The 57,397-nt window shown below is 68.2% G+C and carries 52 protein-coding genes and 4 pseudogenes (2 of these 56 running past the window's edge); 25 read left to right on the forward strand and 31 right to left on the reverse strand.

Going from position 1 to position 57,397, the window contains the following annotated elements; translation table 11 throughout:
• Positions 1–1,910, forward strand: the 3' portion of a protein-coding gene (locus tag C8E87_RS03655; RefSeq protein ID WP_203720936.1) for a helix-turn-helix transcriptional regulator. It extends 796 nt beyond the left edge of the window; only the last 1,910 of its 2,706 coding nucleotides appear in the window; the start codon falls outside the window, past its left edge; its stop codon occupies positions 1,908–1,910.
• Positions 1,911–2,003: 93 nt separating this feature from the next.
• Positions 2,004–2,927, forward strand: a complete 924-nt coding sequence (locus C8E87_RS03660; protein ID WP_133871774.1) for a 2-hydroxyacid dehydrogenase — start codon at positions 2,004–2,006, stop codon at positions 2,925–2,927.
• Positions 2,928–2,988: 61 nt separating this feature from the next.
• Here the strand turns inward: C8E87_RS03660 and C8E87_RS03665 are convergent, their stop codons facing one another.
• The gene (locus tag C8E87_RS03665) at positions 2,989–3,687 is read right to left on the reverse strand and encodes an alpha/beta fold hydrolase (protein ID WP_133871775.1); all 699 of its coding nucleotides are present in this window, start codon (positions 3,685–3,687) and stop codon (positions 2,989–2,991) included.
• Between the two features lie 320 nt (positions 3,688–4,007).
• Here C8E87_RS03665 and C8E87_RS03670 point away from each other — a divergent pair, with 320 nt between their 5' ends.
• Positions 4,008–5,027: a GDSL-type esterase/lipase family protein gene (locus C8E87_RS03670; RefSeq protein ID WP_133871776.1), complete on the forward strand. Its 1,020-nt coding sequence runs from the start codon at positions 4,008–4,010 to the stop codon at positions 5,025–5,027.
• Between the two features lie 59 nt (positions 5,028–5,086).
• Here C8E87_RS03670 and C8E87_RS03675 read toward each other — a convergent pair whose 3' ends face one another.
• From C8E87_RS03675 to C8E87_RS03710, 8 genes are all read right to left on the reverse strand, one after another.
• Positions 5,087–5,440 carry a beta/gamma crystallin-related protein gene (locus C8E87_RS03675; protein ID WP_166661060.1) on the reverse strand — a complete coding sequence of 118 codons (354 nt, stop codon included), beginning with the start codon at positions 5,438–5,440 and terminating at the stop codon, positions 5,087–5,089.
• Between the two features lie 535 nt (positions 5,441–5,975).
• Complete coding sequence (locus C8E87_RS03680; RefSeq protein ID WP_133871778.1) at positions 5,976–6,938, reverse strand: SMP-30/gluconolactonase/LRE family protein; 963 nt, start codon at positions 6,936–6,938, stop codon at positions 5,976–5,978.
• Between the two features lie 586 nt (positions 6,939–7,524).
• Entirely contained in the window at positions 7,525–8,694 is a 1,170-nt protein-coding gene (locus C8E87_RS03685) for an ABC transporter substrate-binding protein (protein ID WP_133871779.1), read from the reverse strand.
• 11 nt (positions 8,695–8,705) lie between these two features.
• On the reverse strand, positions 8,706–9,449 hold the full coding sequence (locus C8E87_RS03690) for an ABC transporter ATP-binding protein (RefSeq protein ID WP_133871780.1): 744 nt from the start codon (positions 9,447–9,449) through the stop codon (positions 8,706–8,708).
• Positions 9,436–10,155 (reverse strand): ABC transporter ATP-binding protein, encoded by a 720-nt coding sequence (locus C8E87_RS03695; protein ID WP_133871781.1) that lies wholly within the window; start codon positions 10,153–10,155, stop codon positions 9,436–9,438. Before C8E87_RS03695 ends, C8E87_RS03690 begins: the two co-directional genes overlap by 14 nt.
• Entirely contained in the window at positions 10,152–11,120 is a 969-nt protein-coding gene (locus tag C8E87_RS03700) for a branched-chain amino acid ABC transporter permease (RefSeq protein WP_133871782.1), read from the reverse strand. Before C8E87_RS03700 ends, C8E87_RS03695 begins: the two co-directional genes overlap by 4 nt.
• Positions 11,117–11,689, reverse strand: a complete 573-nt coding sequence (locus C8E87_RS03705) for an ABC transporter permease subunit (protein WP_133871783.1) — start codon at positions 11,687–11,689, stop codon at positions 11,117–11,119. The genes C8E87_RS03700 and C8E87_RS03705 overlap by 4 nt, the downstream gene beginning before the upstream one ends.
• 755 nt (positions 11,690–12,444) lie before the next feature.
• Positions 12,445–12,939, reverse strand: a complete 495-nt coding sequence (locus tag C8E87_RS03710; protein ID WP_133871784.1) for a DUF6924 domain-containing protein — start codon at positions 12,937–12,939, stop codon at positions 12,445–12,447.
• 138 nt (positions 12,940–13,077) lie between these two features.
• On the opposite strand from C8E87_RS03710, the gene C8E87_RS03715 reads away from it, so the two are divergent.
• Positions 13,078–13,989: an acetoacetate decarboxylase family protein gene (locus C8E87_RS03715; RefSeq protein WP_203720935.1), complete on the forward strand. Its 912-nt coding sequence runs from the start codon at positions 13,078–13,080 to the stop codon at positions 13,987–13,989.
• A 465-nt stretch (positions 13,990–14,454) separates the two neighbouring features.
• Here the strand turns inward: C8E87_RS03715 and C8E87_RS03720 are convergent, their stop codons facing one another.
• Entirely contained in the window at positions 14,455–15,240 is a 786-nt protein-coding gene (locus C8E87_RS03720; protein WP_166661061.1) for an SGNH/GDSL hydrolase family protein, read from the reverse strand.
• 664 nt (positions 15,241–15,904) lie between these two features.
• Between C8E87_RS03720 and C8E87_RS46265 the strand changes: the two genes are divergently transcribed.
• Entirely contained in the window at positions 15,905–18,793 is a 2,889-nt protein-coding gene (locus C8E87_RS46265; RefSeq protein WP_166661062.1) for an AfsR/SARP family transcriptional regulator, read from the forward strand.
• 7 nt (positions 18,794–18,800) lie between these two features.
• Here the strand turns inward: C8E87_RS46265 and C8E87_RS03730 are convergent, their stop codons facing one another.
• Positions 18,801–20,081: a DUF695 domain-containing protein gene (locus C8E87_RS03730; RefSeq protein ID WP_133871787.1), complete on the reverse strand. Its 1,281-nt coding sequence runs from the start codon at positions 20,079–20,081 to the stop codon at positions 18,801–18,803.
• Here C8E87_RS03730 and C8E87_RS43470 point away from each other — a divergent pair.
• The 5 genes from C8E87_RS43470 to C8E87_RS03755 all read left to right on the forward strand — a co-directional run bounded on the left by C8E87_RS43470 (position 19,971) and on the right by C8E87_RS03755 (position 23,906).
• Positions 19,971–20,375 carry a tetratricopeptide repeat protein gene (locus tag C8E87_RS43470; protein ID WP_369077057.1) on the forward strand — a complete coding sequence of 135 codons (405 nt, stop codon included), beginning with the start codon at positions 19,971–19,973 and terminating at the stop codon, positions 20,373–20,375. The two genes, C8E87_RS03730 and C8E87_RS43470, sit on opposite strands and share 111 nt — an antisense overlap.
• A 423-nt stretch (positions 20,376–20,798) precedes the next feature.
• Positions 20,799–21,125, forward strand: coding sequence for a hypothetical protein (locus C8E87_RS03740; RefSeq protein ID WP_133871788.1), 327 nt, complete (start codon positions 20,799–20,801; stop codon positions 21,123–21,125).
• Positions 21,122–22,072, forward strand: a complete 951-nt coding sequence (gene ubiA, locus C8E87_RS03745; RefSeq protein ID WP_133871789.1) for a 4-hydroxybenzoate octaprenyltransferase — start codon at positions 21,122–21,124, stop codon at positions 22,070–22,072. Before C8E87_RS03740 ends, ubiA begins: the two co-directional genes overlap by 4 nt.
• A 53-nt stretch (positions 22,073–22,125) precedes the next feature.
• Positions 22,126–22,719 (forward strand): isopentenyl-diphosphate Delta-isomerase, encoded by a 594-nt coding sequence (gene idi / locus C8E87_RS03750; RefSeq protein WP_133871790.1) that lies wholly within the window; start codon positions 22,126–22,128, stop codon positions 22,717–22,719.
• Positions 22,716–23,906 (forward strand): 4-hydroxybenzoate 3-monooxygenase, encoded by a 1,191-nt coding sequence (locus C8E87_RS03755; RefSeq protein WP_133871791.1) that lies wholly within the window; start codon positions 22,716–22,718, stop codon positions 23,904–23,906. The genes idi and C8E87_RS03755 overlap by 4 nt, the downstream gene beginning before the upstream one ends.
• Here C8E87_RS03755 and C8E87_RS03760 read toward each other — a convergent pair.
• On the reverse strand, positions 23,858–24,196 hold the full coding sequence (locus C8E87_RS03760; RefSeq protein WP_133871792.1) for a hypothetical protein: 339 nt from the start codon (positions 24,194–24,196) through the stop codon (positions 23,858–23,860). The genes C8E87_RS03755 and C8E87_RS03760 overlap by 49 nt on opposite strands.
• A gap of 165 nt (positions 24,197–24,361) precedes the next feature.
• On the opposite strand from C8E87_RS03760, the gene C8E87_RS03765 reads away from it, so the two are divergent.
• Complete coding sequence (locus tag C8E87_RS03765) at positions 24,362–24,571, forward strand: hypothetical protein (RefSeq protein ID WP_133871793.1); 210 nt, start codon at positions 24,362–24,364, stop codon at positions 24,569–24,571.
• Positions 24,572–24,657: 86 nt separating this feature from the next.
• The gene (locus tag C8E87_RS43475; protein ID WP_166661064.1) at positions 24,658–24,813 is read left to right on the forward strand and encodes a hypothetical protein; all 156 of its coding nucleotides are present in this window, start codon (positions 24,658–24,660) and stop codon (positions 24,811–24,813) included.
• Between the two features lie 38 nt (positions 24,814–24,851).
• Here the strand turns inward: C8E87_RS43475 and C8E87_RS03770 are convergent, their stop codons facing one another.
• From C8E87_RS03770 to C8E87_RS03780, 3 genes are all read right to left on the reverse strand, one after another.
• On the reverse strand, positions 24,852–25,922 hold the full coding sequence (locus tag C8E87_RS03770) for a caspase family protein (protein WP_133871794.1): 1,071 nt from the start codon (positions 25,920–25,922) through the stop codon (positions 24,852–24,854).
• On the reverse strand, positions 25,922–26,314 hold the full coding sequence (locus tag C8E87_RS03775) for a hypothetical protein (RefSeq protein WP_133871795.1): 393 nt from the start codon (positions 26,312–26,314) through the stop codon (positions 25,922–25,924). Before C8E87_RS03775 ends, C8E87_RS03770 begins: the two co-directional genes overlap by 1 nt.
• 367 nt (positions 26,315–26,681) lie before the next feature.
• Positions 26,682–27,998, reverse strand: a complete 1,317-nt coding sequence (locus tag C8E87_RS03780) for an MFS transporter (RefSeq protein WP_166661065.1) — start codon at positions 27,996–27,998, stop codon at positions 26,682–26,684.
• 221 nt (positions 27,999–28,219) lie between these two features.
• Here C8E87_RS03780 and C8E87_RS03785 point away from each other — a divergent pair, with 221 nt between their 5' ends.
• A complete protein-coding gene (locus C8E87_RS03785) occupies positions 28,220–29,206 on the forward strand; it encodes an ROK family transcriptional regulator (protein ID WP_133871797.1) in 987 nt (328 codons plus the stop codon).
• A gap of 106 nt (positions 29,207–29,312) precedes the next feature.
• Here the strand turns inward: C8E87_RS03785 and C8E87_RS46910 are convergent.
• Positions 29,313–29,666 (reverse strand): annotated as a pseudogene (locus C8E87_RS46910) (DUF6924 domain-containing protein); the annotation flags it as partial.
• A 194-nt stretch (positions 29,667–29,860) separates the two neighbouring features.
• Positions 29,861–30,346: an RICIN domain-containing protein gene (locus tag C8E87_RS03790; RefSeq protein WP_133871798.1), complete on the reverse strand. Its 486-nt coding sequence runs from the start codon at positions 30,344–30,346 to the stop codon at positions 29,861–29,863.
• A 383-nt stretch (positions 30,347–30,729) separates the two neighbouring features.
• Between C8E87_RS03790 and C8E87_RS03795 the strand changes: the two genes are divergently transcribed.
• Positions 30,730–31,800, forward strand: a complete 1,071-nt coding sequence (locus C8E87_RS03795) for an acyl-CoA dehydrogenase family protein (protein WP_133871799.1) — start codon at positions 30,730–30,732, stop codon at positions 31,798–31,800.
• Positions 31,801–31,920: 120 nt separating this feature from the next.
• Here C8E87_RS03795 and murC read toward each other — a convergent pair whose 3' ends face one another.
• The 6 genes and pseudogenes from murC to C8E87_RS46765 form a co-directional block, all read right to left on the reverse strand.
• A complete protein-coding gene (gene murC, locus C8E87_RS03800; RefSeq protein ID WP_133871800.1) occupies positions 31,921–33,348 on the reverse strand; it encodes a UDP-N-acetylmuramate--L-alanine ligase in 1,428 nt (475 codons plus the stop codon).
• Positions 33,345–33,890 carry a hypothetical protein gene (locus C8E87_RS03805; protein WP_133871801.1) on the reverse strand — a complete coding sequence of 182 codons (546 nt, stop codon included), beginning with the start codon at positions 33,888–33,890 and terminating at the stop codon, positions 33,345–33,347. Before C8E87_RS03805 ends, murC begins: the two co-directional genes overlap by 4 nt.
• A gap of 275 nt (positions 33,891–34,165) precedes the next feature.
• Complete coding sequence (locus C8E87_RS03810) at positions 34,166–35,710, reverse strand: alpha/beta hydrolase (RefSeq protein ID WP_307870885.1); 1,545 nt, start codon at positions 35,708–35,710, stop codon at positions 34,166–34,168.
• Between the two features lie 287 nt (positions 35,711–35,997).
• Positions 35,998–36,890, reverse strand: a pseudogene (locus C8E87_RS03815) (immune inhibitor A domain-containing protein); the annotation flags it as partial.
• A gap of 118 nt (positions 36,891–37,008) precedes the next feature.
• Positions 37,009–37,227, reverse strand: a complete 219-nt coding sequence (locus tag C8E87_RS45240; RefSeq protein ID WP_239080752.1) for a Rossmann-fold NAD(P)-binding domain-containing protein — start codon at positions 37,225–37,227, stop codon at positions 37,009–37,011.
• 117 nt (positions 37,228–37,344) lie between these two features.
• Positions 37,345–37,610, reverse strand: a pseudogene (locus tag C8E87_RS46765) (SDR family NAD(P)-dependent oxidoreductase); the annotation flags it as partial.
• Between the two features lie 554 nt (positions 37,611–38,164).
• Here C8E87_RS46765 and C8E87_RS03825 point away from each other — a divergent pair.
• Complete coding sequence (locus C8E87_RS03825; protein WP_166661066.1) at positions 38,165–39,061, forward strand: SAM-dependent methyltransferase; 897 nt, start codon at positions 38,165–38,167, stop codon at positions 39,059–39,061.
• 6 nt (positions 39,062–39,067) lie between these two features.
• Here C8E87_RS03825 and C8E87_RS03830 read toward each other — a convergent pair whose 3' ends face one another.
• From C8E87_RS03830 to C8E87_RS03855, 6 genes and pseudogenes are all read right to left on the reverse strand, one after another.
• A complete protein-coding gene (locus tag C8E87_RS03830) occupies positions 39,068–40,360 on the reverse strand; it encodes an aminotransferase class I/II-fold pyridoxal phosphate-dependent enzyme (protein WP_239080751.1) in 1,293 nt (430 codons plus the stop codon).
• A pseudogene (locus C8E87_RS03835) lies at positions 40,357–41,208 on the reverse strand (SDR family oxidoreductase); the annotation flags it as partial. The gene C8E87_RS03830 and the pseudogene C8E87_RS03835, both read right to left, overlap by 4 nt.
• A gap of 46 nt (positions 41,209–41,254) precedes the next feature.
• The gene (locus C8E87_RS03840; protein ID WP_203721039.1) at positions 41,255–41,590 is read right to left on the reverse strand and encodes an aldo/keto reductase; all 336 of its coding nucleotides are present in this window, start codon (positions 41,588–41,590) and stop codon (positions 41,255–41,257) included.
• Positions 41,591–41,702: 112 nt separating this feature from the next.
• Positions 41,703–43,577, reverse strand: coding sequence for a CASTOR/POLLUX-related putative ion channel (locus tag C8E87_RS03845; RefSeq protein ID WP_133871805.1), 1,875 nt, complete (start codon positions 43,575–43,577; stop codon positions 41,703–41,705).
• A 184-nt stretch (positions 43,578–43,761) separates the two neighbouring features.
• Entirely contained in the window at positions 43,762–43,878 is a 117-nt protein-coding gene (locus tag C8E87_RS46615) for a hypothetical protein (protein ID WP_133876597.1), read from the reverse strand.
• A 379-nt stretch (positions 43,879–44,257) separates the two neighbouring features.
• Complete coding sequence (locus C8E87_RS03855) at positions 44,258–44,731, reverse strand: MarR family winged helix-turn-helix transcriptional regulator (protein ID WP_133871806.1); 474 nt, start codon at positions 44,729–44,731, stop codon at positions 44,258–44,260.
• A 132-nt stretch (positions 44,732–44,863) separates the two neighbouring features.
• On the opposite strand from C8E87_RS03855, the gene C8E87_RS03860 reads away from it, so the two are divergent.
• The 8 genes from C8E87_RS03860 to C8E87_RS43480 all read left to right on the forward strand — a co-directional run bounded on the left by C8E87_RS03860 (position 44,864) and on the right by C8E87_RS43480 (position 52,220).
• The gene (locus C8E87_RS03860) at positions 44,864–45,613 is read left to right on the forward strand and encodes an SDR family NAD(P)-dependent oxidoreductase (protein WP_133871807.1); all 750 of its coding nucleotides are present in this window, start codon (positions 44,864–44,866) and stop codon (positions 45,611–45,613) included.
• A 43-nt stretch (positions 45,614–45,656) separates the two neighbouring features.
• Positions 45,657–46,457, forward strand: a complete 801-nt coding sequence (locus C8E87_RS03865) for an SDR family NAD(P)-dependent oxidoreductase (protein WP_133871808.1) — start codon at positions 45,657–45,659, stop codon at positions 46,455–46,457.
• 292 nt (positions 46,458–46,749) lie between these two features.
• Positions 46,750–47,289: a methyltransferase domain-containing protein gene (locus C8E87_RS03870; RefSeq protein WP_133871809.1), complete on the forward strand. Its 540-nt coding sequence runs from the start codon at positions 46,750–46,752 to the stop codon at positions 47,287–47,289.
• A gap of 242 nt (positions 47,290–47,531) precedes the next feature.
• On the forward strand, positions 47,532–48,065 hold the full coding sequence (gene def / locus C8E87_RS03875; protein WP_208116365.1) for a peptide deformylase: 534 nt from the start codon (positions 47,532–47,534) through the stop codon (positions 48,063–48,065).
• A 281-nt stretch (positions 48,066–48,346) separates the two neighbouring features.
• Complete coding sequence (locus tag C8E87_RS03880) at positions 48,347–49,450, forward strand: esterase-like activity of phytase family protein (protein ID WP_133871810.1); 1,104 nt, start codon at positions 48,347–48,349, stop codon at positions 49,448–49,450.
• Positions 49,451–49,649: 199 nt separating this feature from the next.
• On the forward strand, positions 49,650–50,819 hold the full coding sequence (locus C8E87_RS03885; protein ID WP_166661068.1) for an ISAs1 family transposase: 1,170 nt from the start codon (positions 49,650–49,652) through the stop codon (positions 50,817–50,819).
• A gap of 201 nt (positions 50,820–51,020) precedes the next feature.
• Positions 51,021–51,953, forward strand: a complete 933-nt coding sequence (locus C8E87_RS03890) for an esterase-like activity of phytase family protein (RefSeq protein ID WP_133871812.1) — start codon at positions 51,021–51,023, stop codon at positions 51,951–51,953.
• A 93-nt stretch (positions 51,954–52,046) separates the two neighbouring features.
• Complete coding sequence (locus C8E87_RS43480; protein WP_166661069.1) at positions 52,047–52,220, forward strand: hypothetical protein; 174 nt, start codon at positions 52,047–52,049, stop codon at positions 52,218–52,220.
• A 655-nt stretch (positions 52,221–52,875) separates the two neighbouring features.
• Here C8E87_RS43480 and C8E87_RS03895 read toward each other — a convergent pair.
• Both C8E87_RS03895 and C8E87_RS03905 read right to left on the reverse strand, forming a co-directional pair.
• Positions 52,876–53,262 carry a hypothetical protein gene (locus C8E87_RS03895; RefSeq protein ID WP_133871813.1) on the reverse strand — a complete coding sequence of 129 codons (387 nt, stop codon included), beginning with the start codon at positions 53,260–53,262 and terminating at the stop codon, positions 52,876–52,878.
• Positions 53,263–53,832: 570 nt separating this feature from the next.
• Positions 53,833–56,172: a GH116 family glycosyl hydrolase gene (locus C8E87_RS03905; protein WP_133871815.1), complete on the reverse strand. Its 2,340-nt coding sequence runs from the start codon at positions 56,170–56,172 to the stop codon at positions 53,833–53,835.
• Between the two features lie 76 nt (positions 56,173–56,248).
• Here C8E87_RS03905 and C8E87_RS03910 point away from each other — a divergent pair, with 76 nt between their 5' ends.
• Positions 56,249–57,211, forward strand: coding sequence for a LacI family DNA-binding transcriptional regulator (locus C8E87_RS03910; RefSeq protein WP_133871816.1), 963 nt, complete (start codon positions 56,249–56,251; stop codon positions 57,209–57,211).
• Between the two features lie 150 nt (positions 57,212–57,361).
• Positions 57,362–57,397: the start of an ABC transporter substrate-binding protein gene (locus C8E87_RS03915; protein ID WP_133871817.1), read on the forward strand. Its footprint extends 1,284 nt past the window's final position; 36 of the gene's 1,320 nt are visible here — the first part of the coding sequence; its start codon is at positions 57,362–57,364; its stop codon lies off the right edge, out of view.

Below are 57,397 nucleotides of genomic sequence, written 5' to 3' on the forward strand. Positions count from 1 at the left end.
TCGCCTTCGAGGGAAGCGGCGACGTGCGCACCCTGCGCGGCCTGACCGACCTGGCCCACCTCGCGCCGGCCGACCGGGCCCGACTGGTCCGGGTCGACGACACCAGCGGGCGCATCGTCTTCCGCCACCCGCTCATCCAGTCGGCGATCGTCGCGATGTCCACCTACGCGGAACGCCGGCAGGCCCATCAGGCGATCGCCGCCGCGCTGCCGGGCGACCCGGAACGCCGCGCCTGGCACCTCGCCGCGGCCAGTGCCGGTCCCGACGAGGCGGTGGCCGCGCAGCTCGAGGAGGCCGCGCAGATGGTGTTGCGGCGCGGAGACGCCTTGGCCGCCATCGCCTCGCTCATCCGCGCGGCCGAGCTGAGCGGCACACCGGAGGAAGCCGCCCGGCGGCTGGCTCAGGCCGCCTACACCGGCGCCGAGGCCGGCGTTTCCGGCGACGCGACATCGCTGCTGGCCGACGCACAGGCGATGAGCCAGGGCCCGGCCGGAACGCTGCTGGCCGCCAACGCGACCGCCCTGCTGATGATCAACGGCGACGGCGACGTGCATACCGCCCACCGCCTGCTGGCCGGGGCCATCGAGACCAGCGACCACGGCTGGCGGGCCGACGACCCGTCCCTCGATGAGGCGATGCACACCCTCATGCTGCTGTCCTGGTTCGCCGGCAGCACCGACCTCTGGGCCGTGTTCTACCGGAATCTGGCCCGGCTGGTCCCGGCGCCGTCCGACCTGCTCTCCGTGACGAGCCGCACCTTCGCCGACCCCGTCCGCACCGGTGCTGCGGCCGTGCCCGACGTCGAAGCGCTGATCGCCGCCCTGCCTGACGAGGAGGACCTGACCCGGGTCATGCGAACGGCCACCGCGGCGTCCAATCTCAACCGGACCGGCGAACTCCGGGAGCATTCCTGGCGGCTCGTGCGGCAGGGACGGGAGGGCGGCGCGCCCGTCTGGCAGCTGAGCGGGTTGCTGAACCTGTGTCAGGACGACTACCTGGCCGGTCGCTGGGACGAGGTGGAGCAACTGGCCGACGAGGGCGAGCGCGTCGCCTCCGCCAGCGGCGTTCGCCTCCTGCGGTGGTACTTCCTGCTCAACCAGGCCGTCATCGCGGCCGGCCGGGGCCGGTTTCGTCAGGCGTACGACCTGGCCGACGAAATCACCCATTGGGCGGCACCGCGCGGGCTGGCGAGCTCGCTGGCCAACGCGCACCTGCCCCGCACCCTGGCCGCCGCGGCCGAGGGCGATTTCGAAGCCGCCTACCGGCACGCGACGGAGATCAGCCCAGCCGGAGTGCTGGCACCCTACGTGCCGATCGCCACCTGGGTGATGTTCGACCTGGTCGAGGCCGCTTTGCGCACCGGCCGGACGGCCGAGGCCAAGGCCCACGCCGAGGCCATGCGAGCGGCGGACGTGGCCGCTCTGTCCACCCGCATGCGCCTGATCCAGCACGGCGTCGACGCGCTCGTGCTCGACGACGAGGCGGGCGAACGGCTCGAACAACAACTGGCCCAGCCCGGTACGGACCAGTTGTTGTTCGACAGTTCCCGCATCAGGCTCGCCTTCGCCGGGAAACTGCGCCGACGCAAGGAACTGCTTCGAGCGCGTACGCATCTGCTCGCCGCCCGCACGGGCTTCGCCACCATGGGGGCCGAGCCCTGGCTGGCCCGCACCGAAGCGGAACTGCGGGCCGCCGGCGACCGGTCGACGGCGACCGCACCACCACCAGCGGCCCTGACCCCGCAGGAGCTCGAGATCGCCGGTTTGGCCGCTTCCGGGCTGACCAACAAGCAGATCGCCCAGCGCCTCGACCTGTCCCCCCGCACCGTCGGCGCTCACCTCTACCGCATCTTCCCCAAACTGGGTGTCACTTCCCGGGCCGGGCTGCGCGACGCGCTCAACGAGATCTGACACCGGCTCCGGACGGCCTTTCATCCCGATCGTCGTGGCAGTGACCAGCAGCACCGTGATGAACGGCGAATCCGGGTCTGCGTTCAACTGGTCATGCGTACCAAAATCTGGATCCCGCACAAGGCCGGGTTACCCTACTTCGACGCCGTGGCCGCCGATGTCGCGATCGAAGTGGCGGACGACCCGGCCACGTTGCCGTCGGACCCGGACGGCGTCGAGTTCTGGGTCCCGACCTTCCTCGGCCAGCCCGACCTGCGCGGCCTGCTCCCCGTGCTGCCCGACTTACGCGTGATCCAGCTACCCAGCGCCGGTTCCGACGCCTGGAGCGAGGTCATCCCGCCCGGTGTAGTTCTGACCGACGCGCGCGGACTGCACGATGCGGCCACCTCCGAATGGGTGATGTCGGCCATTCTGGCCAGCCTGCGGTCGTTTCCGGCGTTTCATCGCGCTCAGCAGGCCCATGAATGGGCCCACGACCGCCTGACGCCGACCCGGGAGTTGCGGGGGCGGCGAGTGCTCGTCGTCGGCGCCGGCAACATCGGCACCGCGCTGGCCCACCGGCTCGCCCCCTTCGACGTCGATCTCACGCTCGTCGCCCGTACGGCCCGGCCCGAGCAGGCCATCCACGGCGTCGCCGAACTGCCGGAACTCCTCCCCACCGCCGACATCGTCGTGCTGCTGGTCCCGCTCACCGAGCACACCCGGGGCCTGCTGAACGCCCGCATGCTCGCCGCTCTTCCGGACGGCGCGCTGATCGTCAACGCCGCCCGCGGCCCGGTGATCGACACCGCGGCCCTCTACGCGGAACTGGCCGGCGGGCGTCTGGAGGCCGCCCTCGACGTCACCGATCCGGAGCCGCTGCCGCCCGGGCACCCGCTCTGGGATCTGCCGAATGTCCTGCTGACCCCCCATGTCGGCGCCATCACCGACAGCATGCGGGGGCGAGTGTACGAGCTGGCGGCCGCCCAGGCCCGCCGCTACCTCGCAGGCGAGCCGTTGCTCAACCGCGTGGCTTGACCGCCCTCGTGGGCGGGGGCCGGCTCACGGGCGTGAGCCGGCCCCCGGGGACGGGAAAGGTCTAGCCGGCCTTCTGGGCGGCGGTGGCGATGACGTCGGAGACGACGCCGGCCTGGGTGATGAACAGCGCGTGGCTACCCGGCACGTTGGTGATCTCGGCCCCGATCCTCTTCGCCATGTGCTGCAGCATCGCCTGGTCGAAGGCCTTGTCCTCGGTCGCGATGACCGCCCAGGACGGCTTGTCACGCCAGGCCGCGTTCTTCACCGCCGCCGAGAACACCGACATGTTGATCGGCACCTGCGAGTCGCGCAGGAAAGCGGCGTCGGCGTCGCTCACGTCGGCGGCGAAGCCGGCCTGGAACTTGTCCGGGTTGATGTAGCCGAAACCGTCCTCGCCGACGTCGATCACGAAGTCGGGGGTGGGCGCGAAGCCCTCGTACTGCTGGGCCGTGGTCTCGCCGGCGTCCGGGGCCAGCGCCGACACGTACACCAGCCCGGCCACCTTCGGGTGCACCCCGGCCTCGGTGATCACCGTGCCACCCCACGAATGACCGACCAGGATCGTCGGCCCGTCCTGGCGGTCGAGCACACGGGTGGTCGCCGCCACGTCGTCCTCGAACGAGGTCAGCGGGTTCTGCACGATCGTGACCCGGTAACCCCTGCCCCGCAGCCGGTCGTAGACGCCGCGCCAGCCCGAACCGTCGGCGAACGCGCCGTGCACCAGCACCACATTCTTGATCTCTTGACCGTTGTCGCTCATGAACTGCTCCCTCACTCGGCCCCGCCGTGGCGGATGATGTGACCTTCAGCGATCTGACGAGAACCATGCTGCGACCCGGGGACCGCCGGCCGAATCAGTCATTCGCCTGCCGCTCACCGGGTTCGGACCGACCAACTGATCGGCCGGACCACGCGTCCGCGCCGCCCGGCATCCAGGCCCAAACCCCTTTCACACGCCGGTGCCGGACCTTCTCCGCCGGCCGGTTAGGTCATTCGACAGATGGCCACGGATGAACTTCGGCAGCGGCCGGACGTCGTCACGGCCGGGGTTCCGGATTCGAGCGGGAGACGGTCCGGCAGGTGATCCGCGCGAGTGTCGGCGGCGACGCCGTACGCATCAAGCTCTCCAACGAATACACCCGGGAACCGCTCACCGTCAGCACCGTCCACCTGGCCCGGCACGTGGGTGCGGGCGCGGTCGATCCGAGCACCAACGGCCGGGTGACCTTCGGCGGGAACGACTCCGTGACCGTCGAGGCGGGCGGAACAGTCGTGAGCGACCCGATCGCGTTCCGGCTGCCGGCAGGCGGCGACCTGGCCGTCAGCGCGTACGTCCCGCGGCGCATCGGATCGGTCACCCAGCACGGATCGGCCAACCGGGACAACTACGCGGCACCGGGGAACCAGAGCACAAAGGATTCCCTGTCCGGAGTGCGTAGCTTCTACAACTACTCGTTCCTGGCCGGCGTGGACGTCCGGAACCCGGCGGCCGAGGGCGCGGTCGTCGCCCTCGGGGCCTCGATCACGGACGGCTACGACTCGACCTGGAACGAGAACCGGGGCTGGCCAGACCTGCTCGCGCGCCGGCTGGCCGGGGGCGGCCGGCCCGTCGGGGTCCTCAACGCCGGGATCAGCGGCAACTCGCTGCTCAACGACGGGGTGGGGCCGAGCGGGCTCAACCGGCTCGATCGCGACGGGCTGACTCCGGCCGGCGTCCGCTGGGTGATCGTGGCCGACCTGGGCCTCAACGACCTCGGTGGGGCCGACGCCGGCACGGGCGACCGGTTAATCGCCGGGCTGCGTCAGCTGATCGAGCGCAGCCACTCCGCACGGGTCAAGGTCGTGTGCACGACCCTGCCACCGTACGGGGGCTCGGAGAGCTTCAGCAGCGTGGGCGAGGCGGGCCGGCAGGCCTTCAACGAATTTGTCCGGTCCGGCGGCAGCGGCTGCGACGCCGCCGTCGATTTCGACGCTGCCGTCCGCGATCCCACCGCTCCGGCCCGGTGGGACGCCCGCTACGACCAGGGCGACCATCTGCACCCCAACAACGCCGGCATGGAGGCGCTCACCACGGCGATCGGGCTCGACCAGTTGGCTTGACCAACGCACTGGCCCGGGCGAGTCGCCCGGGCCAGTCTCAGCTGTGCGTGGTCCTCGGATCAGCAGACCTGGGCGGAGGAGATCCGGTCGTTCCACCCGTCAGCGGTCAGGTTGGACTTGTATTGGTACGCGCCCATCCGGAAGCTGTCACCGCCGAATCCCACGTGATCGAAGAAGCACCAGGAAACGCCGTTGGTGGCGATGCTGGAGATCTTGTCGTTCAGTCCCATGACGCCGAAATCGCGGACCTCCGTGGTCGCGAAAATGTTTTTGTAGATACCCAGCCGGTTGGCGTCGGAATAAACCTCCAAGTTACGAGCATCCGGCATGGCGGAAGCGGGACTCGCCATCAGTAGCGCCCCTCCCATGACGGTTGCGGCGACAACGAGACGACCGATTCTTCCGAAACGCATGAGCATACCTCCCGAGACGCCGATGGGCGCGGGTCGACCACGCCAAGCAGCGGAATGATGAATACCGGCCGCAACGACGGACCGGGCAAAGACATCTAACGGGGTCTCCCGGTCGAGCGGCAACTTGGATCCGTGTGTTCTATTCGATACCAAGAAGGAGCCGCTTGTCGTGACTGGTCGGAGCACGTTCGTACGCTATGAGCGCCGGCCCTCCGGGTTAATATTCTATTTCGCGTTGAACGCCTCGCCGTTGCCTGCGTCCCGGTGGCCGGCGGGCTGAAGAGTCCTCCGCGGAGGCCGTTTTGCTCGCTGACCCGAGAATCAGCCCGAGCCGTGTCGCAGTGGGCATGGAACTTTTTCCAGGCAGCCAACACCGCGTCGTCTCAACTGCTCAATTTCTGGAGCTTCCGGCTGGTTACGGCCAGGATCAGCGCACCGGCTACGGGGTGTAGCACTACCGCGGCGGCGTCCACCCCGGGGCGCGGGCCGCTGCGGAGCCTCGATGCGCCGCAGCGGCCTCGCGTATGGGGCGACCTCAGGGCAGGCGGATGCCGACGATCTTGAAACTGGCGGCGGGATTGCCGATGTTGGCGAGGTTGTCACCGAGGTTGGCGTCGACGACGTACAGCCGAGACCGGAAGACATCCGCCGTGCTGGCGAAGGCCGCACCCGGCACCTCGGTGATGCCGACGATCCGTCCGGCCGTCCCGCTCTTCGAAAGCTCGACCTTCACCACACCGTCATGGGTGACGACGTACAGGGTCCGTCCGAGCAGGACCAGACCGTCGGCGGAGGCCAGAGTTCCCTCGAGGTCGATCCGCCTGGCTGCGGCTGTTCCGTGTGAGGTGGCGGGGACGAGATAGAGCGCGGCGCCGCCACCCGGGGCGGTGGTCTGGTCCACGATCAGGTGCCGGCCGTCCGGGGTCGCCTCGATGCCGTTGGCGTTGATCGTACTGCCGGGCACCCAGTCACCCGTCAACGTGACCTTCCTGGGCGAACCGATCCGCCCGTCAGCCGCCACCGGAACCCGGACGAGGGCGGCGGGTGAGGCGCTGTCGGTGAACCAGACGGCATCGCGAGTCACCTTGACGTCGTTGAGGAACCCGGCCGCCGGGAACGGCACGTCGGCCAGCAACCGGCCGGACCTGGTGTCGTACACCCGGAAGGTGCTGACGACGCCCGGCAGGGGGCCGCCCGCGCCGCCGCCGGCCACCCACAGCCGGCCGAACCGGTCGACGTCCATGCCGACCGAGATGCGACCCGCGCCGGGCGGCGTCACGAATTGCTTCGAGCGGCCCGTCCGCAGGTCGACGCGGCGGATCGCGCCGTTGTAGATCGAGCCGGTGAAGGCCGTTGTCCCATGCACAGCGATGCCCTCGGGGGAGAACCCGTTCGGCAGGGGAAGCACTGACGGGTACAGCCGGTGGTGAAAGACAGCTCCGGTGGCCGGAGCCGACTCGGCCGACGCAGCCGGTGCACCGGGGAGTGCGGCTGACATCAGGACAGCGAACACGGGAGTCAGGGCTAGTCCCAGAGACCGGCGCATGGACTTTCGCACGAGGATCCTTCCTCTTGGCGGAGCATGTCGGGGCGGGCAGGGGCGCGAGAGACAGGCTCTCTCAACATCGATGCAGACCCATGACTGAGCTGAAAATTCAGCATAGGACGAGTGATGAAATTTCAACAGAACAGGAGACGGAGCCGACACTGATGAACCTTCGCGCCGGACGCGAGCCGAGAAGCCTAGAGGCTGAGCTACCGTCCATCGCTGGCCCGACCCACTCGCGCGCCGGCTGGCCAGCGCCGGTCGCGCGGTCGGGTTGCTCAACGCCGAGACGAGCAGCAAATCGCTGCTCAACGAAGGGGTGGGCCCGAGCGGCCACAACCGCCTCGACCGCGACATGCCGACCCCGATCGGCGTCCGCTGGATAATCGTGGCCGACTTCGTCCGATCCCCGTCGTCCAGGGCGGCGGCGTCGAAATCGACGACGCGCTCACGTGGGCCGCCATCGCCGAGGGGCACCCAGGTAGTACGGGGAGCGCCTCCCGCCCGGGGCGGGAGGCGCTCGTAACAACGTCCGGGTTCAGTCGGCGAGCGTCCAGCGGCCCTGCTTCACCGTCAGGATCCCGAGGGCGGCCGGCTGCAGGCCCGAGTGCTCCTCGGCGCTGAACCGCAGCGGTCCGCTGACGCCGTCGAACTGCCCCTTCTCGAGCTCGTCCCGGAGTTTCGGCCCGTTGGCGTCGCCGCCGGCCCGGCCCACCGCGTCGGCGATCGACTGCAGGGCGTCGGCAGCGAAGGAGGCGAAGCCGGAGTAGTCGCCATTGGCCTTCCGGTAGTCCTCGACCCAGGCCTTGCGCGCCTTCCCGGCCGGCGTGCCGGTGTCGATGTCCTCGGTGGCCAGCACCTTGGGGAACACCATGTTGGTGCCCTCGGCGGCCGCTCCGGCCCCCTTGATGAACAGCTCGGCCCCGGCCCCGGCATCCAGGTAGATCGGGCCCGGGTACCGGGCGTCCCGCAGCGCCTTGACCACGGTGCCGGCCGCCGGTGAGACAGCCCACACGACGACGGCCTCGGGCTTGCCGGCGAGGACCTTCGAGACCTGGACCGTCATGCTCGTGTCGGCTTGACCGAACTGCTCGGCGGCCACGATGCGGATCCCGGCCTTCCCGGCCGCCTCGGTGACCGAACTCTGCCCGTCCTGACCGTAGACGTTGTTGACCGAGATGAGCCCGACCCGGCCGACGTTCTTGCGCTTCAGCTCGGCCACGATGACGTCGGCGTCCTGCGCGGGGTTGGGCGAGATCTTGAACACGTACGCCCGCTCGGCGACCGGCGTGGTCAGGGCGCTGGCCGAGGCCAGCGCGATGGCGGGCACCTTGTTCTCGGTGATGGCGGGGACGGCGGCCAGACCGCAGGCGCTGCACGCACCGACGATCAGAGCGTCCGCCTTCTCGTTCTTGATGAGCGCGTTGACATTGGTGACCGACGTGTTGTTGTCCGTCCGGTTGTCGCGCACCACCAACTTGATCCGGCGGCCGCCGAGCGTGCCCGACTGGTTGAGCTGGGCGGCCTTGAGTTCGAGGGCCTTCTGGTAGGCCGTGCCGATCGAGGCAGTCGGCCCGGACAGCTCCAAGCTGGCACCGACGACGATCTCCTCGCCCGAGCCGGCCGGGGTCTCGTCAGCCGCACAGCCCGCCGCCGCGGCCAGGGTGGCCGCGGTCAGAGCGAGCGGCAGGAGGCCACGTAGTCGCACTTGAGTTTCTCCTAATGGTGTTGTTTGCCCGGGGCAGGATGAGCCCCGAGATAGGCCGAGCGCACGCGCGCGTCGTCGCGCAGCGTCGCGGTCGGCCCGGCGGTGATGATGTGCCCGCGGTCCAGCAGATAGCCGCGGTCCGCGAGCCGGAAGGCGACCGCTGCGTCCTGTTCGACGAGCAGGACACCGGCTTCGGCGCCGGCCAGGCCGGTGATGATGTCGCCGACCTCGGCGACGATGCGCGGGGCGAGCCCGAGGGAGGGTTCGTCGAGCAGAATGACCGACGGCGCGGACATCAGCGCCCGTCCGATCGCCAGCATCTGCTGCTCGCCGCCGGACAACGTGCCGGCCGGTTGACCACGACGCTCAGCCAGCCGGGGGAAGCGGTCGTAGGTGTCGGCCAGGCCGGCCGCGATCGCCTTGCGGGCGCGGCCATACCCACCGAGCAACAGGTTGTCGTGCACGGACATCGGGGCGAACACACGACGCCCCTCAGGCACCAGGGCCACACCGGCCCGGGTCCGCCACGGCACTGGGCGGCCGCTGATGTCCTGACCACGCAGCAGCACCCGGCCACCGGTGGGACGAACCAGGCCGGCCACCGTCTTGAGCAGCGTCGACTTGCCGGCGCCATTGCGGCCGATGAGACAGACCACCTCGCCCGCGCGCACGGTGAGGCTGACGCCGTGCAGCGCCACGATCCGTCCGTACCCGGCGACCAGCCCGGACAGCTCCAGCAGGTCAGTCCCGGACATCGTCGTCCCCCAGATAGGCCTGCCGCACCTCGGGGTCGGACGCCACCTCGGCCGGGGTGCCGTCGGCCAGCAGCCGGCCGCGGTCGAGCACCAGGACGCGATCGCTGATCCGCAGGACGCTGGGCACGTCGTGCTCGACCAGCAGCAGCGTGGTGCCGCCGTCGCGCAGCCGGCCGAACAGGGTCATGAGTTCGTCGCTCTCGCTGCCGGCCAGCCCGGCGAGCGGCTCGTCCAGCAGCACGACGCGCGGGTCGAGGGCCAGCGCGCGGGCCAGCTCGAGGCGGCGCTGCTCACCGTAGGCCAGCTCGGCCGGGTGGCGGGACTCCGTGCCGGTCAGACCGACCTCGGCGAGCAGGGTGAGCGCCCGCTGCCGGCCGTGACGCCGGGCCCCGTACGGCACCAGCAGGTGCTCCAGCACGGTGAGCGAGCCGAACAGGCGCAGATTCTGGAAGGTCCGGGTCAGCCCGGCGCGAGCGATCAGGTGCGGGGGCAGCCCGGTCAGGTCGTGACCGTCGAGCAAAGCTCGGCCCCGGGCTGGGCGGACGACTCCGGACAGGACGTTGACGAAGGTGGTCTTGCCGGCGCCGTTGGCGCCGATCAGCCCGACCACGCCGCCGCTGTCGTGGCGCAGGCTCACCCCGTCGAGCGCCGTCACACCACCGAAGCGCACCGTGAGGTCCTGGACCTCGAACACCGCCGGGTTCATCGCGCTCCCCCGGCGCGCCGACGCAGGGCCGCGGGCAGACCGGCCAGGCCTCTCGGCAGCAGCAACAGGCTGAGGGCGAGCACCACGCCGTACGCGGTGAGCTCAGCCCCCGCCTCCGAGCCGGGCAGGCGTCCCCGCACCACCTCGGCCAGGGTGACCACGGTGAACGCGCCCAGCGGGGCGCCCCAGACGCTCTCCCGGCCGCCGACGGTGACGATGATGAGCAGCTGCACCGAGTTGAGCAGGCCCAGCATGCTGGGATCCACATAGCGGAACCAGTGGGCGTAGCCGCTGCCCGCGACCGACGCCAGCACCGCGGACACGACGAAGGCGGTGCGCCGCAGGGCGGAGATGTCGATGCCGGCGGCGGCCGCGGCGATCGGACTGTCGCCCGCCGCCGTGAGCGCCGAACCCACATGCGATCGGAGCAGCAGGTGGACGGTGACCGTGGCGATCAGCAGCAGGGCGGCATAGAGCCAGTAGATCGACAGGTCGGTGGTCAGACTCACGCCGAAGATGTGGAAGGGAGGCACACCACTGAGGCCGGCGTTGCGGCCGGTCGCCGGAAGCTCGTTCACCAGCGCGGCCAGAGCCAGGCCGAAGGCGAGGGTCGCCAGCGACAGATAGTGCCCCTGAGCCCGGAAGATGACGGTACCCAGGCTCCAGGCCACCGCTGCGGCGAGGACACTGCCGGCCAGCAGGCCCCACCACGGATCCACCTGGTAGCGCGTACTGAGAATCGCCGAGGTGTAACCGCCGATCCCGTAGAACGCCGCCTGCCCGATGGAGACCTGCCGCGCCAGGCCGGTCAGCGGCACGAGACCGAGCGCACCGATCGCGAGCAGAACCATCAGCACCGCGGTCGCCAGCGTGTAGAACGGCACCCGGGTGAAGACGGCCGGCACCGTCGACAGCACCGCGACGAGAACCACGTATCCGGCGACCGGCCGGAGCCGGGCAGTCACACGCGCTCCCGTACGGCTGCGACCAGCAGGCCACCCGGGCGCACCAGCAACACGACGACGAGCAGGCCGTACACGATCGCGTCGCGGTAGCCGCTGCTCACCAGCCCGGTCACGACGGCTTCGACCACACCCACCACCAGGCCGCCGGCGATCGCGCCCAGCGGAGACGTCAGTCCGCCGAGCACAGCCGCCGTGAAGCCCTTGAGCCCCAGAGGCACCCCGGCCGTGGCGTCCGGCGGCTGAATGGGCGCGAGCACGATGCCGCCGATGCCGGCGAGCACCGCCGCCAGCAGCAGAGCGATCAGTCCCATCCGCAGCGGTGCGATGCCCATCAACCGGGCGGTCTGCCGGTCGGCGGCCACCGCCCGCATGGCCCGGCCCGTCTGTGATCGGGAGAGCAGCGCCCAGACGGCCGCCGCAGCCGCGACGGCGGCCGCCGCACACCACAAATATTGAGCGGAGATGCTCACGCCGAACGCCTGGAACTGATGATCGCCGCCGAACGGGGCGGCGAAATGCGGGCCGGTTCGGCGGGCGCCGACATCGCGCTGGAGCTGTCCGCGACGCACGAGGTCTGGCTGGCCGGGAAAGCACCGGGCACGTGCCCATCAGCCTGCTGCGCAGCGGGGCGGTGCGCCGCCTCTTCTACGACCGCCGGATACCGCCCGGCCCTCTGGGCCGGCTGATCCGGGCCCGGCTGGCCCGGCGGGCGGGCCCCCTGATCCGGCAGACCGAGTCCTTGTTGCGCCGGGCGGGCGTGCGGCGGGCGCCTCGGGTGGCCGGCATCCGGGACGGACGTCCGCAGCTGGCCGACGGCCGCGCGCCCGTCGTGAACGCCGTCGTCTGGTGCACCGGGTTCCGGCCCGCATACGGGTGGATGGACCCCGCGCCCTGGGACAGGACGGGTGGCCCGCACACCTACGTGGCGTCTCGAACACGCTGCCCGGCCTCGGGTACGTCGGGCTGCCCCAGCAGAACACCGTCGGATCGGGCCTTCTCGGTTCCATGTCGAGCGATGCGGCCCACGTGGTGTCCCGGTTGAGCTGCGTCGGGTAGCCGCTCAGCGGAGCTCGGGGCCGCCCGCCCTGGTCTGAAGCATCGTCCGACGGCCCGCACGACGGCTGGACGGCGTTACCTGTGCTGGCCGGCTTCGGGGCGGCAGTCGCGGACGTCATGGCGACGGCGCCGAGAGCGGCGGAGAGCCGGCTGGCCGGCTCGCGCCCTCTCTCGGCGCCGTCGAGGTGGCGCGGGAACTCGCCTTCGCCGATCTGCTGGCTACGGCTTCGCGCCCCCGGGACTGATTTCGGGACAGTGGTGAAGCGACTCAGTCCGGGAAGCCGCGGAAGACCCCGTCCGACGAGGCTGCGGCCGTTTCGGCGAATTCCTCGAAGCCCATGTTGCCCGTGCCGAGGTTCACGCTGATCTCGTGGGTCTCCCGGGGAAGACACCGGAACTCACGCCCGAACTCCGTGGTCTCGTCGAACATCTCGTCGTCGGGCGACATGGCGCTGACGATCAGCACCGGGTGCTCCTTGTCGGACATCGTCCGCTCGTCGGCCATCATCACCACGTCCAGGTACTCCGCCAAGTACGAGTGTTCGTTGACGACGGCCAGGACCTCGTCGGGGCTCGCCCCGGCCCAGGCCGGGTCGTCGACGAGGACGTTGATGATCGTGAAGTCATCATCGGCGTCCTCCGGCCTCTCTTCCAGATCCTCGACGGTGGCCTGCCATCCGGCCTCGTCGGAGAAGTCCGTCCGGACGACGACGTTGGCGAACTTCTCGACTGCTTCTTCGATACCCTCGGGAAAAGCTCTCACGACGCTTCAAACGCACAGGTCCCGGGTTTGTTCATCGGGTGCCGGCGGGCCGGATGAACAAACGGCGGCCCGGATTCGTCTCCAGGAGTACGGGAGTGGCCGCTCGGCCCCTACCTACCGCATCAAGGGAGACAACCTGTGCAAAAAGACATCGATCGGCGCACTGTCCTGAATGGACTCGCTGCTACCACGGCGGCGGCGGCCGGGGTGATCGGCGCGGCCCGACCGGCCCAGGCCACGCCGGCCGCGGCCGCCACCCCGGAGAGGCTGAAGGGCTACACCGTTCCGCTCAGCGCGCGGGGCGTGGCCAACCTGGCCCCCAAACCGCCGTGGCACTACGTCGCTGATGCCCTCGGGGTCGAGTTCTGGACCTCCCCCGCCGCCGCGTCGGCCGCCCTGCCGACCGGTCTCGATCCGGATCCCACTCAGCCCGGCCACGGGTTCGCGATGTGCGTCGAATGGCAGTTCGCCGCCGCCCCGGCCGACTGGCTCGATCCCACCTACAGCCAGTACTCGGAGTTCCTGATCTTCCTGGAGGCCAGCTACCAGGGCCGCCCGGTCACCTGGTGCCCGTTCATCTATGTCGACAACGACAACTCACTGGCTCGCGGGTGGGTGCAGGGTTTCCCGAAGAAGCTCGGCCAGATCCGCCAGACGCGAGCGTACTCGGTGGCGAGCCAGGCCGCTCCGGTACTCGGCCCCGGCGGCCGGTTCGGCGGCAGCCTGTCGGCCGGTGGCCGCCGAATCGCGGAGATGGACGTCACGCTGAAGGAACGCACCACCGGCCTGCCCGCGCTGACCCGGCCCCTGGTCAACCTGCGGCACTTCCCGCGGCTCACCACCGGCCAGCACGACCAGCCCGCGGTCCACGAGCTCACCCAGTCCGTGCTCACCAGCCTCAAGATCGACAACGCCTGGATCGGCTCGGGTGACCTGCGGTTCCTGCCGTCACCCCGCGAGGAGATCGCCGACCTGGCCATCCAGCGCGTCGGCGTCGGCTTCCGCGGCTCGCTGTCCTACACGGTGCAGGATCTGACCGTTCTCGACTGACAGAGATGATGTTGGTGAGCCGGCCGCACCTGGGGGCGGCCGGCGATCACCAGCCTGCCCCCGGTGGCGCCGTGACCCGGGTCGCGGTCACCGGCGCGGGCCAGACGCAGCCCCGGCTGAACCGCGGAAGCTGGTCCAGCTCGTTGACCACGGGCAGGACTGCCGGGGATCGCGCCATCGGCCATGGCCATCCCACCGCACCGCCAGCTCATCGGCGGGGACGACGTCCGCGAGGTGAGTCAGTTCGGCCAGTACCGCCCGCTCGTAGCTCGGCTCGACGCGCAGAGGAACACTTCCGGTGAGATGCGCTCCCTGGTTTCTTCCGGTCGCACTCGTCGATGCGCACATGCTGCCTCCTCGAACATTTCCGGCCAGTTTGACCAACACGACCGGAAGCCCGGGCCGCACCGGATGCGCGGCAGGCCCGGGCTCAGCAAGAACTGCCTGGTCAATCTGTACCGGCGACTACTTGCACAGAGCCTTGCGCACCGCGGGCAGGTACGCGTCGCGGTATCCCTCAGCCGTCGGGTGGAACGGTGCCAGCGCGGCCGGACCGCTCATCCACGGCGCCGAGCCGCACAGACCGTGCCCGGCGAAGCGCTTCTGCACATCCGCGAAGCGAACGTTGTTGCGCTCAGCCCGGCGCTGGATCTGGGCGTTGAGCCCATCTACGGCGTCGTTGAGACCGTGCCGCTTGGCCAAGCTGGCCGGCGGCACCTCCGCGCACTCCGGCGTGGTCTCGAAGAATCGCGCGTACCCGGTCACGACAACTTCCGCAAACGGGGCCCGCTGGCGGATCGCCCGGAACACCGCGTCCAGCCGGCCCGGCAGCGTCTGTGCGGTGAACTTCTTCGCTTCGTCCACCACGACTGCACAATCAGCGTCGGTGCCCTGCATACAGGTTCCGATGCCGTTGAAGCCGAGGTCGTTGCCGCCGATGGTCACCGTCACGACACGGGTCCTGCGGTCCACGTTGCCGAGCTGAGTGCTGAGCAGGTCAGCGGTGGTCGCCCCGCTGCACGCGTCGTACCGCAGCTCATTCCGCGGTTTCTCTGCGGCCAGCAGAACCGGGTAACCGCCGCTGCCCCGCAGGCACGTCGGGTCGGTGTACGGCGGTGCGCCGACGCCGGCCGCGTACGAGTCACCCAGAGCGACGTAGGTCCCGGCCGGCGCCGCCGCTTGGGCCGCACCCGGGGCCAGCGCCGCAACAGCGACCGCCGCTACAGCAACCGCGAACAACTTCTTCTGCATTACTGAAGTCCCTCCTACGGTCCGAGTCAGACCGCTCTTCTCCCTCCTAACGGCGTCAGTGACGTCGTGTTCGAACTGTTGACCGGGAAAGTAACCACAACTGGGGCGTGACGATTGCGGATCGCTGATGATCTGGGCGTCAACCGCGAGACCCCGGCGCAGTTGGGTCCGGCTCGATGACCAGTGACGCGGTGAGGTACTCGAACGGGGACCCGGCCGGTACGGCCCAGAGGAAGAGAGCGCCGAGCTGCGCCGGCGGTTCCAGGAGCTGGAGAAGAGCGCGACCTCTTGACGGAGCATGCCGGGGCGGCAGGGGGCGAGAAGCGAGCTTCTCGACATCGATGTATACCCATGACTAAGCTGAAAATTCAGCATAAGCTGAGTGATGAAGTTTTCAACCGACAGGAGACGGAACCGGCACTGATGAACCTTCGCGCCGTACAGGAGCCGAGAAGCCGGGGGGCCGAGCTACTGTCCACACAGGACGAACGGTAGCGCCCAGACAGCCGTAGCTCTGTCCGGGGCGGTCAGCGTCAGACAGTAGGATGGAGAGTTTCGCTAGGCTCTGCGTCAGGCCTCACTGCTGATCAGCACGGTGTCGCAGATGCCCAGCAAAGATGCGGATCTTCGGTTTTCCGCTGAGGCTGCAGGGAGTGTTGCTTTCGTGGTTGCAGGCGATGGCGAAGCCATCTCGATCTCGTTCAGCGTGCTCGGTCCGGTGCAGGTCCGATGGCAGGGTCGTGAGCTCAACCTGGGTCCTCGGCAACAGCGGCTCATCCTGGCCTTGTTGCTGGCCGCGGCGGGTCGGCCGGTCAGCCTGAGCAGCATCGTCGAGGTCCTGTGGGGCCAGGACCCACCCTCGAGCGCGGTGAACGTCGTCCACCGCTACATCGGCGCCCTGCGCCGCCTGCTCGAGCCGGGCCTGCCGGCCCGTTCGGCCGGCCGTTGGCTTCGGGGCGACGCCAGCGGCTACCGGATGATGCTCCAGGCCGATCAGCTCGACCTGCTCAGCATGCGGGCGCGGGCCGCCCAGGCGCGATCGGCGGCGGAGTCCGGACACGAGGCCGAGGCTTTGTCGCTGTTCCAGGACGCGCTCGCCCTCTGGCGAGGCCCCTGCGCGGGCGCGAGCGAACTCGGAGCGTCCGAACACCTGGCCTTCACCACCATCGACCACGAGTGCGCCGACTTGGCTCGCGCAGCGGCCGACCTCGGACTTCGACAGAACAACATCAAGGGCGTGCTACCCGTGCTGCGTCGCATGGCGGAGCTGCGGCCCTGGGATGAGGCGCTGCAAGCACGACTGCTTCTCGCCCTGTCCGCCGACGGCCACCAGGCCGCGGCGATCATGCTGTACCAGGATGTGCGCCACCGGCTCGCCGAGGACTTCGGCGTGGATCCGGGCGACGAGTTCAAAACGGCCTACCAGCTCGTGCTCCGAGCGAACGACACCCCTTCCGTAGCGCTGGACAAGACCACCGATCCAGTACGGACCAGCCCCGCCGGACCGGGCCCGAAGCCGTGGACGGCTGACGTGCCGCCTGCTCAGCTCCCAGCCGACCTCCCCCACTTCACCGGGCGCGACGAGGCCTGGAACCAGGCCCTCAACCTCATCGATCAGGAGGTCACGGCTCACGAAGCCTCCCCGGTGCTGTCGATCGACGGTATGCCCGGCATCGGCAAAACCACCCTGGCCATCCACCTGGCCCACCAACTCGCCCCCCACTACCCCGACGGCCAGCTCTACGTCGACCTGCACGGCTTCGACCCCGAACCCTCAATCATGCCACCGGCCGAAGCCCTCCAAGGCTTCCTCAACGCCCTCGGCATCCCCGACTCCGACATCCCCGCCACCGACTTCGCCCGCGCCGGCCTCTACCGCTCCGTCCTGGCCCGCCGACGCATCCTCATCGTGATCGACAACGCCCGCAGCGCCGACCAAGTACGCCCCCTGATACCCGGCACACCCGGCTGCCTCGTCCTGATCACCAGCCGGCTACGCCTCACCGCCCTGGCCACCACCCACAACGCCCACCTCCTCACCCTCGACGTACTGCCCCTCGACGAAGCCCGCAACTTCCTCACCACCCGGATCGGCGCCACCCGCACCACAGCCGACCCCACCGCCGTCGACGAAATCATCAAACGCTGCGGCCGCCTCCCCCTCGCCCTGGCCATCGTCGCCGGACGCGCACAGACCCACCCCGACCATCAACTCAGCGACATCGCCCACGAACTGCGCACCACCCACGGAAGCCTCGACGGATTCCTCGGCGACGACCTGGACAACAACATCCGAGCCGTCTTCTCCTGGTCATACCGACTACTCAGCCCCGACGCCGCCCGCCTCTTCCGACTCCTCGCCCTCCAAATCGGACCCGACCTCACCATCCCCGCCATCGCCAGCCTCACCGCAACCCCACCCCACCAAGCCCGACAACTCACCGGCGAACTCATACGCACCGGCCTACTCTCCGAACACACACCAAACCGATTCACCACCCACGACCTCACCCGCGCCTACGCCCAAGAACTAGTCAACCAACACGAAAACCAACACAACCGCCAACAGGCCACCCACCGCCTCACCGACCACTACCAACGAACCGCCTACGAAGCCAACCTCAGACTGAGCCCCGCTGTCGGCATCGACCCACCCGAGGTGACCGGCGCGGTCGTCGTCACGGAGGTAGACACTCCTACGGCGGCCACGGCGTGGTTCACCGCGAACTGGCCGGCGCTCAAGGCTGTGGTCCAGCACAAGCTCGACGAGGGCGACGCCACTGCGGCGTGGCAGCTGGTCCTCAGCCTGATGGAGTTCTGTCAGAGCGAAGACTCGGCGCACGATTGGGCCGCCCTGACTCGCGCGTGTCTGCATACGGCCGCCCGGGCCGGCGACGAATTCGGCCGTGCCCACATGTCGCGTGGCCTGGCCGGCGCCCTGCACCTACTGGGCGACCTTGACGCCGCCGAGCGTCACCTGGACGAAGCTCTGGAGCTGTTCAGCCAGCTCGGATGTCTGGCGGAGCAGTCGGTGGCGTACCGCAATCGTGGAATGATCAGCCTCGCCCGGAAGGACTACCCCACCACCATCACGTACCTGGAACGTGCCCTGCGTATGGCGAAGCGGATCGAGAACCCAGAAGAGCAGGTGCGCGACTCGCTCCTGCTGGGCTCGGTCTACACCGAGATGGACCAGCTCGACAAGGCGTTCGAGCTGCTTCATCAGGGGCTGCTGATCGCCCTGGAAAACGACGATCTCAAGGGTCTGGCCGGATGCCACTGGGTGCTGGCCGAGTATCACCACGCCGCCGGAGACCCCGTTGCTTCACTGGCCGAATGGAGGCTGGCATTCGAGAACTTCCGGCGCGTCGGATCCCTGAGCAACGCCGTCGCCTGCCTCATCAGCGTCGGCGACACCGCCTTGGCGTTGGGCGATCGGGCCGGCGCCCGGGCAGCCTGGCAGGAAGGACTCGACCTGCTTGACCTACTCGACCGGCGACGCCTGCCGCAGACAGCCGTCGTGGAGGCCCGGTTGGCCGGTCTGGACCGGTAGCCGTACCTCATCGAAGCTCGAGATCAGCCACCTCCGCGAACCCCTGATCGAGCTGCACGTGGGACGAGGCGACGCCCTCATTCCACTGCGGCAGGCGTGACTCGAGCTCGGCCCGCGCCCCACTCTCGGCGTCGACATAGAAGTGCAGCGTGCGCTCGCCCTTGAAGGTGGTGTGCGCGACCATTACGCCGTCGCCCTCGACGGCCGCGCACAACCCATCCGTGAACTGAGTCAGCGCGGCCGAGGATTCACCGAGTGGCAGATTTTCGCTGTCGTACTGCTGGTAGGGAAGCCGAACCGCGACGTACAGGTCGAACCGGGGCCAGCGCACCGAACGCAGCGGCGGCGCGGCGGTGACCAGCGCGGCCGCGCCGCCCCACTCCGTCCGGCGGTGCTCCCAGTGGTCGAAGCTTTCGGCCCGGGCTCGGACGGCCTCGCTGAGCTCGACCGGCGTGCGGGGATCGGCCGGCTCGACCCCGCTCCAGGTGATGTCGTCAATCCAGATGTCAACGTCGTCCTCACCGAGGGCCAGTTCGATCAGGTTGTATGCGACGTCTTCCTGGACCTTGTCCGGCAGGCTCGAGAAGGCCGGGTGGTGGACGACGACGTCGCTCAGCCGGCCCTCCTCCTTGGCGGTGAGCCCGAACCGTACGGCAGTCAGGTCGAAGGTGTGTCCCCGGAACTCCCGGCTGGACTCGAAGGCTGCGAGTTCGGCGACAACGCGGACGCACCGATAGGACCACGTCTCGTCGGGCTCGGGAGCGGCCGCCAACCATCGCTCCGCCACCCCCCGGCAGGTGTCCGGCCAGTTGGGCGTGACGATCAGTACATACGCCGAGGTGGTGCCCGGAACGATATGGCAGTCCAGATCGGCGTCAACGACCCGGGCCCGGCAAGCGACGTCCTGGACCGCGTGGGTCACCCGACCGGCGCCGGCCGTTCGTGCCACGTCGTCACGGGCGGATGCCCACCATTGCCAGAACTCGGCGATCGTCTCGGCTTCCGGCTTCGGTTTCCTACGGAACAGCTTCAGAACCATGGCTACGCAGCGTAATCCGCGTCGCGTCCAGCGTCCGCGTAGAGAGCTGGTTGCCTGCGCAACAAAAATCGACCTCAGTCGATATCGACAAGATAAAGCACGATCGATTGGCGGGAAGAAGCCGAGTGCCTGACTTTCATCGGCGACGTCCACCTCGAGCTCGGCCGGTTCGACGAGGCGCTCAGCCGCTTCGACCAAGCCTTGCAGATCACTCAGGAGCACGACGACTCGTTCCTGTACGGTCTCCACGATTGGTCGATGGCCGACTACTACGAAGCCACCGGCGATCTGATTGCCTCGCTGTCCCGGCGACAGCGGGCGCTCGACTCCCTCCAGCAACTCGGGTGGCTCGTGAGCGTCATCGACACCCAGATCGCTCTGGGCGACACCGCCTTGGCCCTGGGCGATCGGGCACAGGCCCAGGCAGCCTGGCACGAGGCGCTGCGGCTGATCGGCCAGCGCCGCCTGCCCCAGACCGCCCAGGCGCAGACCCGGCTGGCCCGCCTCGATCAGGAGGTCGAACTCGACGCAGCGCGATCGTGATCAGACCGTGGCCGCCATATGCCCCTGACCGCCGCGCCGACCGTCCCAGCAAGTCCGTTCCGGCTCGGCCCGTCCAACCTGCACAACCCGGCACCGGCACAGGTCATGCCTGTGCGTGAGATCTCCGCGCCCCGTGCGAATGAACTTCTCAGGCTTCCAGGCGTCATGCAGGGAGGACCGTACGCCGACCAAGGGAGGCCGAGAAGTGGATCTCGCGCAGTTGTTACTCGAACCCTCACGGCTGGCGACCGAAAGCCTGGCCCAACGGCATGGTGAGAACATCGCCGCGCCCTGACCGAACGAACGACGGCCTCCTGGGATGAGGCGGCTCCGCACCGGACCGCGTCCGAAGCTCGGCTGTCTCCGCTCGATCTGGCCGAACTTCTCGGGTTGTCGCGACCTACGACGATCCAGCACCGATCTGTGCGGCTGAGCACCTCACGGGGAACGGTGGGCGTTGCTTACTCCGCAGTCGTCCTCGACCGGCTCAACGAGCAGGAGCGTGAGCGGCTGACGAAAACCGCCGAATCGCTCGGCCGCATTCTGCAGCCGGGCGGCTTGCGCCGGAAGACCCTTTCGCTCCACCTTCACGACCACGCCGCTCCGGATTTCATCAAGACCCGGACGCTGTTGTGCCGCGGAGGGGTCGCCTTGGCCTACGTGCACGAGACGCTCTCCTCGCAGCCGATGAGGAACGACGCATGTACGTCCGAAGACGCCGCGAACCGTAACGGGGTGTCATCGCGATGACCGGTCAGAACGTCGATGCGCGCCGCGCCCAGCAACGACCTCGTTATCTTCCTCCGCCCTCCGGAACGGTGGCGACAGCTGTCGTCTCCCACATGCCCGCCAGGGTTCAGCCCTATCTGCGACTGATGCGTCTGCAAGGGCCCATCGGAACCTGGCTCTTCGTGCTCCCCGGCTGGTGGGCGTTGAGCCTGGCGGCCGAGGGTTTGCCCAACCTCGGCGACTTCGTCTTGTTCGGGGTGGCCGCGCTTCTCATGCGGGGCTCGGCCTGCGCGGTCAACGACGTCGTCGACCGCAAGTTCGATGCTCAAGTCACTCGCACTGCCTCACGGCCGGTCGCCTCCGGGGCGGTGAGCGTCGCCGACGCCCTGGCCTTCGCGGTAGCTCAGGCCGTGGCGTCACTCGCGCTGTTCTGGTGGGCCAGCGCGACGGCCGCCCTCATCGTTGCTCTGTGCCTTCCCACCTACCTCGTCTATCCGTTCATGAAGAGGATCATGCCTCTTCCTCAGGCCTGGCTCGGCCTGTGTTTCAACACCCTCGTTTTCGCGGGCTGGGCGGCCGTCACCGGGACGATCGGCGCACCCGCCGTTCTCTTGTGGGCTGCCGGCGTCTTCTGGACGCTTGGCTACGACACCATCTACGGCCACCAGGACCGCGAGGACGACCGCAGGATCGGGGTCAAATCCACCTCTCTTCTGTTCGGCCGGGCTACAGCCGGGTGGGTGGCCGTGTTCTATGTTCTCGCGCTGGCCGGCCTGGTGGGCGCGGGCCTGCGGGCCGAGGTCCACTGGCCTTTCTTCGTTCTCCTGACTGTCGCCGCCGCTCACCTGATCTGGCAGGTAGCCACCCTGGACATCGACGACCCTGAGCGCTGCCGGCTGCTGTTCGTCGCCAACCGCGTCACTGGCGGCCTCATCCTGCTGGCCACCATTGCGGGACACTGGGGATGACCACCGATCGGACCGTCCACCGGTCTACCGACGCTTCCGGAATCGACCGTTCCATGTCCCCGGATTCACTCACATCCATCGAACTGGAACTCGTCGACGAGCAGGGCAACACCGTCGGCACGGCGGAGAAGATGTACGCCCATCAAGCTCCCGGCCACCTTCACCGCGCCTTCTCCGTGTTCCTCTTCGACCCCGGCCAACGGATGCTGCTGCAACGTCGAGCACTGACCAAATACCACTCGCCCGGCGTCTGGTCGAACTCATGCTGCGGTCACCCCCATGTCGGCGGGTCGCCTCTGGAGGCTGCCGGCCGTCGCGTCACCGAAGAGCTCGGAACTGACCCGGAGACCCTGACCGCGGCCGGCACGGTCCGCTACCGGCATCCGGACGAAGCCACCGGCCTCGTGGAGCACGAGTTCAACCACCTCTTCGTCGGAACGCTCAGCGCGGCCGTACGTCCGGACCCGGCCGAGGTCGCTGAGGTGGCCTTCGTCGATCCGCCAGAACTGGCCGGCCGGCTCGCCCAGGACCCGTTCTCGGCGTGGTTCCGAACCGTGCTGCTTGCGGCACAGCCCTCCATTGAGACCGTGACCGGCATCTCCTGGGAACAGCCGGCAACCGCACGACGGACGAAGGAACCCCGATGAGGCATGTTCGAGTCAACGTTGGCATCGTGGGCGCTGGTCCCGCCGGACTGGCACTGGCCAATGTGCTGCGTCAGCACGGCATCAGCACCATTGTCGTGGAGAAGGACTCACGTGAGACCGTGGAGACCACGCCTCGCGCCGGACTGATCGAGCAGCGGACGGTCACCTTCCTCGAGCGCGCCGAACTCGCCACCGGGCTGCTCACAAACGCCATGCGCACCGGCAGCTGTACCTTCATCCACCAAGGAGAAGCGTTCTCGGTTCCCTACGCCGATCTGGCGGAGGGCCGGAAGCACTACATCTATCCTCAGCAGTTTCTGGTCCGCGACCTCATCGCCATCCATGGAGGCGCCGGAGGGGACATCCTGTTCTCGCACGAAGTCACCCAGATCGACGGAGGTGACGCCACCGAGCCGGCAACGATGGTGGCCCGCTCCACGAAAGGCGCCGAATCCGTGGAGATTCGCTGCGACTTCATTGCCGCCGCGGACGGCAGCGACAGCATCGCTCATCGAGCCGTCCCGGAGTCGATCCGGATGCCCCTGCGCCACCAGCACCCATTCCGGTGGCTGGCTCTGCTCGCGGATGTCCCACCGTTCGTCCCCGAGATCGTCTACGGGATGCATCCCATCCATGGGGCCGCTCAAATGCCCCGCACGGCCACCGTCAGCCGGTTCTACTTGCAGATCCAGGCCGGGGAGACTGTCAACGACTGGAACGACGATCGTATTTGGGCGGCCCTGCGCGACGTCCTGGTGGTCAAGGGCCACCCCGTCACCACCGGCACCATCACCGAGAAGGCGATCATCGGCCGGTCGGATCACGTCTCGCGGACCATGCAGCACGGGCGGATCTTCCTGCTGGGCGATGCCGCCCACACGATCTCCCTGGCCGGCGGCAAAGGCATGAATCTCGCCGTTGCCGACGCCGAGGTCCTAGGCGCAGCGATGGCTCGCTACTACGACCGGGACGACGAGCAGCCGCTCGAGAACTACACCAGGGAGCGGCAACCAAAAATCTGGAAGGCCGTGCTCTTCTCGCACTGGCTGATCAACCTCCTGCACAGCACAGCCGGTGACGCGGCGGCGTCGGCCTTCTCGAACGAGTTGCGCCTGGCCACGATCAGGGAACTGCGCTCTCAGGGTCCTGTTGCCCGGATGTTCGCCGAGGAATACGCCGGCGAATAGGGCGCAACTGACAGCGGTGAGAACTGCGCATCCCCGATGTGAACCACCCCGGGGGTAGCGTCCTCGGCGGCCTCGGTGAGCCGTCCGCGATAGACGTTGCGCATCCGCCGGCCCACATGCACCGGGGTGATCGGCCGGACCGATTCCGGACGCATGAGATTCGCCAGCGCGGGCACGGCAGCGGTCGCCGCGTCGTAGACGAACGGAACCCGGATGACAACGAACTCGTCGTCGGCGGACTCGTGGACGAACAGAGTGGAGACCACGTCGCTGTCCTGCCGGAAGAGCATGACCGAGTACCCCGGAAGCGTTCCACTGACCGCCTGACCGCCTGACCGTCCGCGAAGGCCGCCAGCGCGTGCTCGGCCACCTGGTACTGCCTGGACGCGTACGCGATGCCCGGGTCTTCGTCGAGTCCGGGTCCTCGGCGGTCGTCCAGGAAACGCGGCCGGCCGGTGGCGTTGAGGACCAAGTCGGAGGTCACCACCCCATGGTCGGTGACCAGCGTCACCCGGCCGTTCGCGGCGTACGACACGGCACGGGCCGTCGTGGGCAGGACGTCGATCCGCAAGTCAGCCCGGACCGCGTTCCAGAAGACCGACTCGTACACGCTGCGACGAATCCCCAGGCGGACGTCCTCCGAACCGGGCGCCGGCAAGACCTGACCGCCCGCGGACCTGACCACCTCCAGCATGTCCGGCAGCTCGGCACGCAGCGCGTCGACGACCTGGGTGCGGATACCGTGCGGCTGATGAAACTGCACGACCCCGCGACGACTCCAGCGACCGGCCACCGGTCCGCGATCCCGTTCGACCACAGTGATCCGATGTCCACGGCGCGCGAGAGCGAGGGCGAGAAAGGAACCTGTCGAACCGAGACCGACGATGCTGATGTCCACAAGATCTGAAACGGGTGAGCGTCCATGTCGTTCACCGCCGCCGTCGATCAGTCGATGCCGAAGACGTCCAGCTCCAAGGCGTCGGCCTGACGGGCGACCTGGTAGCAGTGGGCAGCGAGGTGTCGCGCCGAGGCGCCGTCGAGCGGAGTGAACGACTGGGTGACAATCTCGGTGGTGCCGTTGTCCCCGGCGACCAGGGCGACGCGGCCGTAGGCGGCTGAACCGGCGAGCAGGCGTTCCGGGGTCAGCAGGGCCGACATAGGGCCGACACGCGCTTCGAGGCCGCAGAGTTCGACCCCCTCCGCGTACGGATCGGCGCCGTCGACGGCGAAGACCCGGACCACGTGCGTGCGGCCGCCGGGCAGCGGCACGGTGACCTCGTACTGCCCGTCGCCCTTCCCGTACTCGGCCCCGAGGATGTGCGCGAGGGTGCGTACGCGGTCGTGCAGGCCTTTGGTCCGTCCCCTGACCCTCGGCGGCGCCGAGCCCGGGTTGGGGGCCGGCGGGATGGGGGCATCGGTGAGCAGCCAGCGATCGATCAGGTGGTCCAGGCCGTCTTCGGCGTCGAGGAAGTCCACGGCCCGGTCGAGGGTGACCGGGCGTCCCCAACCGGTGACCAGCGGACGGCCGCCAAGAGCCGCGCGCCAGGCCGCCGCGTGCGCGCCCACGTAGCAGGCGCCGAGGACGACCAGTCGCAGGGCGGATGAGGCGGTCGCCGGGTCGAGGTCGGCCGGGCGGACCTCGTCGCCGTCGCAGCACTGCAGGTGGCCGTCCTGGCCGCCGTGCGAGCTCCAGTAGACGCCGGCGGTCCCCTCGGCGGCCACCGCTTCAAGCAGGTCACGCCGGGTGGCCTGCCGGTCGACGACGACGGTGTAGCCGGCCCGGGTGAGTACGGCGACATCGTCGTCGATGTGCGCAAGTTCAGCAGCCAGCATCTCGCGGTCACCGGCGCTCGCGGTACGGTAGCCGAACAGGAACAGGAACGTCCGTCCGTCACCGGGCCCGGCGCCGGTCGGGGCGTGCACGACCCGCTGAGCCGGGTCGTCGCCGCGGGCGTCGGCCGACCAATACTTGATGCCGGGGCGAGCGTTCACCCAGTCGGCGGGGAGACTGGTCATCAGTAGTCGTCCTTGGCAGTGTGGGCCTTCTCCAGCTCGTCGGCCAGCGACGGCAGAACCTCGAGCGGAAGAGCGAACTCGCCCGGGTCGAGCGTGGCCAGCGGCGCCTGATAACTCAGCATGTAGTCGCCCTCCGAATCCATCACAAGCGCGCCCAGGGCCAGCCGGCCGTTGTGGCGCAGCGCGACCTCCGCGCTCATCTCGGATCCCTTGCACACGGAGGTGCGGAATCCGACCCACTCCCGGTCGTACGCCTCGTAGTGGCTGACGACTATCTGTTGCGTCCGCTCGTCGTCGAACGCGACGATCAACGAAAACCAATCGTCCTCGTCGTTCGGGTCAAGCGTGAAGTTCGTCCGCGCGAACTCGCGCAGCTCGTTCCAGGTCGGCATGCGGGATTTATACCGGCCGGCACGGCGATGCGGAAATGTAGGTGCCCGGGAAACTAACGTCGCGGCGGCTCACGGTTACCGCTGCCGCATGAGCCAGCCCTTCGGCCGTCCAGCGGACCAGGAACTCCCCCAGTTCACCGGTCAGAGCCGCGACGTCCACGGGCGGCAGAATGGATCAGAGCGGGGACCAGATCCAGGACATCAGGTGGAGATGCTGCGAGAAAATGTCAGGAACGCGGGGCAACGTCAGGGAAACTGTTGTCCCTGCAACCCGAGACGAGCTTTTTGTTGCTCGGCGCAGACAGCCGGCCTCGCGCCTCGTCCCGGACAGCGCGAACCTGCGGGGTCAGTGTGGCCGCCAGAGCGCTCAGCAAGGCAAAAGCAGCGGCGATCTGTAGTCCACGTCCGAACCCACCGGTGATCGCGACAGGAGCCGGGGCACCGGTGCGACCAGATGATTCATTTGGTGGGTGGCCGCCGTGGAGGCGAGAACGAGACCGACCACGCATCCGACCTGTCCTGCGGAGCTGACGACGCCGCCGGCGGTGGCCGCCTCGTCCGGCCCGGCCTCGGCCACCGCGGAGATCTGACCGGCGGTCTGGGTGCCGATCAAACCCAGCCCGAACAGAGCCAGTCCCGGAAGCAGAGTCGTGACGTACGAGCTGCGGACGTCGGCCTGCGACACCAGCAGCAGTCCGGCCGCGCTGAGCAGCGCCGACCCGACCATCACGGACTTGATGCCGTGGCGGGCGAGGAAGCGCGACGCCGTGATCGCCCCTACCGAGCCGGTAATGCCCACGGGCAGCAGATACAGACCGGTCACGAGCGCGGTCTCACCCCGGGCCTCCTGCAGGAAGATCGAGATGAGGAACCAGAAGGCGAGCAGGGTCGCGCCGTTGCCGGCCATGTTGATCATTAAGCCGGTCATGGCCCGCGCCCGGAACAGCGACATCGGCACCAGCGGCGCCGGGGCCCGGAGTTCGACCCGGACGAAGACGACCAGCAGCAGCAGGCCGGCCTCGAGCAGCAGGAGCACCGGCAACGAGAACCACCCGAGCGCGTCGGCGCGAACGATCCCCAGCACGATGGCCAGCAGCCCGGTCGTCCCGAGCAGGGCGCCCGCGATGTCGAAGCTCCGCGGCCCCAGGACCGGCACCCTGCTTTCGGTGAGCAGCACGGGCGACAGAGCGATGACGGCCACGGCGATCGGCACGTTGACCAGAAAGACCCACCGCCAGGAAACCGTGTCGACCAGAGCGCCGCCAATGACGACACCGAATGTGGCCCCCAGCCCGGACAGCGCTCCCCAGATGCTGAGTGCGATGGTGCGGTGCCGACCGTGCGGGAACAGAGCGGTGGCCAGCCCGAAGGCGGCCGGTGACAGAAGGGCACCCCCCAGCCCTTGCACGCACCGGAAGCCGATCAGCTGCTCGGGCGTCCCGGCCACGCCGGCCAGCAGGGATGCCGACCCGAACAAGACCATGCCGACCAGGAACAGGCGACGCCGGCCCAGCAGATCTGCCAAGCGAGCACCGAGCAGCCAAAACCCTGCGAACACCAGCGCGTAGGCACTGATGACCGAGAGCAGCTCCTCCTGGCTGAGGGACAGGTCCGCGCGCAGACTCGGCAGGGCGACGTTCACGATCGTCAGGTCGAGCAGCACCATGAACTGCGCGATTGCCAACAGGGACAGCTTCATCCAGGGGTTCCGGGCCACCGCGTTCCTCCATGATCGGCGCCAGTTCATTGCTGGAGACGCACGATCCGGGCAGAGGTTCAGGAGCTTCGATCGATATCGACGCCTCCGCACCTACGAGAAGGTTCGCCGGGATGAGCTTCGGCTCGGCTCACACGTCTGCGTAGTCGGACCCTCAGCTCGCCCCGACTACCGAGGACGTGTCGATTGTGAGCATCATTCGGGAGACACCGCACCGCCGTTGGTCCGGTATCGTCACCCGCCTGCGTCAACTCAACGTGGAAGCCGTTCTGGGAACGCTGATCGACAACGGTCCGTCCACGGCGACCGAGATCGCTCAGCTCACCACCATGTCGCTGGCGACGGTCAACCGGATGCTGCAAGAACTCGTGGCGGGCGACGTGGTCAGCGAACTCCCGGGCCGGTACGGACGCCGCGGCCAACGAGCCCGGATGTACTCGCTGCGACTGGAACGTCTGACCGTCGCCGCAGTGGTTCATCAGCCGGGGTCACTCACCGTCATCCGGTCCGGCCCGCGGGCCTTCGAGCCGCCCGTCACTGTGCCGCAGGACGACCGCCCGGGCCCGGACCGGATGGCCGAGGCGCTGGGCGCGGCAGAGGTCCTTCCGGGCGACGTGACCTGCCTGGTGGCTGGGACGGTCTGGGAAGGCGACAGCGCACCGGCCGCCCAGGCCGCGAGGTTGGCAGCGGACCTGTCCGGCCGGTTCGGCTGCCCGGTCGTGGCCCAGTCCACCGTCAACCTGGCCGCGGTCGCCGAGGCGCGTCTCGGCCGAGCCCGCGGGGTCGAGGAGTTTCTCATGGTCACCGACGACGGCATGGCCCTGGTGGTCGGCGGTGAGCCGCGGCCGGGCGCCCACGGTGCAGCCGGGTCGCTGCTGACGCTGGGCAACAGTGTCCTCGACCGTTCCCGTGAACCCGCCGCCATCCCGGCGATCGTGGCAACCTGCCTGGTCACCGACCCCGAGCTCGTGGTGCTCGACGAGGGCAGGAACCAAGTTCGGTCACCGGCCGGCGAGCTTCGGGCGGCCCTCGCGGACGTCATGGCGACGGCGCCGAGAGTGGAAGAGAGCCGGTTGGGCCGGCTCGCGCCCGCGCTCGGCGCCGTCGAGGTAGCCCGGGAGCTTGCCTTCGCTGCCCTTCTGGCGGCGAACTCGGGCCCCCGGGGACTGAGCTAGGCAACAGCGGTGGTGGTCGTGGTGTGGCGTCAGTCCGAGAAGCCGCGGAAGACCCTGTCCGGCAACACGGCGGCCCATCCGGCGAACTCTTCGAACCCATGTTGCCCAGGCCGATATTTGTGCTGACAAGGTGGGTCTCCCGGGGCAGACACCGGAATCGGCGGCCGGATTCGGTCACCTCGTCGTTCGTCTCGTCGTCGGGCGAGACGGTGCTGACGATGAGCACCGGGTGCTCCTGGTCGGACATCGTCCGCTCGTCGGCCACGATCACCGCGCCCATGTACTCCGACGAATACTCGTGCTCGTATACGACGGCCAGGACCTCGTCGACGCTTGCGCCGGCCCAGGCCGGGTCCTCGACGAAGACATTGTTGACCGTGAAGTCGGGCTCGGCGTCCGCCGGTCGTTCCTCCAGCGCCTCGACGGTGGCCCGCCATCCGGCCTCGTCGGCGAAGTCCGTCCGGACGACGACGTTGGCGAACTCCTCGACTGTCCGACCACCCCCAGCGGCAGCGACCCAACCTCTCCGTTTCCCGCGCCGTCGGAGCTACCACCGACGCGGGCCGAGTTCCCGAACTGGACGGACTCGACTCGCTCCGGCTCTTGCTCGGCACAGCGGGCTGAAGCCAGCCGCCACTGGCTCCATCGGCAGAGTCAGCCGAAATTCACAGTCCGCCACTGCTCGGCACTGTCGAACCATTCGTAGCTGTGGTTTCGCATGGTGGCGTTATTCGGGCCGTTGCTGACGAGGGCCCTGGTGGTGGCGAAGCTGGTGTATTTGCGTAGGTCGTTCTTCGACCACTGGTTCCACTTCTGGTAGCGGTTGTTGCCGTTTTCGTCACAGGGGTTTGTGTATACCTTGAATTCGTTTTCGGCGTTGTCCAAGCAGCGACCCGTCGCCTTGTTTCGCAACTGGTCGCCCTTGATGTTCACCTTGTACCAGGTTTGATACATGTTTCCGAATTGGCACGGCCGCGTGTAAACATCGCCGCTCGAGTTACTGTCGAGGCATTCGCTCGTCTTCACATTCTGCATGTGGAATTCGAACGGCTCCGCTTGAGCCGGCCCCGAAAAGCTGACAATTCCGGCGGCCATGACGGTCATGGCCACGAGGGCGGTGACGACCGGCTTGAATCGCATGGATCGTTTCTCCTCTGCTCGATTCAGCAATGACCTTCACTGAACCATCGGCAGATCGGACGATCAAGCAAACATTCAACTCCCCTCCGTAGACGTGCAGCAATATGTAGTTGAATTCAAGGACGTTCCATGAACGATGCCCCGAAGCATACGTAGCGGAGAGGGCAACGCTGGTCGGAAGCCGGCAGGTTCGACCCGCGATCCCGGCGGCAGCTTCCGTGGCTACGCCGCCGTCGTCTTCGACGGCGGTCCCGGGCCAGGCTGTGCGTGCCGTCGGCTCAATGAAGTAGAACGGTCACCTTGATGAGGTCTGCCACCCCGCATGTGACCATACTGTCCACATTGAACCAGCGCTGCCCCGGGCCGTACTCGTGAGTGAGCCCATGAACAGATCGGCGGTAGCGGTGCAGATCAAATGCCCAGACGACCAGACCTCTGAACTCGGCCCTGCTTCGGGGGGTGCCGGCCCACGGCCGGGACCTTTCGCCGGTGCCGAGCCGACCGGCCTGGCAGGAACATTGTCACCCCTGATAGAGGAGTACCGGGAACGGGCGGAAAAGCTCGGGAAAATGCCCGACCACCTACTCGAAGCGTTGATCTCTGAGCAGGCGTTCCGGCTCTATTCACCACGCGATCTGGGTGGATTCGAAGCGTCGCCGGTCGACGTCCTCGCTGCATTGGAACAGATTGCGCGGATTGATGGTCCCACTGCATGGATCCTGTGGAGCCTGAATATGGGCTTCATCGCGGATCGGGCCGGCGAGGCAGTCTCGTGGGTGTGGGGTATGGGGCCGGATCCGTTGATCGCCTACTCCCGACAGGCAGGCCGGATCGAGGCGGTGGCCGGTGGATACCGCCTCTCGGGCCAGTGGGAAGCAGTTCCAGGGGCTCGCCTCGCCGACTGGTTGCTGCTGTGCGCCCACACCGATGAGGGCGACCCTCGTTTCCTTGTGATCCCTCGGGGGTCGGCGCGGACGGCCGGCAGAACCGGAAAGTTCCCGGCGTGGATGGCGTACGGCCGGGTGACGGTCGACGACGTATTCGTGCCCATCGGATTCTCGTACGCTGCGGAGGAAGCTGGACGGCTTACGCAATCGCCCTACCGGTGGCCGACGGCGGAGTTGGTCCGGTTGGGTGCCAGCGCTGTTGTGGCCGGCGTCGCCCGCAGCGCTCTCGACTTGCGCGGCCCGACGACACCGCCGGCCGATTCGGCCGCGCGGCTCGCTGCCGCCTTCGAGTCCCTGCGATCCGAGGTACGCACCGGGACCGACATTCGGGCGCTGCAAGGCGCGATGGAACGAACCCTGGAGGCGGCGCAGGCCGCTTTGAACACCGTGACCGATGTCAGTCGGGACGACCGGTCACCGGTCCACGAGGCCGCACGCCGCTTCGTTCAGATCGGCACGGCCGTTCTCGGCGCGTTGCGGGCGCCGGATGGCGACATCCGTCGCTGACACGGAGGGGCGATAAAGGCATCCCCACACCTTTATCGCCCCGGCCTCGCCGGCCCGCACGCCGGTCGCGGGTAGAATTCCACCTCGCAGTTCAGCGGGCCGTGGTCCCGCCATGCTGGTCTAACGACGGTCGGCGTCGTCGAGTGCGGCCAGCAGCTCGTCACCCATCAGCGAGATCGGCGGGGCGCCCATGGTGACCACGACGTCGCCCGGCCGGCTACGCCGCACCACCTCGGCCGGCACGTCCTCCCAGTCGGGCACGAAGATCTTGCGGTCGGCCGGCAGGTCGAGGGCCGCGGTCAGCGCCACCCCGCCCTCACCAGGCCCGCGCACCTCACCCGGCCCGAAGACCTCCATGCAGATGACCTGGTCGGCGATGGCCAGGCCCTCGGCCAGCTCGGCCTGCAGGTCGCGGGTGCGATAGACCCGGTACGGCTGGAAGACCACCAGCAGCCGGCCGTCCCCCGCCACCTCCCGCAGGGTCCGCAGCGCCGCCTCGACCGAGGTCGGGTGATAGGCGTACTCGTCGTAGACCCGCACGCCGGCCGCGATGCCCTTGTGTTCGAAGCGCCGCCGCACTCCCGGGAACGCCGCCAGCGCCTCGACGATCTTGTCGAGCGGCAGGCCGAGCCGAAATGCCGTCAGCACCGCGGCCGCGCTGTTGAGGCCCATGTGCCGGCCGGGCAGGGCCAGCCGGATCTCGCCCAGCGGCTTGCCGTCGAGCTCGGCCGAGTAACGGACGCCGCTCGCCGTCGACACCACCTCGCTGATCCGCAGGTCGGCCGACTCGGACTCGCCGTACGTGAAGACGGTTTTGCCCTTGGCCCGCAGCGCGGCGATCAGCTCTTGCGTGCCGGGGTCGTCGGCGCAGGTGACGACGAAGCCGTCCGGCGCGGCGAGCTCGGCGAACTGCAGGAAGCCGGCCTTGAGCCCGTCGAGGTCACCCCAGTTGTTGAGGTGGTCGCCCTCGATGTTGGTGATGATCGCGACGTGCGGCCGGTAGATCAGGAACGACTTGTCGCTCTCGTCGGCCTCGACCACGAAGTGCGGGCCGGTGCCGTGATGGCCGTTGGAGCCCGCCTCGCTGATCTCGCCGCCGATCACGAAGGACGGATCCTGCCCGGCGTGCTGGAAGATCACCGTCATGATCGACGTCGTGGTGGTCTTGCCGTGCGTGCCGGCCACGGCGATCGCCTGCCGGTTGGTCATCGCGGCGGCCAGCGCCTCGGAGCGGTGCAGCACCCGCAGCCCACGCCGGCGCGCCTCGGCCAGCTCGAGGTGGTCGTACGGGATGGCGGTCGAATAGACGACTGTGTCGACGCCGTCGAGGTTCTCGGCCACGTGGGACATGTGGACCGTGCCGCCGAGCGCCCGCAGCCCGGCCAGCGCCGGCCACTCGCGCAGCTCGCTGCCCGAGACCGGGACACCCCGGGTGAGCAGCAGACGGGCCAGCCCGGCCATGCCCACCCCGCCGATGCCGATGAGATGCACGTGGCCCAGATCCTCGACAGCCACATCATCTGCGGGGTTGCGGTCCACCGGCATCATTGCGCACTCTCCTCGATCTCCACGACCGCGTAGATCAGTTCCTCTTGGTCGCCCAACGCATTCCAGAACTGGTGGTAGATGTCCGCGCTCATGGTGTGGCCCGGCAAGCCCGGCCCCGCGGCATGGAAGGGAACCGCCTGCCCCGGAAAGACTTCGTCGTCGACCGCAGCCGATCGGTGCCGCACCAGCTGAGGGCTGTGCCGCCTGATCGACCTGGTGCCGGCCGGAATCAAGGCGCGATCGCCGAGCTTCTTCGACCATCCCTTGCGAAGCAGGAACACCGCGGTGGAGACTTGATCAGAAACCCTCTCAAGATCCGGTCGGACTGTCACTCCGGCAAATTCCCGAGCGCGTCCGACCACGTCCTCACACCACATCACCACGAACAATTCGGGCCGGACGTCGGACCCATCGGGGGCATTCCTGATCCCGAGGATGATTCGATTACCTCCGTAAAGCTCCCGGAAGACTGACAGCTCGGTCACTCGAGAGAGATACGGCTCGTATGCGTGGAAGGTCAATCGCTCGTCGGCGACGGTCACATCATTTCTCCTGTCGACGCGAGGATGAACTCTGCCCTGCGTCCTATTCAGACAGACGCCGGTGTCCCTCGACGGCTCATTGCCGGGCTAAGGAGTGACTGTCATCACCGTTCGGCATATGAAACATGGGCTTTCGGGCGCTCGCGGCAGCACCGCTCCCTGTTCTCCTGAGTTGAGATACACCACACGTCAGGGATGGCACCACAGGTGCGTTGTGTCGCGTCCGTGGACGGTTGAGAGTCCGTCCACGGACGCGGTGCGTCAGAGTCCAGGACTCAGCGGCCGGTCAGCTGCCGCAGGTCGGCCCGGGTGATCCCCGCTGCGTCAGTGGTCCGTTCAGCGGCGGCCTCCGGTACCGGGACTGGTTCGCACTGCCGGTCGGACCGGTTGCCACCGACCCGCCGAGGCAGAGTGCCGTCACGCAGGTAGTCGGCGATGGTGTCGTCGACGCAGGCGATCCCTTCAAGCGAGCCGGCATGGGTGGTGCCGCCGACTCCTTCGACCAGCACCGAGCCCGGGAACCGCTTGCGCACCTCCAGCGCGCCCGCGAACGGCGTGGCCGCATCATAGGTCTCGTTGATCAGCAGGATCGGCGGCGTCCTGGTCCCGTCGACCCGGACCGGGGTGCCCGGACGGGCGCCCCAGTCGCGACAGGGCGCATTGAACCATGTGTTGCCCCAGGCTGCGAACGGGTGCCGGGTGTGAATACGCCAAGCGTCCTGCTGCCACGTCCGCCAGTCGCGCGGCCATGAGGTGTCTGTGCACGAAACCGCCAGGTAGACCGCGTAGCCGTTATCGGCGTCAGGCGTGCCGGGCGGGGCGTACATGTCGAGCAGGCCACCAGCGTCCCCGCCGTTGACCCAGGCCGAGAACGCCGCTGCAACGTCAGGCCAGTAGACCACGTGGTAGGCGGCCGACAGGACAATGTCGCTGAGTTCGGCCGGACCGATCTTGCCATCGGCCGGGGTGGCCTTCAGTGTGCGCAACTCGGCGTAGTACCGGTCACGGACGGCCTTGCCGGTCGTACCCAGACGGTAGACGTCGTCGTGCTCGGCGACCCAATCGAAGAAGAAGCGGATGGTCTTGTCGAATGCGACGTTCTGGTCGAGGTTCGCGTCGTACCACACCGCGCCCGGATCGACATTCCCGTCCAAGACCATCCGGCCCACCCGCTCGGGGTGCACCGTGGCGTAGACCTGCCCGAGGTAGGTGCCGTACGAGAAGCCATAGAAGTTGATCTTCTTGGCGCCGAGCGCCCGGCGGATGCTGTCCATGTCTGCCACGGTGTCAGTGGTTTTCATATGGTCGAGCAGTGGACCGCCCGCCTTGTCACACGCCTCGGCGTATTCCTTGACCTTGCTGAGCCATGCCTTCTCGATCTGTGGGGTCGAGGGCACGTAGTCGGGCCGGTTGTAACCGGTGTAATCGACGTCGCAGGTCAGCGCCGGCCGGCTGGAGCCGACACCGCGAGGATCGAAACCGATCCAATCGTAGTTCGCGCCGACACCGCCGGGCACGAAACGACCGAGCACCGGCATGATCAGACCTGACCCGCCCGGCCCACCCGGGTTGGTGAGCATGACGCCCTGGTAGTCCTGCTCGGACGAACTGTGCCGGACCCGAGACACTGCGAGCTCGATCGTGTCACCGCCCGGACGGGCGTAGTCGAGCGGCACACGGACGAAGCCACATTCGGCGCCGATCTGCAGCAGGCGCGGATCGTCACACACGCCCCAAGTGACGGGACCCGGCGTCCCACTCCCCCGCTCCGGCGTCTGCGCCTCAGCCGCCACTGGCAGCAGAGCCACACCGAGCAGCAAGCCGGCAGCTGCCGCTACGATTTTTCTCATCTCGAACCTTTCCGATCTCGGCCGGCCGGCCGCCTCATCGAGGCATGGAATTGCACCGGCCGCTTCGTCCCTCCAGACGGGGACGAGATGTTCGGGTTCAGTGCCAGAACGGGTAATCGGGTGGGCGGAACGAACCGGTATGGGCGCTGACGGCAGCGAGATCTGCACGTCCTGCTGCGCCCTCGGTCAGTACCTGCAGCGACTGCAGCAACTCGCTGTGAAGCGACAATCGACATTGCCCGGGACACAGCCCGCGCTCCGTTGACCCGGATGGTGAGGTCGTCGCCGAAGAAGCCGCCAGCGTTGGTGCCCTGGTCGGTCACGTAGCGCAGACGCAGCTGGATCCGTTGCCCGGCGTACGCGGTCAGCGGCACCGAGATGTCGGCCCAGCTGGCCTGCTCACCACCGAGGACCGGCGCTCTCCCGCGGGAATGGCTGCCCGTTGACAGTGCCGTCGAGCGCGGTCCAGGTCCGGTTCTTCTGGCCGGCTGTCACAAGCTCGTAGTCGAGCCAGCCGAGCTACAGCTTGTTCCAGGCGCCGAGGTCACCGGCCCGGGAGCCGACCGGCTCGCCGGCGTCGCTGAGCTGGCTCTGCGACATCAGAGTCCAGATCTCGCTGTTGTCGTTCTCGGTATCTGTCGTGTCGTAGTCGTCAGGCAGGCCGAGATCGTGGGCGTATTCATGGACGAAGACGCTCACGCCGCCGTTCTCCGGCTGAACGGTGTAGTCACCGATCCAGAAGCCGGTGTCGCCGACCGGGGTCCCGCCGAGCGGGTTGCCGGTGGGGCCGGTGCTGCCGGCTTCCCGCCAGTACGCGTACCAGCGGTGCGACCAGATCGCGTCCTCGCCCTGCTGGGCGAAGCCGCTGGCCTGGTCGCTACCGGCATGCACGATCTGGAAGTGATCGAGGTAGCCGTCGGGCTCCTTGAAGTGGCCGTCGGAGTCGTAGTCGTAGCGATCCCAGGTCGACCTTGATCTGGACGTCGGTGCGACCGGCGGCCCGCTGGTCGGCGACCCACTGATTGGCCGCGTCCTTGACCAGTTCCCACATGAACTCCGAGGTGCATACGCCGTTAACATCACAGTCGCGGCCGTAGCGGGCCTCGTTGTAGCGCACCCTGACCCAGTCGCTGACCTGGCCAAATGTCGATCTTTCCCTGTCCGACGCCTCCCGCGGGCAGCAGTTCAATCCGCCTTCGATGTGCTGCTGAGCTCACCTTGTTCTCACTCCGTTACCGCGCGTTGGCATGGGGCGCATCCGGGTGTCGTCAGGCTGATTGGATGTCGGTGGTCGCCACCAGGTCGCGGCTCGCCTCGAAGTCCTCGGCCAGGGCCTTGAGCCGGTCCTGGGCGATGGCGTACGAGTCGGAGCCGAGCAGCTGGTGCAGCGGCGCCCGGCCGGATGCCGCGACCTCGATGATGGCCGCGGCCACCTTGGCCGGGTCGCCGAGCTGAGTTCCAGGCATCGCGAGGTGAGCTTCGGTCATCGCCCGGATGTCCTCGTACCCCGCGACGTGCCCCTCGGGCAGGCCCAGCGCCGGCGGACGCAGGAAGTCGGTGCGCGTGTAACCGGGCTCGATGACGTTGACCTTGATGCCGAACCCGGCGACCTCACCGGCCAGCGCGTCCGAGATACCTTCCAGGGCGTACTTGGCCGAACAGTAGAGGGCCCAGCCGGGAAGGCGGTGAGCCCCAACACGGACGAGACATTGATGATGTGACCGCGACGAGCGACCCGCATGCCCGGCAGGACCGCGCGCAGCACGTTCCAGGCTCCGAAGACCTGCACCTCGAACATTCGCCGGACCTCGCCCGCCGAGGTCTCCTCGACCGCACCCAGGAAGCCGTAGCCGGCGTTGTTGACCACCACGTCGATCCCACCGAACCGGTCCTCGGCCTGACCGACCGCGGCCGATGCCGCGGGATGTGCCGGTGACGAACCAGGTCGACATTAGGTCTCCTTGACGTTGTGGACGCACGCGACGTGCTTCTGCACGCCTTACGACGCGCCAAGTGTTCGCGGGTTCACACCGCGCACACCGGGACCGGCGTCTCGAGGAAGCCGGCTCCGGACAGGACCCGGGTGTTCGCCGGCGTCAAGGCTGCACACCCGGGGTGTCGGCTCGGCTGGTCCGCGGGCGCTGGAGGTGACGCCGCCGGACCACCAGGTGCCAGTAGATGAAGCCGGCCGTTCTCAGGAGCCGTACCGCAATCACCGCAAGAGGCGTCCGCATACCCCAGCAGACGGCCGACCGGCCCACCGGTTCGCCGGTGTGGGTGGGCAACCCCGTTTATCCCGCCGCTTCGCCCCCGCGAGGTGTGCTCAGCCGTGCGAGGTGGGCGAAGCATGAACCTCAGCCGATCCCGCACGTCCACCTGAACAGGTCGCTTCTCCGGTGCCGGAAAGCCCGACGAAGGATGGTCATGTCACACTCCACCAGTCAATCCCAGATCGAGTCGCACTACGACCTGAGCAACAGCTATTACGCGCTCTGGCTCGACGAATCCATGACCTACTCAGCCGCGCTCTGGGGAGGGACGGAGGCGGACCCAGCCGGTCTGGCCGACGCCCAGCAGGCGAAATACCACCGCCACCTCGACCTCGCCGGCGCACCCGGGATCGACGGCTCGCACCCGGACGGCTTCCGCCTGTTGGACATCGGTTGCGGCTGGGGCGGCATGATCCGGCACGCGCTGGACACCGGGCGCGTCACCGCGGCGACCGGCCTCACACTGTCGCGGGCGCAGCACAGCTACTTCGGCGCCACTCCCCGGCCGAATGGCAAAGTCCTGGTGGAGAGTTGGGAGACGCACCAGCCGGAGCAGCCCTACGATGCGATCGTGTCGATCGGGGCGTTCGAGCACTTCGTGACCGCCGACACCGCGCCCGAGAAGCGCGCCGGGGCCTACGAGTCCTACTTCCGGCGCTGCCACCGGCTCCTGCGTCCGGGCGCCTCGATGTCGCTGCAGACCATCGCGTACGACGGAGTGGCGGGGACGTCCGGGCCGGTAGGAGCCTTCGTCACCGGCGACATCTTTCCCGGCAGCACTCTGCCGAGGCTGGTCGAGATCGCGGCGGCTTGTGATGCTTACTTCTCCGTCGAGCAGGTGACCAGCCATCCCGACGACTACGCCAAGACCCTGTCGGTCTGGTCCGCACGTCTGACGGCCGCCCGTGCCCAGGCGGAGGAGATTGTCGGTCCGGACGAGTACCGCCGTTACCGCGTCTATCTCAAGGCGTGCGAGGCCACGTTTCGACGCCGGGCCGCGACTCTCTACCGGATCGGCTTCCGCCGGCGGGACGAGCCGTTGTTCCGCTGACTGTGGTCATCGGGTGAGTTCGACCGGCGGCAGGGGTTCGTCGGCGCGCGGCGTGCCCAGCCGGTCGGCCACCGCGCTGAATGCCCGCAGCACATGCTCGACATGCGGGGTGTCGTGGGCCGCGGTCACCGTGACGCGCAGCATGGCCCGCTTGGCCGCGGGTGGACCGGAGAGGTTGGTGATCACACCCGCCTCGCACAGGCCCGCCCAGAACGCACCCGCCGTCGGAACATCCGGGAAGGTCACCGGAACGATCGGCGTGGTGGACGGGCGGGTGTCGAAGCCCATGGCGCGAAGCCCGTCGTGCAGCAACCGGCCCAGACGGTGCAGTCGGTCGCGCCGCTCGGGTTCGGCCTCCAGCACGTCGAGGGCGGCCAGCGCGGCGGCAGTCGACGCCGGCGGCAGCGCCGCCGAGAAAAGCAGCGAGCGCGCGTTGTACCGCAGCTGGCGTACGTTCGCGGCCGGCCCGGCGATCACGCCACCCGTCGAACCGAGGGCCTTCGACATGGTGACGATGATCAGATCGATCCGGTCCGTCAGCCCTGCGGACTCGGTCAGCCCGGCTCCACTTCGTCCGAGGACACCGAAGTCGTGGGCGCTGTCGACGATCAGCCGGGCGCCGGACTCGTCAGCCACCTCTCGGAGAGCGCGTAGCGGCGCCACGTCACCCTCCATGGAGAACACGCCGTCGGTGACGACGAGCCGGCCCCCCGGCCCGGCGGCGGCCCGCAGTCGCTGGCGCAGATGATCAGGATCGCGGTGCCGGTACGACCGTACAGTGCCGAGCCCCATGCGCATGCCGTCGACCAGCGACGCATGGTTGCGGATGTCGCCGAAGGCCACGTCATCCCGGCCCAGGGCCGCGGACAGCGCCAGACCGGCCTGGAAACCGGTGGTGGCGAGGGCCGCGGCTTCCTGACCGAGAAACCGGGCCAGCCGGGCCTCCAGGGTCTCGTGCAGTTCGATCGTGCCGTTCAGCGCACGGGAGCCGCTCACCGAAGCCCCGTACCGGCCGATCGCCTCCACCGCGGCCGCGAGCACCCGCGGATGCCGGGACAGTCCCAGGTAGTCGTTCGAGCCGGCCATGACCACTTTCCGGCCGTCGAGCAATGCGTACCCGTCCTCGGTCCAGCCCTGAACGGCCCGGTAGAAGGCATCGACGCCCCGGGACTTCAGCACCGCCTCGATGTCGTGCAGCCCGTTCTTGGCGAACGGGTCGGCGCCGCCGTGAGACGTGGTCGATTCGGTGGGGACACTCGCCATCTCGTCAGCCTTGTCGTTCGATCCGGTCGTGGTCATGAGCACCGAACTCGCCGATGTGTCGCCGACGCCCGTCTGCGATATCGGGCGAGCCGGTAGTGGCACAGTCGGCGATAGAACCCGGGCATGACCTGGCTGAAACGGGCCAGGAACGGGGATGCCCGGTCGCTGAAGATCTCGTCGGAACGCCGGTTGATGCCCCGCAGTATCGCGCGTGCGACTCGCTCCGGTTCGATCGGCTCGATCGTGCCGCTCAGCGCCACCGTCTCCGCCGGCTTGGTGCGATTCTCGTGGTCGAGTTGCGGCGTGCGCACATCGGCGGGATAGACACAGGCGACGTGGACGCCCTTGTCCTTCATCTCCATGCGCAGCGCGTCGATGAAGCCCCGGACGGCGAATTTCGCCGGCGCGTAGGCGGTGTAGCCGTACACCCCCAGAAGACCGGCGACCGAGGAGACACCGACGATGACGCCCCGGCCCCGCTCGACCATCTCGGGCAGCACCGCGCGGACGGCCCATACGGTGCCGAAGTAATCGACGTCCATGGTGTAGGCGAAGACGTCCTCGGCGATGTCCTGGACGTAACCGGGCTCGGCATATCCGGCGCAGGTGACCAAGACGTCACAGGCGCCGTGCCGCTCCCGAGCCTGATGGAACGCCTGGCGCAGAGCGGCCCGGTCGGTCACGTCCACCGCGAAAGCCGATGCGACGATGCCCGCCTCCCGAATGGACCGTCGCAGCCGCTCCCCGTCGCGGGCCATGAGCGACACCGTGGCGCCCTCGCGGTGAAGTACCGACGCGGTGGCCAGGCCGATGCCACTGGAGCCGCCGGTGATGATCACGTGCTGGCCGTGCACTGCCGTATTCACCGCCTTGACCATGGAGTACCCCGTCGAGGGTGCCGGGGCGCTGCCGTCCTACCTGGCTTGAGGGTCAGTACCGGACGGGATTCCCGGCCAGGGGCGGGAAGACGTCGTGGCCTCGGCCGTCGACCGTCGACCCGCCGAACTCCATTGCCGACGCGAGCCTGTTCACCGAGGCGGGGAAGCTCAGCTGAGGCTCGGACACGTCATCCAGCCGCTTCCGGTGATCCTCCGACAGCTGCACGTCGAGTGCGGCCATGTTGACTTCGAGCTGACGGAGCGTGCGTGCACCGATAATCATGGAGGTCACCGCGCGGCGTCCGCTCACCCAGGCCAAGGCGACCTGCGCCGGGATGACCTCGCCTTCCGCGGTACGTTCGAGCAGTGAGTACTCGAGCCCTTGCACAAGGCGATCAATTCACCTGGCGGCTGCGCGGTCCGCTGAATCCCGGCCGGTCCCGGCTCAGTTCGGCACCACTTCCACGATCGGGAAATCAGCGCGCTGGCAAATTCGAGAATCAGCTCTCGGCCAGGACGATGACCTTGTCACCCGGTACGAGCGTCAGCTGATCGCGCTTGGTCGGGTTGAGGGTGATGCCGTACGAGCGTTCCTTGTTTCGCTTGTCGGCAATGATGCGGTAACCGATCGCGGTCTCGCCCCGCCGGCTGGCCGCCTCGACAACCGTGTGGAAGTCGGTGATGGCGCCCGGCTTGATGTACAGGTCGGCCGGGCGCAGGTAGATCTCACTGCCGGTGCTGGAGAACAGGGCCTGGAACACCTCGTTGGTACGCTCGTTCTCCGCGGTCTGCGACAGCATGAGGCTGATCAGCTTGTCGCTCACGATGAAGTCGTCCGCCTTGGTCACCTCGGCCAGCTCGCGGTTACGGTCGTCGAGCATCTCGCTGACGACGTTCAGCTCGGCGCCCAGCCCATTCGCCATCTCCCGCAGGTGCAGCAGGGTGATCAGGGTCTTGGCATCGGCCCGCTGCGGGCTGGTGTCGTCCTTGTCGGACAGCACGACGATGTGGTCGAACTCGTGCACCCGCAGGCTCTCCAGCACGGACCGGTTCACGGTGTCGCCGGGCACGTGGGTCACGCTCAGGTGCTTGTACGGGCCGAGGTCCGGGATCGCGGCCGGGGAGACCACCGTGACCGTCGATCCGGGGGCGACGTACCGGTCGAGCTCAGCCAGCATCGAGCCGAGGCTGTTGTTGCATCCCAGCACCAGCGCGCGGTCCGGCGCGTCGTCGTGGTGCACGAGGTCGCTGATCAGGGACATGTCCGGGCGCCCGGCCGGAGCCGTACGAATCTTGCTGTCGTCCTCGGCGATGAGGATCAGCTTCTCGCCCGGCTGCATGACACGCGCGGCCGGCGGGTTGAGCAGGACACCACCGGCGGAGAGCACGCCGATGACGGCCGCGTCGGCGAACGCCTGCTGCGCGTCCAGGTAGGTCCGGCCGGTCAGCGCGGTCTGCTCGCTGAAGTAGAGCTCATCCCCGGCGAAGTCGAGCAGCTCGGTGTAGACCTCGCTCAGGCCGCTCTGCCGGCTGGTCTGGACGGTGATGCGGCTGATCAGCTCGTCGGTGAGCACCCAGTCGGCCTCGTCCCGGCCCACCAGGCGAGCAGCGTCCATGTTCGCCGAGTGCCGGATCTCGCCGACGATGTGGTAGCGCCCCTGCTTGCGGTGCGGGCTGTTGGTCAGCGCGAGTGCAGCCTTGATGACGGCCGAGTCCGGGTCCTCGGCGCCGTCGGGGGCCAGGATCACGATGCTGCGAGCGGCGCGAGGACTGGCGACCTCCAGGTCGCCGAGGTCCAGCGGGTCGCCGCTGCGCACGATGAGACGAGTCCGGCCGGGGTCGGGCACCTTGGCCTGCAGCGCCTCCTCCATCTCGATCTTGTCACCGGGGGCGAGGATCACGATGGCCGAGCTCCGGCGGGACTGGTTGGCGAGACAGATCTCGTTCACGATTGCGAAGATCTTCGAGTTCCAGCCGAGGATCAGCGTGTGGTCCTGCTCCAGCACCCGGGAGTGGCCCTTGCGCAGCTGCTCGACCCGGGCGTCGAAGGCGTTGGAGATGATGCTGATCAGACTGGCAACCACGATGATGCCGGCGACGGTCACGACGAGCTGGGCGGCCCGGAGGCCGACGCCGTCGTCACCGCCGAGGGTTCCGCTGTCCAACGCGTGCATGAGGCTCGACCAGAACGTCTCGTCGAAGCTCTTCTGCTCGTCCGGCCAGAGCCCGAGGACCGTGATCACCAATGAGACGACCGCGATGAGTACGACACTGCCGAGGGCAAGGAGAGCGATGAGCGCGATCATGCCCTTGGACATGACGCCGTCGAACCAATAGCGGAACCGCTCGCCAGCGGTAGGTCGATCGAAGTGCATTCTGTTCATCGTGTCCTCAAAATGTGATCCGAGACCGTCTCCATCGCGGCCTCGATCGGTGCACCGCGGTCAGAGCAACGTGGTTGAAGGGGGGTCGGACAGCGATCTTATGGCCACCACCAGAAATGGGCGAATGTTGCCAAGAAAACAATTCTTCAATGGTGGCGATGACCGTGGTCGGTTCCTATCCGCAATGAGCCGTGCAGTTCGAACGGCGATCGTCCCGGCCACGGCCGAACCTGTCCCGTTCGGTGGTCTCGACCAGCACCTGGTACGTCGCGGCGTCGCCGTCGGCCAACAGACAGCAAGGGCGCTACCAGCGGCCGACGAGGTTCGGCCGGGGCCCGGCCGCAGACCTTCGTCGACGAGCTGTCCGGCGGCGTCAGCGGGCCGGCTCCGGCGGCCTGGCGGGCGGCGCTGGTGGTGGACAGCACGGTGATGAAGAGGGCGGAACCGGCGGCGCCGGCGAGCTGGTTGAGGCTGCCCATGATGGCGCTGCCGTGGCCGTAGAGGCCATAGACCGGCAACTCTCACGGTAGGGCCGGGTGGGTCACCCTGGCAGGGCAAATTTGAGCCCCTCTACCGGGAGTAGCCGTCGGTCGTGCCGGGCCCGTGTCCGACGGCTTCGATCCGCTCGTCGAGCGCTCGGTGACACGGTACGCTCAGCTTTCGGTGACAGGTCACATATCGGTTCTCTCCTGATCCGCGATGCTGTCGAGCACTGCCTCCGACAGAGCGGCCAGCATGTCGATCTGCCGAGGGCTGATCGCGTCGAAGAACGTCCGGCGGACATCCCGCAGATGCAGGGGCGTGGCTTGGCGAACGGCTTCCCGGCCCCGCTCGGTCAGGGCCACCCGGCTGCCTCGGCTGTCCTCGGCGGCCGGCCGGCGCTCGAGCAGCTCGCGTGACACCATCCGCGAGACCTGGTGGATGAGCCGCGTTCGCTCCCATCGCAGCAGGCCGACCAGCTCGAACACCCGCAGGGCGCCGTCGGGCTGCTGCACCAGGGCGCTGAGGACGGAGAAGTCCGAGAGCGAGAGCCCGGAGTCCTCGAGCAGCTGCCGGTTGATGTGCCGGCGCAAATCCTCCTGCATCGTCAGAAAGCCGAACCAGGCCCGTTGCTCACGTTCGTCGAACTGCTCGGTGTCCGTCATCCGGCAAGCCTAGGCAGCTTTATGTGATGTGTCACTTAGTCGATCTCAAGGCTAGCCAAGGAGGTAGGTGATGTATCACCTTGAAGACATAGTTGCTTCGGCTCCATTTCTCAGTACGAAGGGATCTCGATCATGGGACGAGTAGAGGGCAGGACAGCAATCGTCACCGGCGGGGCGAAAGGCATGGGCGCGGCCATGGTGAGTCTGCTCGCCGCCGAGGGCGCCCGGGTCATCGCGGCCGACGTCGACCTCGAGGGCGCGGAGGAGCTGGCCGGGCAGTTGGGTCCGGACGTGGTCGCCCGCCGGCTGGACGTCCGTTCGGTAACAGACTGGGCCGAGGTCGTCCGGGACGCCGAGAAGCTGTTCGGGACGGTCGACATCCTGATCAACGACGCCGGGATCGCTGACCCGGCGGCGCTCAGCGAATGGGACACCGCCCGGCTTCAGCACACGCTGGACGTCAACCTCATCGGGGCCTTCAACGGGCTCCAGGCCGTCACCGCGGGCATGCGCCGGGCCGGGGGTGGATCGATCGTCAATATCGGCTCGGTGGGCGCCTTTCAAGGCGTACCCCGAATGTTCGGTTATGTGGTCTCGAAGTGGGCTCTGCGAGGGCTGACCAAGACGGCCGCCCTCGAGTTGGGTCACGACGGCATCCGGGTGAACATGGTGCACCCCGGCCAGACCAGGACGCCGATGACCGAGGGCGTCGTCTTCGACACCCACAGCATCGCGCTCGGGCGAGTCGGCGAGCCCGAGGACATCGCCAACGCGGTGCTGTACTTCGCCTCCGACGAGTCCCGGTTCGTTACCGGCACCGAGGTCCTGGTCGACGGCGGAATGCTGGCCGGACAAGCGGACTACCAGGGCCTGCCGCAGTAGACCCGGCAGGCCCTGCACGATCTTCCAGAATCGGAGACATGTCATGAATCGGTTGCAGGACAAGGTTGCCATCGTCACCGGCGCGGCGGGCAACCTCGGATTCACGGGCGCCCACGCCATGGCGGCCGAAGGCGCCCGGGTGGTCATGATGGACATCTCGCCGTCCGTCGCCGACCGCGCGGCGGAGTTGGCGAAGCAGGGCCTCGAGGTGGTCCCGTACGTCGGCGACGTCAGCGACGAGAGCGACATCCGGGAAATGGTGAACCTCGCGGCCCGGACGTACGGCCGGCTCGATGTGCTGTGGAACAACGCGGGCCTGATCGGCGCCGACTGGCTCGATCGAGACACCGACGTCGTGGGCGTCACTCGCGACCATCTGATGCGGACCCTCGAGGTCAACCTGCTCAGCGTCTTCCTCGGCAGCAAGTACGCCATTCCCGTCATGGCCGAGGGCGGCGGCGGATCGATCATCAACACGTCGTCGATCCAGTCCGCCGGCGGGGACCTCGCGCTCGTCTCGTACGGAACGAGCAAGGCGGCGATCGACTATCTGACGCAGTCCATCGCCACGTCGTACGGCCACCTGCGCATCCGTTGCAACGCCATCGCCCCCGGACTGGTCCCGCCGCCGGCCGTCGACGACGGGCGAGCGAAGTCCGCCCCGGTCCAGCTGTTGCGCGACTCGCAGATGCTGCCGTACGTCGGAGAGCCGAGCGACGTGTCCAACGCGGTGGTTTTCCTGGCGTCGGACGAGTCGAAGTTCATCACCGGCCAGCGGATCAACGTCGACGGTGGAGCGACCGGCCACCTGCCGACTCTCTCCGACCGCCGGAAAGCGGCGTGACGATCCGGCCCATCCCGAAGCATGGAAATCCGGGCGACTGGTGCCTCGACGCGGCCCGGGACCTGACCGTCCCGGGTCGCGCGGTGAGCATGCATCCGCTGCGACGTAGACCCCTCCTCGTGGCGGATGCACCGAATGCCGGCGAACGGCCGTGGGCGCATTCGCCATCTCCTCGTTATTGGGAAAGACGGCTCGACCGCCGCAGAGTTCATCGACTCAGCAGCACGGGCGACGACGGCCGCCGCCCATACCGGTGACTGAACTTCTCCACTTCTGCCCCGTTCGTACGGTTGTGACCTCCCCTACCGACTTCAGCCACCGGAATCAGCCGCAGTACCTGCGCGACTACCTGGCCACCGCGGCCGCCTCACCAGACATCACCCGCTTGCGGGCAATCGCTCTCGCCCTCTGGAATCTGCCGATCGTCAATGGGCTGAAACTGCTCGATGCCGGCTCCGGCAATGGCGAGGTGGCTCGCGAGCTGGCCACCCTGCTGGTCGACGGCTCTCCGCCCGGCTTCAACGACCGGGTCCAGGCCGTGTCAGCGGCCTCTCACGCAACCCGCCCACCCGAGGCGGCCTCCTCCGGACGCACCCTGCGCCGCCGTCTGGTCCAAGCCGGCCTGACCGGCATCGTCGCCGAGCCGGTCACGATGGTCTTCACCGACATGGCCAGCGCGACCCAGGTCTTGCCCCTGCACCGGGACAACCCCATGGTCGCCGGCGTCCCCGAGCTGAGCTCCCTGCTCGACACCATCGGCGAGGCCGTCGAGGACGGCACCTTCCTGCTCGCCTTCACCATGTGGGCGGCCGTCGGCACCCGCCCGCACTGAAGGGACTCTCGATCCCGGTGACAGGCCGGCCTCGTCACGGCAGCCCGCGGGCCGGCACCGCCGCGCAGCAGCAGCATCCGACCGGCGAGCCCGTCGCCGGGGCGGCCGCGGCGGCCGCCCTCACCGAAGACATCGAGACCGGCCGGGAACTGGCGTTCAGCACCGACATCCCGTCGTCGGGAAGCTGGCCCTCGCCGCGCGAACACCAGCCCGTCAACGCCATGACCGCTATGGAGGTCCGGATGACCATTCTTCCGATCCGGAAGATCGGCGACCCTGTTCTGCGTCAGGTCGCCGAGCCAGTGACCACTTTCGACGCGCAGCTGGGCAAGCTGGTCAAGAATCTGAGGCAGACGCTCGCGGCCTCCGGGGGCGGCGGCCTCTCAGCCCCGCAGATCGGTGTCGGCCTGCGGGTCTTCGCCATCAATCCAGCCCTTCCCGGGAACGACCGAAAGCTCGACCACCTCGTCAACCCCGGCGTCGAGTTCCCCGACGAGGAAGAACAGGACGGCCCGGAGGGCTGCCTGTCAATTCCGGGGATCTACCTCGACACCAAGCGGAGGATGAATGTCGTCGCCCGGGGATTGACCAAACACGGTGATCCCGTGCAGGTGGTCGGGTCCGGACTTCTGGCCCGCTGCATCCAGCACGAGAACGACCACCTCGACGGCGTCCTGTTCATCGACCGGCGGAACAGGGCGGACCAGGACCGGATCATCGCCACACTGCGTGCCGCGGACTGGGCGGATGCGCGGATCGAAGTCAGCCCGCACTGATCACAGGTGGCTCCCGATCGCAGTCGTGCGAACGGGCCGGGCGGTGCCGCTTCGACGAGCGCCGCCCGGCCCGTCGCTGGACCACGAGCGGGATCCGGCGCCTGAGGTCGCCGATCCCGGCCGTCCGCGGGAGATCAAGATCTTGCCTTGGCGAATGGGCCCGCTGAACATCGCGGCCGGCGTCTCGTCGGGACAGTCGGGCGGCAGCCAGATCTGCTCTCGGCTGCCGTGCACCCCAGCCACGGGTCCTTCGACGGGACCATCCATCAAAGGAGCGATTCATGAGGGTGGCTTACACACTGCGCGGGCGCCTGATGGGGCCTACGGTCGCGGCCGGCTTGCTGGCGCCGCTGCTCGCTGTTCCGGCGGCCCACGCCTTCGCGGCGCCGAGCGGGGGTAACTGCTCACCGCGGGCCGAGGCGGTCTCGTACAGCGACAGTCTGGACAAGACGACGACCGTCGACGGTGTCGCCGTCCGCGGGCTCTCCGCCATCGCGTACGACAGGTTCAGCCGGTCGTACGCGACGGTGGTCGACCGCAGCGGCACGCAGCCGGCCCGTCTGGTCTTCCTCAGCACCGGCCGCACGCCGCGAGCAACCGCGACGACGCTGTTGAAGCGGGCTGACGGCACCGCCTACGACGGCACGAACTTCGACGGCGAAGGACTGGCCGTCCTGCCGAACGGCAACTTCCTGATCAGCTCCGAGGCCGAGCCGTCGATCCGCATCTTCGGCCGCGACGGCGTGCAGCGCGGAGAGCTCCCGGTGCCGGATCGTTTCCGGGTCGCGCCGACCGGCGAGGCGGCGGAGAACGCCACCCTCGAGAGCCTGACGATTTCGCCCGACGGCAAGTACGTCTACGCGGCGATGGAGGGTTCCCTGGCCGGCGACGCGCCGGTTGACGGCACGGTGGCCCGGCACCGCGTGCTGGTCTACCGGAACGACGGCCGTGGCGGCTACCGGCTCGCCCGCCAGTTCGGTTACCAGGCCGACCGGGGCAACCGGATCGCCGAGGTGACGGCCTACGGCGACGGGCGGCTGGTGTTCCTCGAGGCGGCCTTCACCTCAGGGGTCGGCAACACCGTCCGGCTGTACGCGGTCACCGGGGTCAACCGGGCCCCCGATGTCAGCGCCGTGCCCAACCTCTCGACCGTCAGCTACCGCAACCTGGCCGGGAAGCAGCCCGTCGCTGATCTCGCGAACTGCCCGACCCTGGGCGCAACGAGTCCCCAGCCGCAGCTGAACCCGCTGCTCGACAACTTCGAAGGTCTCGCGGTCGAGCCCGGGGCCCACGGTGCCCGGCAACGCCTCCGGCTGATCAGCGACGACAATTTCAGCCCCAACCAGAAGACCCGGGTTCTGTTGATGGACACCCGCCTGCCGTAATCATCGTGAACGGCGGGAGCGCCGTGCTGGCCGTCTCGGTGCTCCCGCCTCCATCAACCAGGCCTCATTGGCAGAGCCAAAGCAAAGTTAGTTGATCTTCGTTGTTCCTGGTGATGACGACCCGGTGAACGGACGCGGCCTTCCTCAGTAGACGATGGCGGTTCTCTACGCCAACCGTCGTCTACCAGAAAGGCCGCTCGTGCCAGTCTCGCATGCGGTCGCCGATGTCGTCATGAACAAGGCCAGCCAGGCCGACCTCGGCCGGGTAACCGCGCTGGCCGCGGTGTTCGCGCCGGTCAAAGATCCGCGTAAGCCCAAGGGCGTGCGGCATCCTCTCACCGCGGTACTGACGGTGCTGACCATGGCACTGCTGTGCGGGGCACGTGATTTCCGGCAAGCCGCCGACCGGGTCGCGGAACTCCCGCAACCCCTGCTCGGCGCAGCGGGCGCCCGCACGCACCCCGTCCTGGGCATCCGGATCCCGCCCGGCCGTGACACCCTGCGCCGGCTGGCCGAGGCCGTCGACGCCGCGGTCTTGGACCGGCTGATCTGCGCCTGGCTGACCACCCTGCTCGAGGTTCGCACCGGTGTCGGGCTGGCCCTGGACGGCAAGACCGTCCGCAACACCCGCCCCGGCACCGGCGTGGACGTGCAACTGTTCTCCGCGATGCGCCACGACACCGCCGTGGTCATCGCCCAGGTCCAGGTCCCGGCCGACACCACCGAAGTCACCCAGATCGCCGCCCTGCTCGACCCGGTCGACATCACCGGCATGACGATCACCGCCGACGCCGCCCATCCCAGCCACGACACCGCCACCTACCTACTCAAGCGCGATGCCGGTTACGCCTTCACCGTCAAAGGCAACCGGCCCGGCCTGCTCACCGCGATCACTGACCGGCTGCCCGCAGCCGTCCCCGCTCTGGCTGCCGCAACGCACACCGAGCACCGAAACGGCCACCGGGTCACCCGCACCATCTGGACCGCACCCGCCGACGGCGTGGACTTCCCCGGCGCGGTCCAGGTCTTCCGGATCCGCCGCGACACCTACGCCCCCGACGGCCAACGCGTCAGCAAACACCTCCTGCACGGCATCACCAGCCTGACCTGCACCGCAACCGAGATCGCCGCTCACGTCCGCAGCCACTGGGGAATCGAAAACAAGATCCACTGGATCCGCGACGTCCTGCTCGGCGAAGACCACCACCACGCCTACCTCGGCACCGTCGCCCACGCCATGGCCGCCCTGCGCAACCTCGCCCTCGCCCTGATCCGCCTCGCCGGGCACACCCGAATCAAACAGCTCATGGAACGGCATCACGCCAACAAGATGCTCATCCCGACGCTACTCAACGCAGCCATCCGATAACCATCCGACTTTGCTTTGGCTCTGGCCTCATTGGTGAGATCACTTCGGTTCATAGGGGCACTTTCTCATTCCCGCGTCTTGCCAAGACGATGCGGCGATCGCACCTTTGCCCGGAAAAGCTCACTGGCTACTGAACCCTCCTTCGAACTGTCCGTCGTGGACAGCAGAACCACTCCCTGGTTCCACGAGAGAGGCAGTCGAATGACATTTTCGGAATCGGGTCGCGTAACGCTGGAGGGCTTTACCGACCACCTGGACAAGACGAATTTCGAAGGGGAGTTCGTCGGCAACTTCTCCGGTCTGGGTAAGGACCACGACGGCCGGATCGCCGCGCTGTCGGACCGTTCCGTGATGTACTACCTCGATCCCGAGAGCCTTGACCCGGTCGAGATCGTCAGGTTTAAGGACGAGCTGCGGCACCCCCTCGACGGCGAGGCCATCGTCTTCGACAACGACACCATCCTGGTCGTGACCGAGCGACCGGAGATCTTCCGCTACGACCGGGCCGGCAAGCTCGTCGGCGCCCTGCCGATGCCCGCGCAGTTCCGGGTGACGCCGCTGGGTCGGGCGAAGCTCAACGAGTCGTTCGAGGGTATGACCCTGCTGGACGAGCGGACTCTGCTCGCCTCGATGGAGAACTCGCTGCTGGGCGATGAGGACGGCATCGCGCGGTTCCAGAGTTGGGAGCGCAGCGACCCCGATGACGACTTCAAGCCCGGCGCCCAGTACGCGTACCGGATCGAACCCGGCCTGATGGTCTCCGACATCGCGGCGACCGGCGACGGCCGGCTCCTGGTGATCGAGCGGGGCTTCGACAGCACCGGCAACCAGGTGCAGCTTCACCTGGCCGACCTGAAGGGCGCGGCCGACGTGAGCGCCGTCGAGCACCTCGACGCGGACTCGCCCGTCCTCGCCAAGCAACTCCTGCTGGACCTGGTGGACCTGCCCGATTCCGGCGCGGTCAGCAAGCAGCCACAGGTCAACCCGCTGCTGGGCAACATCGAGGCCATGGTGGTCACCGACGGTGGCCCGGACGGCGAGATGCGGGTCCTGCTCGCCACCGACGACAACGCCAGCGAGAAGCAGATCACCCGGATGTACCGGCTTCGCGTCCAGCTGCCCGAGCGGTCCTGAACAACGTCCCGGCCGAGTGGCCCGCTCGGCCGGGACGACTGGCACAGAATCCGTTGCCAGTGAACCTCCGACTCGAGGTCCGTCGTGCTGGACATGACCTCACTGATCGCCTTCTTCCTGCCGGCCGACGAGGTGGACGGCTCGGTCGACTGCCCGCAGATTCCGGCTAGGGCACTGAGTGCTCCACCTACAAACTTGCTGACCGGCGCCGCCCGCTGGTCGCAGGTCATCGTGGGGACCACACGGGGTACGGGCTGGCGCCGATGAGCGGGTCGTCGACCACCGCGGCAGCCCCCGGATACGCCCTCGGCGGCGCCAGAGCACGACCTTCAACCGGCTGTACGGCTACGTCCGGTCGCCAGACATCACCGCGAACTACGCCCTCCGATCCCTCAGCGCGGTCGACGACCCGAAGTGTTCGCGGCGCTGCGCGGCGGCAAGCAAGCGATGGAGATGAGAAGTGTCATCAGTGCGGCTGAGAGGGATCACCATCGGGGCGACTATGGCAGGGCCGGCGCCTTCGACACCAGCCCAAGCCGCCCGACCCAGCTTCGACCGGATCCGGCCCAGCGACAACCACTACCAGACCTGGTTGACAACTCGAACAGGTCGGTCAGGCTGAAGGGGGTCCGGCCAGCATCGCCACCTGCCACAACAGCAGAAGAGACAGCCTGCCGAACAGGCTCAGGGCGGATGGGCTACACCGCAACGTTCGAAGATGAGGCATCAAATCGGGCCCGAACTCGCCGAACAGCTCAAGCGACTGTCGGGCATCTGATGTGCTGGCGGCAGCCACCGCCGGTCCTTACGAACTTCTGGATCGGCGGTGGCTGCTTGACGTCCATGGACAGCGACCGTATGTAACCGCAGGTCAGAAAGAATCCCGCTTGATCATCACGACCCGGAGGCCGCAGCCGGAGCCTTACTCGTCCATGAACCTCCAAGGCTTGCAGGTGCCGCCGACCAACGGTCCCGCATCCCCGCAGACACGGTAAGTTTGAATCCCCCGGTTGAAGCCGAAGCTACCAGTGCTGTTCGCCGGGACATCGACCTGCCTGACGACATCGGCACTGCCGAACAGTCGAAATTGGACCCAGCCCCGACCCGGTCCTTGTACCACGAGTACGATCTGCTTGTTCCAGTTGTAGACTCCGGCTGTGAAACTCCTGTCCGGCACCGGGGGCTCGAAGTCGACAAAGAGCTGGTCAACATCGCCTCTCGCAGCGAAGGCGGGCGACGAAATTCCCAGTCCCCCCAGGACCACGACCATCGTCATGACTGCCGCTTGGACACTCCTCTTCAAGTTCATCTCGACCCTTCTTTCGATAGACATACATTTCGACCGCCATGTCGTGGTACGCAGGATGCGAGCCAGGAGAAATCACAGTTCTGCGGTGCTCGCGTGCGCTCCATTCACCCAACATCCGTACCGTCCTCCACGACATTACGACCGCGGGGCCTTATCATGATGGCAACCAGAAGCTGTCCCGTGAAGCAATAGTGAGATTCGTCCGGACTTTGAATTATTAGGCGCGCGATACGTTTGCCATCGCATCAGTTCTTGTTCACGCCACCGGACGGCAATACCGCCTATTCGGACCGAGCCTGTTCCGAGCTCACGACAATGTTTAGGGTTTTGGCACGGTACAGGCCGGACACGACGCCGAGAGTGGCCCCACGCTGCGGCAATTGCGCGTACCGAACCAGTTCGGTCCATTCGGCATCACGATCGAAGATTTCGGGCGGCTTTCCACGACCCTGTGTAACTGTACTTACAGTAACTGCAGTTAACTGCCAGGGCGTCGCAGAGGCAGCGAACGCCGAGCAGGGTCCAGACCCGGCAGCGGGCGGCACCGCTGGCGAGCAGCGGACCTCAGCGTCACCGGGCGACCGAACCCCATGAGGTTCCGGAGACGTGCGGGAAGCGGCCGCTGCGGTCACCCGACGTCCAGGCGGTCAGCAGGGACCAGCCGGCCATGGCCCGTACGTAATGGTCGCCGCATTCGATCTCGTTGAAGGGGTTGCGGCGGGTGCCGTCGTAGCGGGCGCGCACGCCGCGGACGATGGCCAGGCCCTCGTCGTCCAGGCCCTCGTAGAAGCAGTGGGCGGCCACCTGGTACTCGACGCCGGTCCAGACCTCGTCGCAATAGCGCAGCGGTACCGCGGGGCGTCCGCCGTGCGGCCAGCTGCACACAACCAGTCCCGTCTCGTCGCCGTCGGCGAAGGACCGGTAGCCGTGCGGCTCGAATCCCGTCCGCAGGTTGTACCGGACGATCGAGCGAAGGGCCTGCCGTACGCGCGGAGCCGGCAGCAGATGGCCGAGGCGCAGCTCGTGCGCCCACCATTGACCGAGCAGTTGGTCGGAGAGGCACCCCGCGCCGAAGTCGTAGGCCTCGCCGGTGTTCGGCTGCGCATAGAACTCGCCGTTCCACAGCAACTCGTCGTACGCCACGGAGGCCTTTTCGAACGTCGCCGTGAACGGATCCGGCTCGGACAGCAGGGCCGCCATGGCCGCCATCGCCCGCAACGCCGCCAGCCAGAGCCCGCCGACGAACATGTTCGGACCGTGCAGCGCGATGTCATAGGTGACCGGTTGCTCGCCGCGCAGCACACCGTCGCCGGCGCGGTCCCACTCGCCGGAGATGTACGTCATGAGCGAGGAAAGTGACGGCCATTGTTCGCGCAGCCAGTCCGTTCCGGCCCCGTCGAGCACCGAACGATACGTCTTGAGCACCGCGCCGAGCATCCCGTCCAGCGCCGGCTTGGCCGGTCCGCCGATCGCCACCCCGGTCAGCTGCGGCAGGTAGAGCGGCAGCACCACCCGGTGCGGGATCGAACCGTCCGCGGCCTGCACGAGGAACTCGTTTTCGCGCATGTCGCGGCCGATCGACGGGAACAGCCGGGACAACGCCTGCTCGTAATTGAGCACGTGGTTGCAGTTGAGCGGGCAGGAGCCGCCCGCGTCGCCGTTCCAGTTGCGCGTCGAGGCGCCGAGCGCTCCTTCGAACGCGAACGTGCGGCCGTCGGCCGTGCGGAAGATGCTCGGGGATCGTACGAGGGAAGGTTGCGCCGCGATCGTGTCGCGCAACGGTTCCGGCAGGTCGCTCGTCGCCACCGCGTCGGCCCAGCCGCGCGACGAGGTGTCGAGTTCTGCGCGATCACGCCGATAGCGATCGAGAACGTCGAGCGCTCCGCCGAAGCGCGTCGCATAGTGGTTGCCGACCCAGAAACGTGTCGGCCCGTACTGCTGCTGCGGCCCGAACCGGTCGAAGTCGGCGTACCGGTTGGGGAACCACCACGCGTACACGATGTCGATCGTTGCCGACTCCCCCGGTGCGAGCGCGAACGCGGCCGCGAGCCCGGCGTCCCACGTGTGCCCGGCCGGGCTCGGCCCGACCGGCGCGCGCATCGGCGAGGCACCGTCGCGCAACGCCGCGCGCAGGGCGGCCGGCGAGAAGTCGCCGAGCTGGGTCGGTGCCACCAGCCGCAGCGTCTCGGCCCAGCGCAGCACCGCATCCGCGTCGTGCGCCCGCGGCAGCACGGCGGCCGGCGCGTCGGTCCAGAGCAGCATCTCGCCGGCCGACGGGTCGTCCTCGGCCAGCCCCGGATGGTCCATGAGCACGCCACTCTGACCGGGCCGGTGCAGCAGCCGGTTGACGTTGCCGCCGTAGCCCGCGCCGCGGGTGCCGTCGATTGGGGTCACACCGTCCCACCCGGCCGCGTTCTGCAGGGCGGCGAGCAGGAAGCCGTGCCGGAACTCGGTGCTGTCGTTGCGGATCGTGAACCGGAACCGGATCAGCGGCAGCGAGCTGGCGTCGGCGTCGAGCGGCACGAACGGCGTGTGGGCCTCGAGCGTGACCGCCACCGGCAGGGCCGAGTCGTGGTAGCGGACCGTCGCGAACGGATAGGCGGCTTCGAACGTCGTGTCCTCGACGAGTGGCCAGCGCAGCTCGGTCTCCGGGTAGACGCCGTCCGAGACGTTCGGGGCCGGGGTGTACGAAGGTGGCGTCGACTGCAGCAGGCGGACGACGTCGGCCGGCGGTTCGAGCGACGAAACGCGCAACGCGAAGAAGCTGTCCGGCAACAGCGCGTCGTGGTTGGGCACCCCGAGCAGTTGCCACTGCCGCAGCGCACCGTCCCCGCAGAGCGCCACCTGCCCGGTGCCGAGCCCGCCGAGCGGGAACGCCACCGCGCGCCGCGCGTCTCCGGTGAACCGCATCCAGAACCTCCGGGTTGTGAAATCGATTTCAGCGAAGGTAGATCGAAGCTCACGGACTGTCAACTAGGGTGACCCCATGGCCACGATCTACGAGGTTGCGGCGCTCGCCGGCGTCTCACCCGCGACCGTCTCGCGCGTCTTCAACGGCAACACGGTGTCGCCCGAGAAGCAGCGGGCGGTCCGCGAGGCCGCCGCCAAGCTGGCCTTCACGCCCAACAAGACCGCCCGCCGCCTGCGCAAGCAGAGCTCCGAGGTGGTCGCCCTGCTCATCCCCGACATCGAGAATCCGTTCTTCACCGCGCTGGCCCGCGGCGTCGAGGACCGGGCCCAGGAGGCGGGCTTCTCGATCGTGCTCTGCAACACCGACGACGACCCCGGCAAAGAGCTGCGCTACCTGCAGATCGCCGCGTCCGAGCAGATGGCCGGCGTGATCCTGGCCCCGGCCTCGGACGAGGCCGACCTGGGCGCCATCGCCTCGCTGGGCAGCCCCGTGGTGGCCGTCGACCGCACCACGCCGTACCCGGTCGACGCGGTCAAGGTGGACAACCGGGCGGCCAGCATCGCGGCCACGACGGCCCTGTTCGACGCCGGTCACCGGCGGATCGCCTGCATCGCCGGGCCGGTCGGCATCGAGTCGACCGAGGACAGGTTCCTGGGCTGGCGGCAGGTGATGACGGCGCGGCGGGCCGCCATGCCGGAGGGCTACCTGCGGCACGCGAACTTCCGCGCCGACGGCGGCTATGCGGCGATGCAGCAGCTCCTGGCCCTGCCCGAGCCGCCCGAGGCGGTGCTCACGACGAACAACCTGATGGGCGTGGGCGCCCTGCAGGCCATCGTCGAGGCCGGGGTCGACCCGGCCCGGTTCGGCCTGGCCGTGGTCGGCGAGCTGCCCTTCATGTTCCTCACGCCACCGGCAGTCGTGCAGGTCAGGCTGCCTGCGCGGCACCTCGGCACGACCGCCGCGACGATGCTGCTCGAGCGCATCGGCGGCGATGCCCAGCCGCCCCGAACTGTGGTGTTACGCGCCGAACTGGCCTGATGCTGCAATCGATCCCAGGCTGAAGTTCGCAGTTCAGCCCGCCTCTGCGGAAGCCGAGCACGGGACCTTGACGAAATCGATTTCTTGGACTTCACTGTGGCGCACCGCACCGCCTCTATTCCGCTCCCAATTCGAGAGGGACGCAGGCTCATGAACACCTCGTTACGAAAACTCGCGACGGTAGGC

The sequence above is a fragment of the Paractinoplanes brasiliensis genome, from assembly GCF_004362215.1.
GTDB classification, from domain to species: Bacteria; Actinomycetota; Actinomycetes; order Mycobacteriales; family Micromonosporaceae; genus Actinoplanes; species Actinoplanes brasiliensis.

What these genes read in the sequence shown, in the direction of transcription:
- C8E87_RS03660 (WP_133871774.1), top strand. Translation starts at nt 2,004, where the DNA reads ATGCGTACCAAAATCTGGATCCCGCACAAGGCCGGGTTACCCTACTTC.
- C8E87_RS03665 (WP_133871775.1), bottom strand. Translation starts at nt 3,687, where the DNA reads ATGAGCGACAACGGTCAAGAGATCAAGAATGTGGTGCTGGTGCACGGC.
- C8E87_RS03675 (WP_166661060.1), bottom strand. Translation starts at nt 5,440, where the DNA reads ATGCGTTTCGGAAGAATCGGTCGTCTCGTTGTCGCCGCAACCGTCATG.
- C8E87_RS03680 (WP_133871778.1), bottom strand. Translation starts at nt 6,938, where the DNA reads ATGTCAGCCGCACTCCCCGGTGCACCGGCTGCGTCGGCCGAGTCGGCT.
- C8E87_RS03690 (WP_133871780.1), bottom strand. Translation starts at nt 9,449, where the DNA reads ATGTCCGGGACTGACCTGCTGGAGCTGTCCGGGCTGGTCGCCGGGTAC.
- C8E87_RS03695 (WP_133871781.1), bottom strand. Translation starts at nt 10,155, where the DNA reads ATGAACCCGGCGGTGTTCGAGGTCCAGGACCTCACGGTGCGCTTCGGT.
- C8E87_RS03720 (WP_166661061.1), bottom strand. Translation starts at nt 15,240, where the DNA reads ATGCAGAAGAAGTTGTTCGCGGTTGCTGTAGCGGCGGTCGCTGTTGCG.
- ubiA (WP_133871789.1), top strand. Translation starts at nt 21,122, where the DNA reads ATGACCGGTCAGAACGTCGATGCGCGCCGCGCCCAGCAACGACCTCGT.
- idi (WP_133871790.1), top strand. Translation starts at nt 22,126, where the DNA reads ATGTCCCCGGATTCACTCACATCCATCGAACTGGAACTCGTCGACGAG.
- C8E87_RS03755 (WP_133871791.1), top strand. Translation starts at nt 22,716, where the DNA reads ATGAGGCATGTTCGAGTCAACGTTGGCATCGTGGGCGCTGGTCCCGCC.
- C8E87_RS03760 (WP_133871792.1), bottom strand. Translation starts at nt 24,196, where the DNA reads ATGCTCTTCCGGCAGGACAGCGACGTGGTCTCCACTCTGTTCGTCCAC.
- C8E87_RS43475 (WP_166661064.1), top strand. Translation starts at nt 24,658, where the DNA reads ATGAAACTGCACGACCCCGCGACGACTCCAGCGACCGGCCACCGGTCC.
- C8E87_RS03770 (WP_133871794.1), bottom strand. Translation starts at nt 25,922, where the DNA reads ATGACCAGTCTCCCCGCCGACTGGGTGAACGCTCGCCCCGGCATCAAG.
- C8E87_RS03775 (WP_133871795.1), bottom strand. Translation starts at nt 26,314, where the DNA reads ATGCCGACCTGGAACGAGCTGCGCGAGTTCGCGCGGACGAACTTCACG.
- C8E87_RS03790 (WP_133871798.1), bottom strand. Translation starts at nt 30,346, where the DNA reads ATGCGATTCAAGCCGGTCGTCACCGCCCTCGTGGCCATGACCGTCATG.
- C8E87_RS03795 (WP_133871799.1), top strand. Translation starts at nt 30,730, where the DNA reads ATGAACAGATCGGCGGTAGCGGTGCAGATCAAATGCCCAGACGACCAG.
- murC (WP_133871800.1), bottom strand. Translation starts at nt 33,348, where the DNA reads ATGATGCCGGTGGACCGCAACCCCGCAGATGATGTGGCTGTCGAGGAT.
- C8E87_RS45240 (WP_239080752.1), bottom strand. Translation starts at nt 37,227, where the DNA reads ATGACCGAAGCTCACCTCGCGATGCCTGGAACTCAGCTCGGCGACCCG.
- C8E87_RS03825 (WP_166661066.1), top strand. Translation starts at nt 38,165, where the DNA reads ATGTCACACTCCACCAGTCAATCCCAGATCGAGTCGCACTACGACCTG.
- C8E87_RS03830 (WP_239080751.1), bottom strand. Translation starts at nt 40,360, where the DNA reads ATGACCACGACCGGATCGAACGACAAGGCTGACGAGATGGCGAGTGTC.
- C8E87_RS03845 (WP_133871805.1), bottom strand. Translation starts at nt 43,577, where the DNA reads ATGCACTTCGATCGACCTACCGCTGGCGAGCGGTTCCGCTATTGGTTC.
- C8E87_RS03855 (WP_133871806.1), bottom strand. Translation starts at nt 44,731, where the DNA reads ATGACGGACACCGAGCAGTTCGACGAACGTGAGCAACGGGCCTGGTTC.
- C8E87_RS03860 (WP_133871807.1), top strand. Translation starts at nt 44,864, where the DNA reads ATGGGACGAGTAGAGGGCAGGACAGCAATCGTCACCGGCGGGGCGAAA.
- C8E87_RS03865 (WP_133871808.1), top strand. Translation starts at nt 45,657, where the DNA reads ATGAATCGGTTGCAGGACAAGGTTGCCATCGTCACCGGCGCGGCGGGC.
- def (WP_208116365.1), top strand. Translation starts at nt 47,532, where the DNA reads ATGACCATTCTTCCGATCCGGAAGATCGGCGACCCTGTTCTGCGTCAG.
- C8E87_RS03880 (WP_133871810.1), top strand. Translation starts at nt 48,347, where the DNA reads ATGAGGGTGGCTTACACACTGCGCGGGCGCCTGATGGGGCCTACGGTC.
- C8E87_RS03890 (WP_133871812.1), top strand. Translation starts at nt 51,021, where the DNA reads ATGACATTTTCGGAATCGGGTCGCGTAACGCTGGAGGGCTTTACCGAC.
- C8E87_RS43480 (WP_166661069.1), top strand. Translation starts at nt 52,047, where the DNA reads ATGACCTCACTGATCGCCTTCTTCCTGCCGGCCGACGAGGTGGACGGC.
- C8E87_RS03895 (WP_133871813.1), bottom strand. Translation starts at nt 53,262, where the DNA reads ATGAACTTGAAGAGGAGTGTCCAAGCGGCAGTCATGACGATGGTCGTG.
- C8E87_RS03905 (WP_133871815.1), bottom strand. Translation starts at nt 56,172, where the DNA reads ATGCGGTTCACCGGAGACGCGCGGCGCGCGGTGGCGTTCCCGCTCGGC.
- C8E87_RS03910 (WP_133871816.1), top strand. Translation starts at nt 56,249, where the DNA reads ATGGCCACGATCTACGAGGTTGCGGCGCTCGCCGGCGTCTCACCCGCG.